This is a genomic window from Microbulbifer variabilis ATCC 700307 (genome assembly GCF_000380565.1).
GTDB classification, from domain to species: Bacteria; Pseudomonadota; Gammaproteobacteria; order Pseudomonadales; family Cellvibrionaceae; genus Microbulbifer; species Microbulbifer variabilis.
Genome location: NZ_AQYJ01000029.1, coordinates 401,925 through 459,595, shown reverse-complemented (window position 1 = coordinate 459,595; position 57,671 = coordinate 401,925). Strand labels below are relative to the sequence as shown.

Annotated in this window: 52 protein-coding genes, 2 pseudogenes and 1 riboswitch (1 of these 55 only partly in view); of the genes and pseudogenes, 41 read left to right on the top strand and 13 right to left on the bottom strand. The window is 46.5% G+C overall.

The features are described from left to right. Positions 1–385, bottom strand: the 5' portion of a protein-coding gene (locus G367_RS0120840) for a TetR/AcrR family transcriptional regulator (RefSeq protein WP_020415107.1). Its footprint begins 260 nt before the window's first position; only the first 385 of its 645 coding nucleotides appear in the window; it begins with the start codon at positions 383–385; its stop codon lies off the left edge, out of view. A gap of 204 nt (positions 386–589) precedes the next feature. Between G367_RS0120840 and G367_RS0120835 the strand changes: the two genes are divergently transcribed. The 6 genes from G367_RS0120835 (at position 590) to G367_RS0120810 (ending at position 8,350) form a co-directional block, all read left to right on the top strand. Beyond that, positions 590–1,483: an SDR family oxidoreductase gene (locus G367_RS0120835; protein ID WP_020415106.1), complete on the top strand. Its 894-nt coding sequence runs from the start codon at positions 590–592 to the stop codon at positions 1,481–1,483. Further along, positions 1,483–3,090, top strand: coding sequence for an acyl-CoA carboxylase subunit beta (locus tag G367_RS0120830; RefSeq protein WP_020415105.1), 1,608 nt, complete (start codon positions 1,483–1,485; stop codon positions 3,088–3,090). The genes G367_RS0120835 and G367_RS0120830 overlap by 1 nt, the downstream gene beginning before the upstream one ends. 81 nt (positions 3,091–3,171) lie before the next feature. Continuing rightward, entirely contained in the window at positions 3,172–4,338 is a 1,167-nt protein-coding gene (locus G367_RS0120825; RefSeq protein WP_020415104.1) for an acyl-CoA dehydrogenase family protein, read from the top strand. Positions 4,339–4,347: 9 nt separating this feature from the next. Continuing rightward, the gene (locus tag G367_RS0120820; RefSeq protein WP_020415103.1) at positions 4,348–5,151 is read left to right on the top strand and encodes an enoyl-CoA hydratase/isomerase family protein; all 804 of its coding nucleotides are present in this window, start codon (positions 4,348–4,350) and stop codon (positions 5,149–5,151) included. Next, positions 5,151–7,175, top strand: coding sequence for an acetyl/propionyl/methylcrotonyl-CoA carboxylase subunit alpha (locus G367_RS0120815; protein ID WP_020415102.1), 2,025 nt, complete (start codon positions 5,151–5,153; stop codon positions 7,173–7,175). The genes G367_RS0120820 and G367_RS0120815 overlap by 1 nt, the downstream gene beginning before the upstream one ends. Positions 7,176–7,186: 11 nt before the next feature. After that, positions 7,187–8,350 carry an acyl-CoA dehydrogenase family protein gene (locus G367_RS0120810; protein ID WP_020415101.1) on the top strand — a complete coding sequence of 388 codons (1,164 nt, stop codon included), beginning with the start codon at positions 7,187–7,189 and terminating at the stop codon, positions 8,348–8,350. A gap of 84 nt (positions 8,351–8,434) precedes the next feature. Here the strand turns inward: G367_RS0120810 and G367_RS24555 are convergent, their stop codons facing one another. Together G367_RS24555 and G367_RS25390 are read right to left on the bottom strand one after the other, a co-directional pair. Then, positions 8,435–10,204, bottom strand: a complete 1,770-nt coding sequence (locus G367_RS24555) for a DUF885 domain-containing protein (protein ID WP_083922835.1) — start codon at positions 10,202–10,204, stop codon at positions 8,435–8,437. Positions 10,205–10,791: 587 nt separating this feature from the next. Beyond that, positions 10,792–11,694, bottom strand: a complete 903-nt coding sequence (locus tag G367_RS25390) for a helix-turn-helix transcriptional regulator (RefSeq protein ID WP_020415098.1) — start codon at positions 11,692–11,694, stop codon at positions 10,792–10,794. Positions 11,695–12,547: 853 nt separating this feature from the next. Here G367_RS25390 and G367_RS0120790 point away from each other — a divergent pair. Beyond that, positions 12,548–12,880, top strand: coding sequence for a hypothetical protein (locus tag G367_RS0120790; RefSeq protein ID WP_020415097.1), 333 nt, complete (start codon positions 12,548–12,550; stop codon positions 12,878–12,880). 184 nt (positions 12,881–13,064) lie between these two features. Here the strand turns inward: G367_RS0120790 and G367_RS0120785 are convergent, their stop codons facing one another. Continuing rightward, positions 13,065–14,459, bottom strand: coding sequence for an alpha/beta hydrolase (locus G367_RS0120785; protein ID WP_211214967.1), 1,395 nt, complete (start codon positions 14,457–14,459; stop codon positions 13,065–13,067). Between the two features lie 1,061 nt (positions 14,460–15,520). Continuing rightward, a complete protein-coding gene (locus G367_RS0120780) occupies positions 15,521–16,114 on the bottom strand; it encodes a TetR/AcrR family transcriptional regulator (RefSeq protein WP_020415095.1) in 594 nt (197 codons plus the stop codon). Between the two features lie 86 nt (positions 16,115–16,200). Here G367_RS0120780 and G367_RS0120775 point away from each other — a divergent pair, with 86 nt between their 5' ends. The 21 genes and pseudogenes from G367_RS0120775 to G367_RS26880 form a co-directional block, all read left to right on the top strand. Beyond that, a complete protein-coding gene (locus G367_RS0120775) occupies positions 16,201–16,914 on the top strand; it encodes an HD domain-containing protein (protein WP_211214966.1) in 714 nt (237 codons plus the stop codon). A gap of 59 nt (positions 16,915–16,973) precedes the next feature. Continuing rightward, positions 16,974–17,978 carry an MBL fold metallo-hydrolase gene (locus G367_RS0120770; RefSeq protein ID WP_083922833.1) on the top strand — a complete coding sequence of 335 codons (1,005 nt, stop codon included), beginning with the start codon at positions 16,974–16,976 and terminating at the stop codon, positions 17,976–17,978. A 190-nt stretch (positions 17,979–18,168) separates the two neighbouring features. Beyond that, positions 18,169–18,284, top strand: a riboswitch (TPP riboswitch). A gap of 57 nt (positions 18,285–18,341) precedes the next feature. Beyond that, positions 18,342–20,513, top strand: coding sequence for a TonB-dependent receptor (locus tag G367_RS0120765; RefSeq protein WP_020415092.1), 2,172 nt, complete (start codon positions 18,342–18,344; stop codon positions 20,511–20,513). 61 nt (positions 20,514–20,574) lie between these two features. After that, on the top strand, positions 20,575–20,838 hold the full coding sequence (locus tag G367_RS0120760) for a hypothetical protein (protein ID WP_026305296.1): 264 nt from the start codon (positions 20,575–20,577) through the stop codon (positions 20,836–20,838). Next, positions 20,831–21,496: a nicotinamide riboside transporter PnuC gene (gene pnuC / locus G367_RS0120755; protein WP_020415090.1), complete on the top strand. Its 666-nt coding sequence runs from the start codon at positions 20,831–20,833 to the stop codon at positions 21,494–21,496. Before G367_RS0120760 ends, pnuC begins: the two co-directional genes overlap by 8 nt. A 28-nt stretch (positions 21,497–21,524) precedes the next feature. Then, positions 21,525–22,403, top strand: a complete 879-nt coding sequence (locus tag G367_RS0120750; protein WP_020415089.1) for a choline kinase family protein — start codon at positions 21,525–21,527, stop codon at positions 22,401–22,403. 102 nt (positions 22,404–22,505) lie between these two features. Continuing rightward, positions 22,506–22,961: a nuclear transport factor 2 family protein gene (locus G367_RS0120745; protein ID WP_020415088.1), complete on the top strand. Its 456-nt coding sequence runs from the start codon at positions 22,506–22,508 to the stop codon at positions 22,959–22,961. Positions 22,962–23,147: 186 nt separating this feature from the next. Next, entirely contained in the window at positions 23,148–23,591 is a 444-nt protein-coding gene (locus G367_RS0120740) for a YtoQ family protein (RefSeq protein ID WP_020415087.1), read from the top strand. 397 nt (positions 23,592–23,988) lie between these two features. Continuing rightward, entirely contained in the window at positions 23,989–24,651 is a 663-nt protein-coding gene (locus tag G367_RS0120730) for a class I SAM-dependent methyltransferase (RefSeq protein WP_020415085.1), read from the top strand. Positions 24,652–24,684: 33 nt separating this feature from the next. After that, positions 24,685–25,401, top strand: a complete 717-nt coding sequence (locus G367_RS0120725; RefSeq protein WP_020415084.1) for a hypothetical protein — start codon at positions 24,685–24,687, stop codon at positions 25,399–25,401. A gap of 275 nt (positions 25,402–25,676) precedes the next feature. After that, positions 25,677–26,600, top strand: coding sequence for a haloalkane dehalogenase (locus G367_RS0120720; protein ID WP_020415083.1), 924 nt, complete (start codon positions 25,677–25,679; stop codon positions 26,598–26,600). Between the two features lie 156 nt (positions 26,601–26,756). Continuing rightward, positions 26,757–26,969 carry an IS66 family insertion sequence element accessory protein TnpA gene (gene tnpA, locus G367_RS25825; RefSeq protein WP_211214965.1) on the top strand — a complete coding sequence of 71 codons (213 nt, stop codon included), beginning with the start codon at positions 26,757–26,759 and terminating at the stop codon, positions 26,967–26,969. Between the two features lie 114 nt (positions 26,970–27,083). Next, a pseudogene (gene tnpB / locus G367_RS27195) lies at positions 27,084–27,338 on the top strand (IS66 family insertion sequence element accessory protein TnpB); the annotation flags it as partial. A gap of 112 nt (positions 27,339–27,450) precedes the next feature. Continuing rightward, entirely contained in the window at positions 27,451–27,930 is a 480-nt protein-coding gene (locus tag G367_RS25385; RefSeq protein WP_020415080.1) for an IS66 family transposase, read from the top strand. A 313-nt stretch (positions 27,931–28,243) separates the two neighbouring features. Next, the gene (locus tag G367_RS25380) at positions 28,244–28,750 is read left to right on the top strand and encodes an IS66 family transposase (RefSeq protein ID WP_281166125.1); all 507 of its coding nucleotides are present in this window, start codon (positions 28,244–28,246) and stop codon (positions 28,748–28,750) included. A gap of 456 nt (positions 28,751–29,206) precedes the next feature. Further along, entirely contained in the window at positions 29,207–29,839 is a 633-nt protein-coding gene (locus G367_RS0120690) for a hypothetical protein (RefSeq protein WP_157533702.1), read from the top strand. Positions 29,840–29,861: 22 nt separating this feature from the next. Next, positions 29,862–30,017 (top strand): hypothetical protein, encoded by a 156-nt coding sequence (locus G367_RS26280; protein WP_157533701.1) that lies wholly within the window; start codon positions 29,862–29,864, stop codon positions 30,015–30,017. A gap of 16 nt (positions 30,018–30,033) precedes the next feature. Next, complete coding sequence (locus G367_RS27190; protein WP_083922827.1) at positions 30,034–30,162, top strand: transposase; 129 nt, start codon at positions 30,034–30,036, stop codon at positions 30,160–30,162. A gap of 632 nt (positions 30,163–30,794) precedes the next feature. Beyond that, complete coding sequence (locus tag G367_RS0120685) at positions 30,795–31,472, top strand: hypothetical protein (RefSeq protein ID WP_020415077.1); 678 nt, start codon at positions 30,795–30,797, stop codon at positions 31,470–31,472. A 24-nt stretch (positions 31,473–31,496) separates the two neighbouring features. Further along, positions 31,497–32,198: a hypothetical protein gene (locus G367_RS0120680; RefSeq protein WP_020415076.1), complete on the top strand. Its 702-nt coding sequence runs from the start codon at positions 31,497–31,499 to the stop codon at positions 32,196–32,198. Positions 32,199–32,501: 303 nt separating this feature from the next. Beyond that, a pseudogene (locus G367_RS26880) lies at positions 32,502–33,234 on the top strand (IS3 family transposase); the annotation flags it as partial. Positions 33,235–33,399: 165 nt separating this feature from the next. Here the strand turns inward: G367_RS26880 and G367_RS0120665 are convergent. The 3 genes from G367_RS0120665 to G367_RS0120655 form a co-directional block, all read right to left on the bottom strand. Next, entirely contained in the window at positions 33,400–34,350 is a 951-nt protein-coding gene (locus G367_RS0120665; protein ID WP_026305294.1) for a DUF5996 family protein, read from the bottom strand. Positions 34,351–34,476: 126 nt separating this feature from the next. Then, complete coding sequence (locus G367_RS0120660; RefSeq protein WP_020415072.1) at positions 34,477–35,418, bottom strand: antibiotic biosynthesis monooxygenase; 942 nt, start codon at positions 35,416–35,418, stop codon at positions 34,477–34,479. 358 nt (positions 35,419–35,776) lie between these two features. Next, entirely contained in the window at positions 35,777–36,784 is a 1,008-nt protein-coding gene (locus tag G367_RS0120655) for a zinc-dependent alcohol dehydrogenase family protein (protein ID WP_020415071.1), read from the bottom strand. Positions 36,785–37,139: 355 nt separating this feature from the next. Between G367_RS0120655 and G367_RS27185 the strand changes: the two genes are divergently transcribed. Both G367_RS27185 and G367_RS0120645 read left to right on the top strand, forming a co-directional pair. Continuing rightward, positions 37,140–37,325 (top strand): serine hydrolase, encoded by a 186-nt coding sequence (locus G367_RS27185; protein WP_157533699.1) that lies wholly within the window; start codon positions 37,140–37,142, stop codon positions 37,323–37,325. Between the two features lie 270 nt (positions 37,326–37,595). Then, positions 37,596–38,621 carry an alpha/beta fold hydrolase gene (locus tag G367_RS0120645; protein WP_020415069.1) on the top strand — a complete coding sequence of 342 codons (1,026 nt, stop codon included), beginning with the start codon at positions 37,596–37,598 and terminating at the stop codon, positions 38,619–38,621. Positions 38,622–39,077: 456 nt separating this feature from the next. Here G367_RS0120645 and G367_RS27180 read toward each other — a convergent pair whose 3' ends face one another. Then, positions 39,078–39,215 carry a winged helix-turn-helix transcriptional regulator gene (locus tag G367_RS27180; RefSeq protein WP_169337142.1) on the bottom strand — a complete coding sequence of 46 codons (138 nt, stop codon included), beginning with the start codon at positions 39,213–39,215 and terminating at the stop codon, positions 39,078–39,080. A gap of 361 nt (positions 39,216–39,576) precedes the next feature. Between G367_RS27180 and G367_RS26675 the strand changes: the two genes are divergently transcribed. Together G367_RS26675 and G367_RS0120630 are read left to right on the top strand one after the other, a co-directional pair. After that, the gene (locus tag G367_RS26675) at positions 39,577–40,884 is read left to right on the top strand and encodes a CAP domain-containing protein (RefSeq protein WP_020415067.1); all 1,308 of its coding nucleotides are present in this window, start codon (positions 39,577–39,579) and stop codon (positions 40,882–40,884) included. 340 nt (positions 40,885–41,224) lie between these two features. Further along, entirely contained in the window at positions 41,225–41,599 is a 375-nt protein-coding gene (locus G367_RS0120630; RefSeq protein ID WP_020415066.1) for a SirB2 family protein, read from the top strand. Between the two features lie 132 nt (positions 41,600–41,731). Here G367_RS0120630 and G367_RS24530 read toward each other — a convergent pair whose 3' ends face one another. After that, positions 41,732–42,163 (bottom strand): winged helix-turn-helix transcriptional regulator, encoded by a 432-nt coding sequence (locus G367_RS24530; RefSeq protein WP_020415065.1) that lies wholly within the window; start codon positions 42,161–42,163, stop codon positions 41,732–41,734. A gap of 666 nt (positions 42,164–42,829) precedes the next feature. On the opposite strand from G367_RS24530, the gene G367_RS0120615 reads away from it, so the two are divergent. After that, a complete protein-coding gene (locus tag G367_RS0120615; protein ID WP_020415063.1) occupies positions 42,830–43,210 on the top strand; it encodes a tautomerase family protein in 381 nt (126 codons plus the stop codon). 82 nt (positions 43,211–43,292) lie between these two features. Continuing rightward, on the top strand, positions 43,293–45,329 hold the full coding sequence (locus tag G367_RS24525; protein WP_020415062.1) for an acyl-CoA synthetase: 2,037 nt from the start codon (positions 43,293–43,295) through the stop codon (positions 45,327–45,329). A 202-nt stretch (positions 45,330–45,531) separates the two neighbouring features. Here the strand turns inward: G367_RS24525 and G367_RS0120605 are convergent, their stop codons facing one another. Together G367_RS0120605 and G367_RS0120600 are read right to left on the bottom strand one after the other, a co-directional pair. Next, complete coding sequence (locus G367_RS0120605; protein WP_020415061.1) at positions 45,532–47,004, bottom strand: alanine/glycine:cation symporter family protein; 1,473 nt, start codon at positions 47,002–47,004, stop codon at positions 45,532–45,534. Positions 47,005–47,185: 181 nt separating this feature from the next. Beyond that, positions 47,186–48,040, bottom strand: coding sequence for a beta-keto acid cleavage family enzyme (locus G367_RS0120600; protein WP_020415060.1), 855 nt, complete (start codon positions 48,038–48,040; stop codon positions 47,186–47,188). 286 nt (positions 48,041–48,326) lie between these two features. On the opposite strand from G367_RS0120600, the gene G367_RS0120595 reads away from it, so the two are divergent. The 7 genes from G367_RS0120595 (at position 48,327) to G367_RS0120560 (ending at position 57,034) form a co-directional block, all read left to right on the top strand. After that, the gene (locus tag G367_RS0120595; RefSeq protein WP_020415059.1) at positions 48,327–50,273 is read left to right on the top strand and encodes a S9 family peptidase; all 1,947 of its coding nucleotides are present in this window, start codon (positions 48,327–48,329) and stop codon (positions 50,271–50,273) included. A 38-nt stretch (positions 50,274–50,311) separates the two neighbouring features. Further along, a complete protein-coding gene (gene greB / locus G367_RS0120590) occupies positions 50,312–50,812 on the top strand; it encodes a transcription elongation factor GreB (protein ID WP_020415058.1) in 501 nt (166 codons plus the stop codon). A gap of 961 nt (positions 50,813–51,773) precedes the next feature. Further along, a complete protein-coding gene (gene csrA, locus G367_RS0120585) occupies positions 51,774–51,962 on the top strand; it encodes a carbon storage regulator CsrA (protein ID WP_020415057.1) in 189 nt (62 codons plus the stop codon). 901 nt (positions 51,963–52,863) lie between these two features. Further along, on the top strand, positions 52,864–53,130 hold the full coding sequence (locus tag G367_RS0120580) for a hypothetical protein (RefSeq protein WP_020415056.1): 267 nt from the start codon (positions 52,864–52,866) through the stop codon (positions 53,128–53,130). 544 nt (positions 53,131–53,674) lie between these two features. Beyond that, a complete protein-coding gene (locus G367_RS0120570; protein WP_020415054.1) occupies positions 53,675–55,252 on the top strand; it encodes a hypothetical protein in 1,578 nt (525 codons plus the stop codon). 13 nt (positions 55,253–55,265) lie between these two features. Then, positions 55,266–55,646 (top strand): hypothetical protein, encoded by a 381-nt coding sequence (locus G367_RS0120565; RefSeq protein ID WP_020415053.1) that lies wholly within the window; start codon positions 55,266–55,268, stop codon positions 55,644–55,646. Between the two features lie 8 nt (positions 55,647–55,654). Further along, the gene (locus tag G367_RS0120560; RefSeq protein ID WP_020415052.1) at positions 55,655–57,034 is read left to right on the top strand and encodes a hypothetical protein; all 1,380 of its coding nucleotides are present in this window, start codon (positions 55,655–55,657) and stop codon (positions 57,032–57,034) included. 24 nt (positions 57,035–57,058) lie between these two features. Here G367_RS0120560 and G367_RS0120555 read toward each other — a convergent pair whose 3' ends face one another. After that, positions 57,059–57,454 carry a hypothetical protein gene (locus tag G367_RS0120555; protein WP_020415051.1) on the bottom strand — a complete coding sequence of 132 codons (396 nt, stop codon included), beginning with the start codon at positions 57,452–57,454 and terminating at the stop codon, positions 57,059–57,061. Positions 57,455–57,671: the final 217 nt, after the last annotated feature.

The following is a 57,671-nucleotide window of genomic DNA, read 5'->3' as shown; positions in this document are numbered from 1 at the left end:
GTACGGCTTGTTCGTGGATAGCCTCGAGCTCAGACTGTATGCAAGCCCGCAACTTTTCCTGCGGACAGCCTGCACTCTCTGCAGCACTACGCATTCGAGCACTGGCAAATATGGTGACCTCTTTCATTACCGCGCAGAGAATCTGCTCTTTACTGGCAAAATGGTGAAAAATACTGCCAGAAAGTATGCCAACTTCCGCAGCTAGATCACGCACTGTGGTGCGGGCAAATCCCCTTTGCTCGAACAGACGCGCAGCGGCATTCAGTAAACGTCCGCGGGGAGAGGCAGGGTCAGTTAGCATACCCTGCTCTACCAGAGTACCAATTAATTCTTGTGGTGACAGTTGAGTCGGCACCTCCGCCAGCACTTGCGCACTCTCTCGCACGTATCTCTCCAAAACTTTTTCGGGTAATTAACCCGGAATATTAGCGGCCCAATGAATTTCAAATCAAATAGACGCCAGCTATTGAATACCAAGCGCTTGCTTGGTAGCGTTAAGCTATTCTGCGTTTTCTCACACGCAGGCGCAAGCGCCAACAAGAACAATAAAAACTGAATAAGCCGTGAGGCCGTAAAAAAGGAAACTTTCATGCGCTATCAAAGCCAGCTGCGCTCAGGCAGCTTTAGCGAGCAAACCTATATCGTCACCGGCGGCGGCAGCGGTATTGGCCGCTGTATCGCCCACGAATTGGCCAGCCTCGGCGCCCATGCAGTATTGATCGGGCGCAAACTGGACAAGCTGGAAAGGGTTGCCGGTGAAATCAATAACGATGGTGGCGAGTGCAGTTTGTTCAGCCTGGATATTCGCGATGAAGAAGGAGTGCAGGAGACAGTGGGGCAAATAGTCCAGGCCCGGGGCCAAATTCACGGATTGGTGAACAATGCCGGTGGCCAGTTCCCCTCCCCCCTTGAGCAGATCAACACAAGAGGTTTCGATGCCGTTGTACGCAGCAACCTGCTCGGTGGCTTTTTAATGTCCCGAGAAGTTTTTGTGCAGTCGATGAAACAGCACGGCGGCAGTATCGTAAATATCACCGCAGATAACGCCGGCGGCATGCCAATGATGGGCCATTCCGGTGCCGCCCGCGCGGGCATGGAAAATATTACCGAAACCTCCGCATTGGAGTGGGCACCTTTTGGCGTTCGAGTTAACGCCGTGGCGCCAGGCTATATTCTCTCCAGCGGCTTTGATACTTACGACCCCAAATTCCTGCGCGAGCTACTACCGGGCTTCCGAGACAGCATTCCCCTCTACCGATTGGGAGAAGAAGCAGAAGTTAGTGGGGCAGTGTGCTTCCTACTTTCCGATGCCGCCAGCTATATCACCGGACAAACGCTGCGTATCGATGGTGGCTCAAGTCTCAAGCATCACTCTCCCCTTTGGCAGCCACAAGCCGCCAACAACTCCAAGCGCTTTAATGGATTCCACCGCAAACGCCGGCCCCAAGTTGTGGAAGAGCTGGAAGCGGAGGGTAAGCTCTAATGCAGCCGATTGATTCCCAGCTCGACAACCGCTCGGCAGAGTTCAATGACAACCAAGCTGCCATGCTCGAGCAGATCAACCAGTTTCGTGAAGCTGAGCAACGTCCGGTTCAAGCTGAAAAAAGTAAGGCTGCCCGCTATCGTGATCGGGGCTGGCTGCTGCCAAGGGAGCGCCTCAATTTATTGCTCGACCCCGGCGCACCTTTTGTAGAGCTGTGCTCCCTCGCCGGCTATAAATTGTTTGACGACCAGGATGGTACCGGTGCGGGTGGCGGAGCCATTTGTGGTATTGGCCAGATCAGCGGGCAACGTTGCATGGTTCGAGTGGATAACTATGCCGTAAAAGGTGGCACCATCTCACCAGCCGGGATGGATAAAGCCCTGCGAATGCAGCGGATCGCTCTGGAAAATCATTTACCAATAGTCGCCCTGGCGCAAAGTGGTGGCGCCAATCTGATGTACGCCAGCGACACTTTTGCTCCCGGTGGGCGGGGTTTTGCCAACCAGGCGCGAATGTCCGCCGCCGGTATTCCGCAAGTTACTGTGGTACACGGCGGCGCTACTGCCGGCGGCGCCTACCAGCCGGGCCTGTCAGATTATGTCGTTATGGTGCGCGGACAAACCGGCATGTACCTGGCTGGGCCGCCGCTGCTGAAAGCTGCCACCGGTGAAATTGCCGATGCGGAAAGCCTCGGCGGAGCAGAAATGCACTGTACCGAGTCCGGCAGTGGCGATTACTTAGCAGAGAACGACGCCGATGGTATTCGCATAGCAAGAGAGATTGTTGCCGCCCTACCCTCACCCATTAAAAGCTCAGTACAAAAAGATTACCGAGACCCACTGCACCCTATCGACGACCTGCTCGGCCTGATTCCAGCAGACAGCAAAAAGCCCTACGACGTGCGCGAAATTCTGGCTCGTATCGCCGACGGCTCCGCCATGCTGGATTTCAAGCCGGAATTCGATCGACAAACCGTGTGCGGCCATATTCGTATCGAAGGCTTCCTTGTGGGAATTATTGGGAATAACGGCCCGATCACCCCCAAGGGCGCCAACAAGGCCGCGCAGTTTATTCAGTTGTGCGAACAGAGTGGCACGCCACTGCTGTTTTTGCATAACACCACCGGGTTTATGGTGGGTACCGAGGTGGAGCGCAACGGCATCATCAAGCACGGCGCCAAAATGATTCAGGCCGTGGCCAATGCCAGCGTACCAAAACTCAGCATTGTCGTAGGTGGCTCCTATGGGGCCGGCAACTACGCCATGTGTGGTCGCGGATTCGATCCCCGCTTTATTTTTGCCTGGCCCAATTCCCGCACCGCCGTTATGGGCGCAGCCCAGGCCGGCAAGGTAATGCGCATCGTCACCGAGCAAAAAATGCAACGCAGCGGCAATGTCGATGAGGCGGTATTAGACAAATTGGAAAACGACACCAGCGCATTTATGCAGGGCAATTCCGATGCTCTCGCCTGCAGTGCGCGCCTCTGGGATGACGGCATTATCGATCCCCGCGATACGCGCAAACTTTTAGGCATGTTGCTAGAAATTTGCAATGAGGCCGAGCAGAGAAAACTCAACAAAAATACCTTTGGCGTAGCTAGGTTTTAACGAAAAACCTGGGCAACAAGGAAGTGCGGTTGCCCATTCACACCATCACCGGGTTCACACTTCAAAGCAGGGAAAACAATAATGATATTTAGCGATCAACACCGGGAACTGCAGCGCACCGTACAAAACTTTGTACAGCAGGAAATTAACCCCAATGTGGCCGAATGGGAAAAGGCCGGCCGCTTTCCTATCCGCGAAATTTTCCAACAACTGGCTGGTCTGGGTCTGCTAGGCATCAGCAAGTCCACAGACTTCGGTGGCCTGGGTCTCGACTTCAGTTATGAAACCGTTTTCCTGGAGGAGCTGGGCGGTGCCCACTGTGGCGGCGTGCCCCTGTCGATTTCCGTGCAGACTTCCATGTGTACCCCTGCCCTGGCCAACTTCGGCAGCCAGGATCTCAAAGAGCAGTTCCTGATTCCCGCCGTGAACGGAGAGATGATCGGCGCAATCGCCGTATCCGAACCGGGCGCCGGTTCCGATGTTGCCTCAATTAAAACCACTGCCAAAAGCGATGGCGACGACTATGTGATCAACGGCAGCAAGATGTGGATCACCAACGCCCCCTGCGCAGACTTTTTCTGCACCCTGGTCAATACCAGTGAAGGCAAAGCCCACAACAACAAATCCCTGGTCATTATTCCGGCGAAAACGCCAGGGGTACGCATCGGCGAAAAGCTCGACAAATTAGGCATGCGCTCATCGGAAACCGCCCCTATCTTTTTTGACAATGTGCGAGTGCCCAAACATTTCCGCATCGGCGATGAGGGTGCCGGCTTCCTGCTGCAGATGCTGCAATTCCAGGAAGAGCGCCTCGCCGGCGCCGCACTCAATTTAAAGGGCCTGGAAAACTGCGTGAGCAGCACCATCGACTATGTGCGCGAACGCCATGCCTTTAAAGCACCATTGATCGACAATCAAACCATTCACTTTGCCCTCGCGGAAATGCAGACCGAAGTGGAATGCCTGCGCTCCCTAACCTGGCGCGCGGTGGAAGCCTATGTAGCCGGTGAAGATGTCACTACCCTCGCCTCTATGGCCAAGCTCAAGGCTGGCCGCCTGTCCCGCTCTATTCCCGATCAGTGCCTGCAGTTCTGGGGTGGCATGGGCTATATCGAGGAAACTGTAATCAACCGCGCTTACCGGGATAGCCGTCTCACCGCTATCGGCGGCGGCGCAGATGAAGTAATGCTCGGCATTATCTGTAAGTTGATGGGCATACTGCCCGGCAAGCGTAAACCCAACGCATAAGGTCAGGCTATGCAGACAATTATTAATGAGACCATCGGCATCGCCTGCCATCTCACCCTAAACCGGCCACAACAGCGCAACGCCATCAGTTTGCAAATGGTGGATGAGCTTCTGCAAAAGCTCGCAGAAGCAGAAGAAGATCCGCAGGTGCGAGCGTTGGTACTGCGGGGTGCAGAACACAACTTCTGCGCCGGTGGCGATATTGCCGATATGCTCAATGCGCAACAGGGCGCGAGCGATGGAAATAGTGATGTATTTTTTCACCTAAACCGTCGTTTCGGTGAATTGATGGAACGATTTAATCGCACTCCTTTAATAGTCATTGCCGTATTGGAAGGTGCCGTAATGGGCGGTGGTTTTGGGCTCGCTTGCAGTGCCGATATTGCCATTGCCGATCGCAGTTGCCGCTTTGCCCTTCCGGAAACCCGCCTGGGTTTACCGCCTGCACAAATTGCTCCCTTTGTCGTGGCACGGGTCGGCCTCTCCCAGGCCCGACGCCTGGCCCTCAGCGGAGCAAAAGTCAACGCACAGCAGGCCTTGGAAATTGGGTTAATCCATCAGCTACTCGATAATTCCGAAGCCCTCGAAGGCGCACTGCAGGAACACCTGGGCGCGATCAATGCCTGCGCTCCCGGCGCCCTGGCAACAACCAAGCAGATCTTGCTGGATGCAGCGCGGGTGAGCGATGAGACTGCCCTCGGCCAACTACTCGACGGCGCCGCACAGCAGTTTTCCCGCGCAATTCAAGGCCATGAAGGGCGCGAAGGCGCCCGTGCATTTCTGGAAAAACGATCACCGGAGTGGCAGCACTGATGTCGACAACAGAGACCCTGTTAATCGCCAACCGCGGCGAGATCGCACTGCGAATTATGCGTACTGCCCGGGCGGAGGGCTATCGCACAGTCGCCGTCTACAGCGATGCGGACTGCGATGCACTTCACGCACAGACTGCCGATATCGCCGTAGCCATTGGTGGGCAGACTTCGGCGGAGTCCTATCTGGATATACAGAAAATTCTCGACGCGGCTAAAAAATCCCGAGCCACCGCCGTCCACCCCGGCTACGGCTTTCTCGCTGAGAATGCGGAATTTGCCAGCGCTTGCGAAGAGAATGAACTGCGTTTTGTTGGCCCGAGTGCCGAAGTCATAGAACTGATGGGCAACAAACGCAAAGCCAAGGAATTTGTTGCCGCTGCCGGCGTACCCTGTATTCCCGGCTTCCAGGGTGCCCAGGACGACGATATCCTGATCGCCGAGGCGCAGCGCATTGGCTTCCCGTTAATGATCAAAGCCGCCGCAGGCGGTGGTGGGCGCGGCATGCGCCTGGCTCACGGAGACAGCGAACTGGTCTCCCAGTTGCGCGCCGCCCGCAGTGAATCCATGAGTGCATTCGGCAGCGACGAATTAATTCTGGAAAAGGCACTGGTCAACGCTCGCCATATCGAAATCCAGGTATTTGCGGATCGTCATGGCAACTGTATTCACCTGGGGGAGCGGGATTGCTCCGTACAACGACGCCATCAAAAAGTGGTCGAAGAGTGCCCTTCCCCAGCGGTCGACACCCAACTGCGGGAAAGAATGGGGCAAGCCGCAGTCGCCGCCGCGCGAGCCTGCGGTTATCTAGGCGCGGGCACCGTAGAGTTTTTACTCTGCCCCAGCGGCGAATTCTATTTCCTGGAAATGAACACCCGCTTGCAAGTCGAGCACCCGGTAACAGAAATGGTAACCGGTTTTGACCTGGTAGCCTGGCAACTGGCAGTGGCCCGTGGCGAAGCCCTATGCGTCTCCCAGCAGCAAGTCACCCAGCAGGGGCACGCCATGGAAGTCCGCCTGTATGCCGAAGATCCGGAACAACAATTCCTGCCCCAGGCCGGAAAAGTACTCCACTGGGTAGCGCCAAAGGGACAAGGAATCCGTATCGACCACGCTTTGAAAAGTGGTTGCGAAATTACGCCATTTTACGATCCCATGCTCGGCAAATTAATTGCCTGGGGGCAGGATCGAGAAGAAGCTCGACGCAAGCTAACCCAGGCCCTAAGCCAGCTGGAATTTATCGGCCCTAAAAACAATATCCATTTCCTGCAGAAGATCCTGGCCGAATCACAGTTTATCGCTGGCGATGCCGATACCAGTTTTCTCGACCAAAACAGTACACTGACATCCGCAGAATCGGTTCCAGCAGTAATTGCAGCCCAAGCCGCATTACTGAATCACTTGCACCAAGCCAACCCTCAGGATCGGCGTAGCGGCCGCAGCGACTGGCGCAGTGGCGACAACAGTGTGCCAATCAACTACCGACTGGAAATTTCAGGACAAACCCTAAACTGTGAGCTGCTGGTGTTAGTAGATCACTCTTACCAAATCTCAGTAGGCGAACAGCAGTTCCTGATTCAGTGGGTCCATTTTGAGAAATCACAAAAAGAAAGTGGACTTTACAGTGCTGAACTCCTGCTGGATGGCGTTAGCCAAAAGAGATTGTTCCTAGCCAACCAAAGCAATCTGCATCTCCTGTTAGACGGCAGGCAATTCCATTTTGTCGATATCACCCACGCCCCCGCTAAATCGAGCTTAAATCAAGGCAGTGGCCGCATCACGGCTCCTATGGACGGTTGCCTGGTGCAGGTATTGGTTGAGCCCAATCAAAGCGTTCAGCGGGGAGACACTATCGCCTTAATGGAAGCCATGAAAATGGAGCACGCCCTGCGCGCAGACCGCGACGGTACCGTCATTAAACTGGGCGCCTGTGAAGGAGACCAGGTACGCGGTGGCCAGCTGTTAGTTCAGATCGAAGCCGCTCCCACGGAAACTGCCAAAATCCCCAGCGACGCCACTTCCTAAAGGAGATCAGCATGTACGATATTGATGCCTCCCGCATGGCAAGCCCCTTCTATGACGAAGGCCATCAGGAATGGCGCACCCAGTTGCGCCGCTTTGTCGACCGCGAGATTACTCCCTACATCACTCAATGGGACGAAGACGGCCAACTACCCGCCGAGCTTTGGAAAAAAGCCGCAGAAGTTGGCCTTCTGCAGATGAGTTATCCGGAAAACTACGGCGGCATCGAAACCGATGTCTTCCATATGATTGTTGCCGCAGAGGAGTTAGCCCGCCCCGGCGCCGGTGGACTCTACGCCAGCCTGATGGTCCACGGCATTGCCCTGCCCCCATTACTGCACTATGGCAGTGAGGCCCTAAAAGATCAGGTTATTCCTTCGGTATTACGTGGTGATAAGCATATTTCCCTGGCAATTACCGAACCAGGCGCAGGCTCCGATGTAGCCAATCTCCAGTGCCGCGCAGAGCGTGATGGGGATGACTATATCGTTACCGGCGAAAAGACCTATATCACCGGCGGCACGCGCGCTAACTGGTTTACTGCTGCCGTGCGCACTGGTGAAGAAGGCTTCGGCGGTATCTCCCTGCTCTTAATCCCTGCGGATACCAAAGGTGTTAGCCGGCAGCTGCTCGATAAAAAGCAGGGCTGGTGGTGCTCTGATACGGCCAGTATCTTTTTTGATCAGGTGCGTGTGCCCGCGAGCAATCTAATTGGCGGTGAGAACCAAGGTTTCTTACCCATAGTGCACAACTTCAATCGTGAACGCCTGGGCATTGCCGCCTCTTGTGTAGAATTCAGCCGGGTCTGTTTGCAGGATGCCATTGAGTGGGCTCAGGAGCGTCAAACTTTCGGAAAGCGCCTCGCCAATCACCAGGTGATTCGGCACAAGTTTGCCCAGATGCTTCAACGCATCAATGCCACCCAAGCCTATCTGGACCTCTGTGCCTGGGCGGAGCAACAGCATCAGCTCAAGGTAGCCGATATCGCTCTACTCAAAGTCCAAGCCACAGAAACCCTTGAATTCTGCGCCCGGGAAGCGATGCAGGTGTTAGGTGGCGCAGGCTATATGCGTGGCAATCGGATTGAGCGTATCTATCGTGAAGTGCGGGTGAATGCGATTGGTGGCGGATCTGAAGAAATAATGCGGGATCTGGCTTCCAGGCAGATGGGAATTTAGAGTAGCAGGATAAAAGCCTCTTGCTAAGCCTATTTATAACTCAGTCCCGCATGGGTGTGGGACTGAGTTAGTAAAGATCCTAAATTAACCTTTCTTCTTTTCTTCGATAAAGTCCCTTACCTGCTCACTCAGTACGGCCATAGGGACATTGCCATTTCTCAGAATAATCTCATGGAAGTCCTTAATATCGAAGTCCTCACCCAGTTCATTCTGCATCAGTTCTCGCAAGGCGAAAATCTCGAGGGCACCGGAATCATAAGAGGTAAGCTGGGCGGGCATTACTGCCATTCGGTCCATTAGAGTCCTCGGGCCTTTCGCAAATGAAGCGCCAGAATCCTGCAAAAACTCCGCAACTTTTTCATCACTCCAGCCGAGTACATGCATTGCGGTATCCGCTACCATACCTCGCGCAGGCCAAGCACGCCTAAGGATTTTGGTGGACCCGTACTGATACATCCCAGCTTCTTCCGCTAGATGTTCAGAGTACCTGCCCCAACCTTCAGCAAAAGCAGAGTTAGACAAGGCATCTTCTATTTTATGAAACTTTTCCTGCTCCTGTACGAGAGCAATTTGCATATGATGGCCCGGGTATCCTTCATGGATAGTTACCTTCTCGGCAGAAGCGTATGACTCATCCTGGTAGGTTGTCGGGTCATATCCAAATCTTGCCTTTCGCTCCTTAGTGCCCGGAATATAGTGTGCACTGCGACCAGAACCCTGCTCATGTTCAGGGATGGCCTTTACTTCCATTTCGATCAAAGGCATTTCATGGAAAAAGTCTACGGTTAAATCTCTAGACTTATCTACCAAGCGCTCAAAAAACTGATGCATTTCATCAGCGCTGTTAAATTTCTGAGTTTTATCTTCACTGGCCCTTGCCACTGCCTCAGAATAGGAATCTACTTGATAGAACTCCTTGCCTAAGCGAACCACTTCGCTCTTGTTTGCGTTGACAGCACTTAAACCCAACTCAAAAACTTCTTCTGGTGTTCTCTGCAATGTCGTATAAGAACGATACTGAGCCATATAGCATTCACGGCCATTAGGAATCGCATGGATGCCAAGCTCGGCTCTGGCTTCAGGTAAATAGGTGGATTCTAGAAAATTCTTATAATTCACCATTGAGGGGATAACGTGATCTGAAAGCACCTGTTTAAATGCTGCCTCAAATTCCGGGTCCTTAGCTTTCTTCGCTAAACCCAGGAAAGGATGCTCATCAATGGGTACTTGGGTCAAACCATCAACTTGCTGAATGACTCGCTTCACCACGCTCTGGGGTGCGGAGTAACCTTGCTCAAGCCCTCGACTCAGATTAGCTATTTCTTGCTGATAATAACGAGCCACATCAAGCCAACGCTCAATCGCGTCTGCCCTGTCTTGGGCAGTTTCAACCGGCTGAACCTCTGTCAAAAAGCCAAGTATGATATGGGGGCCAAACATATGATCAACAGACCAGAGTTCAGTCTTACAGACCCTTAAGCCAACATTCGACTCCAATCGCTCTTTCAGCTTGAAGTAGAATACCTTCTCTTGATCACTTTTTAGTCCATTTAGATCTATTTCAGCCAAAGCCTTGAGTATTTTATCCTCAGCCGCAGCCATAGAAGCAGAATTTATGGGGGAATTACTTAAGAAGAGATTATGTCTGTCCAGATCCATATCTGAGAAATATGCATACGGCTGGAAGTTATCTAAATAAACATCAGTATATTGATCTGCAAGTTTATGGAGTAATACCGAGTCACTAACTGCTTTCTGATCAGCCGTATCGGTTTTATTTTCGGTTAGGGTGCATCCCATCAAAGCTGAAGAAAATACCAACGCCCCTAAACTTGCCCTGCTTATATTAATCATTCTGAAGAGACCAAATTGTAAATCAATAATTAAATAAAGTTGCTTTCAGATTTAAAACACTTAACACTTAATTTCTAGTAAGCATTCAAGCAGATTTTTTTTCAATATAGCTGATACCCAGTATCGGTGAATGGAAAGGATTCAAAGATAGATGCCAGAGGTATAACATCTGGCAAGACCACTACGCTTAAGCGAGTCACTTTAAGTAACTATCGCAAAAAAATAGCAAGTAAAAACAGAATCGTCCCACTCCACTCAGGCTTCCCTGTGATAGATGAGACTTAACCTCGAGCCAATACTCGACTACCGGCACTATTGGCACCAAGATCGAATGGCGCCTACGAATACTTAATACTCGCACTTGAGCCCTACAGGAGGTATTCCTTTCCATCAAGCTCATGATCTGTTTACTTGACATATATTCAATGGGGCGCATAGACAAGCTCAATAAGTGCTAACATTCTAATGATCAGCAAAAAGGACCTTACTTCAACTCAAGTAATCAACAGGAAGCAAGTACCTAATTCGGCATTAAAGAAGCTGCAATCAATTAAAGATCTCACCATAATGCTCATTCGTTATGAGATTTAACCGCACTGCTGTCTCGCCCCTAGTGGGGAAACACCATATTTTAACTTATACAGTTGTGTAAAATAGGACTGACTGGAAAAGCCACTGTCAAGGGCAATATCAATAAGTCGTTTACGGGTGGTCCTTAATTGAGCATCCGCATAGCGGAGTCGCCGTTCATTAATCCAAGACTTAGGTGATGACTCTCTAAATACTTGCCCGAACATATTCTTAAATGAAGTTAAACTCATACCAATGTGCTTTGCAAAGGTAGCAACAGACCAGTTTTTTGTGAAGTTTTCCTCCATAAATCGTCTAAAGTTTTCTTGTAAAGGGTTTATATGATTCAGAAGTTCCGCAGCAAGTATTGGCCCGTGATCACTATTTAATTTAAGCAACAGTAGCTCTTCCAGTTTAAGAGTATTTAAACCGTCGTCACCTAACAGGCTAAACAGCCTGAAGGAGTCTAGTGTTAACCGAGTCAATTCACAGCCAGGAAGAACAATAGGCGCCTTATCTTCAGGAAATGTTGAGCTGTCTATATTTATCCCGTTCCTTTTGTGGAGTAGTGTATTATCGTATCTTTGGTAGAATCTAGTAATCATTGCAGCTCTAATGCCTACGCATATTACAATAATACTGTGTCCCCTTAAATCGCTACTCAAACGAAAGTCACTATTGGAGCTCGCCAGCCACGTCTGCCCCACTGTTAGCTCAAAGCTTGATTGATTACCTTTAACTAATGCAGTACCAGCCGCCACCATAATCAAGTTCAAAGGTGACGAAAAATTGAGTCCAATAGACTCCCCATATGGAACTGACAGCATCTTTAGCTCAAACAGGCTTCCACAGTGCCGGCATTCCACTACTACCTCTCTATTAACAAATCTATTCTGCTCCTTACCGATTGGAATATCCATGTCCCTCTCTACACACTATTAAATCACTAGAATCTCTATCAATAATTCGTCACCAGTCGCGCGGTTACAATATTCTGCAAAGCGACTCCAATGCATCTTCAGGAATCAGCTCCCTGTTTTGGCACAAATCTCATACTTATATTCCGAATATATGAGAGAATATGGCTGTGAACCGCATAGATATTGACTTTGACAACGTGGTTAACGAGCTCCAGTGAACCTCTATATCGTTTGAACCACCGTTTGAACCACCGTTGAATTTGATAGTGATCTAGCCAGTTTCATTCAAAGTGGCAACCTCACCTCAAGAGTGCTTTATAAAGTCTGGATTTCCGCAATGTAAATTTACCCGGAATTATCGCTATAAGTATATAATTTCAAGTGTCATAAGTTTTACCAACCACCCTTTTCCTATAGTCAATAATATCGACCTTAGATAACAAATTTTGAAGTATATGCCTCATAAATGACCATCGAAGTAAAATAGCTCCACCGCTCATATAACAGCTCTAGACTCGCCCCTAACCAATCAAAGGTTTATATAGCTCTTATAGCTCTGGCCCGCTTATTAGAAATAATGCAAGCTGACTGAAAATTCACAAGTATTCACTATCCTTTCATAGACTAATTATCACAATAATAGGGCTATGACTACCTTAGGCTGGAACAGCTCCAGTCATCAAAAGCGATTTGTTAATTAATGTAAACCCCTATCCAAACTTCAATTAGTGCTTTAAGGGCTAGATATCTTCCATCGAAACGCTATAATTGCGTTACTTAGGGAGCCCTTTTACTCCCAGCTTGTGCAGTTTTTCTTGATGCAGCATACGCTTTATCATTCTCAAGGGGCATGATGTCTACCAACGATTACACTCAGAAGTTAAACCAATTAGCTGAAATGATTTGGGAATCAGAAGCTGGATTAACCTTTAAAGAACAGGAACAAACTCCCCCTCCACCTCCCCCCAAGGAAGATCCTGATGAAGTACTTTGGGGCAAATGGGGAGGTCAATATATCATTGTTACTCGCTGCAAATCAGGAAACCGAGTTGCAAACATAAAGTTACCAGAAAAATTCTCTGATGAGGCTTCTGCGCGCTCAGCTGCCTTAGATCTTATTCGCAAGTATCCACAAGCAGGAATCCGATATCTTAGCGCTCAAGAGCTGGCCGTTTATCTTTTGTAAAAAATTTACTCAATAGCAAAAACTCTGCTCCAATCACTTACAGTGAGGCAAAGCTTTGCTTGTCATAGTACATTTGGAAAAGAGTTGACAAATTAAAAATGATTTACTCAATATGCCGCTATTAAGTATGGCCTGCCTGTATAATTTGAAGGTTCTTGAAGGTACTGCCTTGCTTTAGCTTATATTAATAAGAGTTGCCAATAAACTTCCGCACTTCTTCTACAAATATTTTTGAAGCAGGCTCACGCCCAAGTAATAAATGGCCATCACTATCCAAACCAATAAATCTACAATTCGGAATACTTGATGCGATATCAAAACCCACCTTTACCGGGATACGTTGATCCCCTATCGAATGAATGACCAATGTAGGAACACTTACTTTTTTAAGCTGATTACGAACGTCAATATCCCCAAATACAGAGAGGAACCGCGCTGCATTTTCAGGAGAGGTGGTTAAGCGTTGAAATTCGTTAAACCAGGCTAGCTCACTTGCATTTGCACTCGGCATAAATGTCGAAGAAAAAATTTGTCTATATGCAGGATTATCTTGCCCCCAGCCAGTCTCAGTGAGGGTTATTATAGCTTCTCGCTCTTTAATTACGGCATCAGTAGCCCCTGTCCGCCAACCTGCTGCATAACCGCCAAAAAGAATAAGACTTTTTACTCTTTCAGGGTGCCTCACTGCATATTCAATAGATACAGCTGCTCCCTGTGATATGCCGAGCAAAGTAAATTTATCGACACCACATGCATCTACGACAGTCTCTAAGTCGGTCACAAAAGACTCAAAAGAGATATTGTTAACATCCCAATCTGAGAGTCCATTACCACGCTCATCGTAGCGAATGAATTGATGATCCGAGGAAAGCTCTCGGAACAAAGGGCTCCAAATTGGCGAATCCCAGTCATACTCAAGGTGACTTAACCAATTAGCCGCCTTAACAATGGGAGAACCATCCCCAACAGCTGCATAGGCAATACGAACGCCATCCGAAGCACTGCAGAACCCAACTTTTTGCTGTGTAAGAAGCTTACGCTCAAGATACTGATTATCAATATTGGTATCTTTAGCCTCTCCCAATGATAAAACCTGGGGAGACCATGCAATCCCAGCCTTTCTAAATCTCTCCAAAAATTTTGGCCGAACATTAGCCACTTCTTTGGTAAAACCTAGTGCCTCCAGTTTAACTAACAACTGAGCCGCAGCGCGGGTATTATAGGGCTCCAAAGCTTCCCAGCTGCGCACCCACTTGAGCTGATCCGGAAGTGATGCATCAGGATGAGATGACAAACGGGATAACACTTTACCCCGCAATCGCCCTATTTCCTCTCGCTCCGCGAGTAACCATTGCTGGAATAATTCTTGATCCGGTAAATCAATTCCGTCCAGAAATGGCTCTTTAAGAGCAGTATCTATAGATAGAAGCTCTTCTACCGAAAGATCAGGATCGCCTAGCTTTAGCGCTATCGACTTTATATCAATGTGGACATCTTCCCCCTCTAGTCGGACCCTCTCTCGATCTGCTATCAGGCGCTCCCCACAAGAATCATTGACAATTGGGCGAATCTTGCTCAAAGACCACCTTAGAGATGCCCTTGGGTCATCTGGCAACTCCCAGAATATCTCACACAAACGATCGCGGCGATGAGGCCGAGCTGCCAGTACTAAAAATGCCAAGAGTGCACGAGTTCTTTTTGAGGGGGGAAGGCTTATCGGTACCCCATCGCGATAAACTGCCAGCTCTCCAAGCATTCGGATTGTTATACCCATAATCGAAATACTCACTCTTGTTTGCTGTGATACCTTGATAAATTAGGAAGAGTTTCGAGAGCGAACCGAGATAATTCGTTTACAACTTCGAATACATCAAGTGGTAACCCCGCCAAACATAGCAATTCGGCAAACAAGCCTGGGAAACCACCCTGCCATTTTCTCAAGCCATTTGGCCATCTGTAAACAACAGCCACTTACATGACTCACAGATTAATTGCGTGCCGATAATCACTCGCCGTCAGTCATTGAACATAGAATGGGAAAGTGGTGCAGGAAAGAAATCATCTTCTTACAGCTCGCGCTATTACTAAGTGATGAAATTTTAGCCTAATTCTTGCTTTTAATAATCAAGAGGTAAATTACCGACCAAAGCTAAAAATCACACGTCCATGACCTACATGGCAAATTCAAAGCTTACAATTTTTCACTGCCAAAAATAAAAATATCCTAAACCTTTCCTTTAACCTCCTTCTTTTGAAGCCAAATACTCACGAACAGCAATTCATCAACCCTCATGATACAGGTATTAACCTATGAGGCTTATCAAATATTACATGTGGATGCTTTTTGGGTATTTATTCTTTCATGTGAGAAGTTTCACATACTTACAGCCTGCCATCTTGTAGTCCTTATTCTCGAATATATACAATTTAGGTTTCTCGCAAGGCGAAATATCGAACTACTGAAGTAGCTGATAGCTCCATGGTAGTGATTAAAAATTTATGCTATAGCAAACAACAATCTTATCTTTGCCTTAGATAGAAAGCCCAATAAAAATCGAACATATTCCTTACATATGCCGTGCTTAAAGCACAATCCAGATAAGGAGCATTTATACATGTTGATTGTGATTCCCATTAGGATCAACACAGCATCTTGACTGTAGCGTAGTAAAAATCGACCAGAGTTTCTCGGGCCTCGCCACCTCTTGCTCGTATAGCCAAACTTTGCAAGGCAGCATGTAGCAATTTAGCTGTCGGTTGAACGTCTCGATCTATAGGCCAGTCCCCATCCTCCTGTGCGCGCAGGAGTCGTCTTTCCAGTTGGCTATCAATTCTTGCAATCAAAATTTTCAAGTCATCTTGAACATCTGGATGAGCCAATGATTCCACTGGTGCAGTGCAAGTAGCAAAACAACCCAGCGATTCGTCTTTTAGCAGATAAGCTTCCAGCGCCTGCCCATAGAATCGCAGCATAGCATCCTGCAAAGGAGCACCATCATTCAATATTGCATCAAGTTCTTTACCTAGCTGATTCGCAAACTGCGCAAAAGCTTTACGGTAAATGGATACTTTGTCACCAAAAGCGGCGTAAATACTTGGCCTGTTCATCTTCATCGACTCAGCCAGATCATCTAAAGAAGTAGCTGTGAGGCCCTTGCGCCAAAATACCTGGAGAGCGCCCTCCAGGGCCTCAGTGGCATCATATTTAGGTGGACGGCCTCTTCTCTTTTTCATTTTTGTACTACTCCGAACATAATTGTTGACACCGCAGAAAGCCTATCATATTTTATTGTTCGAAACGGTACAAAATAAATGATATTATGGAACTTACAACGAATAAAATACCGCCACCTTTGCCTTGTCTGGCCTGCCGCTTTGTTACATCCAGTGCAAGTGCAACTTACACACGCACTATTCGCTACCTTAAGAGGGAGCACATTCAGTATGTTGCTAAAGAGGTCTATCAAATTCCTGACTCGATGAACTGTAAAAAAGCGTTGGATATGGTGGCTCAATGCAGCCCCGACTTCCTCCTCAACCACAGCCTTAGAAGCTATGCATTCGGCTTAGCAATGAGTCACAAAGTAAAGACAGTGATAGATCAAGAAGTCTACTTTCTTGGTGCCATCATGCATGATATAGGACTAACCCCAGCCTATGATGTCGGTGGTACTTTTGAGCTAGACGGAGCTCAAGCAGCAAGATCCTTTTGTATTGGTCATAACATCTCTACCGAGAAGGCTGATTTAGTACATGAGATGATCGCTCATCACAACTCTGTTGGAATTGCGCACAAAAAAGATCCGGAGATTGCCCTACTACATTTTGCCGCAGGGCTGGACATTGCCGGGTTATGGTTGAGTGATATTCATCCCAAAACCTTGTCTGAAGTAATTAATGAGTATCCCAGACTGGATTTTAAGCAGGGTATGAAAAGCATGCTCAACGATCAAATCGGGAGAAAACCACAAAGTTATATGAGGCCATTTGTAGAACTTGGCTTTCTAAAAAAAATAGAAGAAACCCCTTTTTAATTACTCTTTCAGATCTCCTATTTATCAATATTACAAAGTAACTTGTCAGGAGAGTCACTATGCCTCACCGAAGAAATTACTCAAAGCCAGCCAGAAGATGCTTTAGACAAAGGGAAAAAGTCAGACAGAAAGGTTTAATAAATATAACACTCTTAATATTTAGTGCCCTCATAGTCAGCGCCTGTGAATCCGAGATTCGAAAAGCCATGATGAAACAGGCGATTCCGGTCGACTATTTTGAACCTTTTACAGAATTACCTTCAAAATTTGTTCAACATAGTGATCGAGTTTATAGTTTTCGTCTGGGAATGAACCGGGCAATGATTCTGAAAACAAATAACGGATTAGTGGTTTTCGATTGCTTTAATGAAAATTTCAGTAAATCGCTTTCTGATGAGCTAAAAAAACACTTTCCCGAACATCCCGTGCGCTGGTTAGTCTACTCCCACAATCATTTGGATCACATCCGTGGTGGAGCACATCTAAGCCCAAAAATTGTCGTCGGACATAATAATATTAACCATCTAATCCAAGATTGGGAGCACCCATTAAATAAAATCCTACCTGTAACTAGCCCAATAGATGGTGATAAATCTTTAAAATTTGGAGATCAAACTGTCCACTTCCTATATATGCCTGAATCCCACTCAACAACATTGTATGGATTTTATATTGAAAGTGAAGACATCGTATTTGCTCCAGATATGATGTTCGTGAACGCATTTCCCCCTTTTGGTCTGCCCGACTGGTATTACCCCGGTTACATACGGGCCCTCGATCGCCTGATTGAATTAAATGCAAAAATTTATATTCCCAGCCACTTTAACGAAGGAGATAGAAGAGATTTAATTCACTATAGAAATATGATGGTAGATTTTCGTAAAACCGTAGAACGTGAGATGTCTAAAATTAATTATGAACCTGATCAAGGGAAAAAATTACGAGCCATTTTTGATATAGTTTACCCTGAGCTACAAAGTAAATACGGTGACTGGCATGGCTTTGACGCCATGTTTATTCCGCACTTTGCAGGACAAGTGGGAGGCACCTACTTAGGTTACTAGATACAGAATGTATATAGTACCTTTACTTGCAGATCTCTCCTTCTTAAGTTTCTTCATGTCATGGAGTTGAGGAAAGGATTATATACTGTGATTAGCATACGGAAGGGGTGATACATTAGATATAGATTTTGACATCTTGAATATTACACTTAGACCCCTTTCCTCCCTCAACTTCTGCTATCATCGCGCCCGCGAACCTAAGGGGTGGCCTTGGCCTGAGATGCCCAGAGGACTTTTGATTCTTCCGGGCAAACCCTTGAACCTGATCCGGTTAATACCGGCGTAGGGATAGGTAACCTCACCAAACGCCTCCTCACGTCGCGCTCCGGGTCTCTTTCACTTGTGTTGATTCGAGAGAGAACCATGAAGAATCTGTTCAAAGCCCACCCCATTGCCTGGTCTGTTAGCATTGTAGCCAGCTTGTCTGCGGGGCTGGCAGTTGCTGAATCAAGGGAAGCAGGGATTGAAGAGGTCGTAGTCACTGCCCAATTACGCAATACCAACCTGTTGGACTTGGCTACCAGCGCGACAGTGGTTAATGCCGATACAATCAAGGCCCGGGGTGCGAGCAATCTGGATCAGATCCTGAATATGGCACCAAATGTAAATTTCTCTTCCGGTGCATCACGGGGCCGCTTCATCCAAATTCGCGGTATTGGCGAGCGCAGCCAATTTATAGACCCTGTGAACCCCTCTGTTGGCCTGGTTATCGATGGTATTGACTTCACCGGCCTCGGGCTCGCTGCCAGCACCCTGGATATCGATCAAGTAGAGATTCTTCGCGGGCCCCAAGGCACTGCGTATGGTGCCAACGCCCTGGCGGGTCTGATCAATATGACCAGCGCCGCTCCTACCACTGAACCCATGGCAAAAGTATCTGCCGAGGTAAGTGAATACAATGGACGCAATATTTCTGTAATTTCCAGCGGCCCATTAGCCGATCAACTTGGTTATCGAATCGCTGCCAATAGGCAAAAATCCGATGGCTATACAGAGAATGCATTCCTGGGCAGTGATAATACCAACAATATTGATGAATCAGTGCTAAGAAGTAAGCTGGCCTACACGCCTAGTGACAACCTAAATTTTGGCCTCTCTCTGCTCTATGTGAATGTTGACAACGGCTATGATGCCTTCTCCTTATACAACACCCGTGAAACACTGTCTGACGAACCAGGCTCGGATCGACAGGAAACCTGGGCCGGAGCCCTAGCCGCACAGTGGTCAGGGAGTGAGCTATTCCATTTGGATGCCACGCTGAGCCTCGCAGATTCAGACACAGAATACGGTTACGACGAAGACTGGAGTTATCAAGGCTTTCACCCATGGGAATACAGCCAAAAAGACAATTACCAGCGCGACAAAGATAACATCAGCCTAGACTTGCGCTTGCTTTCCACTGATGTATCCAAACTCTTTTCTGGCCGTAGCAGCTGGGTTGTAGGTATATATGAGCGTATAGAACGTGAGGATTTATTACGCACCAAAACCTCTAATGAGGAGTTTGGGGCTGATGTTGAATACTTTTCCAGTGAATTTGACACAAGAAATACAGCGATTTATGCCCAACTTAATACTGAATTGACCGCCAGCTTAAATCTGGTGACAGGGCTCCGCCTGGAGAAGCGAAGTGCTGATTACACAGATTCCCTGTTCACTGCCAGGGATATCAGCGAGGACCTCTGGGGTGGCAATATCTCTCTGGAGTATCACTACTCCGAAAATACTATGGCGTATGCGACGGTATCCCGAGGATACAAGGCCGGCGGTATCAATGGTGTAATCATCTCTGAATCAGTGAGAAATGTAGAAATTAGCCCTAATTTCTTCGATTTTGATACTGAGCATATGCTTAACTACGAAATAGGTATTAAAGGCAATTGGTTCGACAACCGCTTGCATGCCCAGTTGGCTGCTTTCTACCAGGATCGCAATGATATCCAGGCAAAACAATCCGTCTTCATATTTAATGAAGATGAAGTTTCCTTTCACGACTACCTGGCCAATGCCGCGGGAGGTAAAACTTCCGGGCTGGAAGTAGAGTTTAACTACTTTGCTACAGATTCTCTGCGCATCTTTGCCTCTGCAGGCTGGCTAAATGCGGAGTTTGAAAACTTTATAACCGGCTCTCATGTCGACGCAAGAGATGACTCCCAGGGAGCACCTGTAAACCTGGATGGTCGAGACGTAGCCCATGCGCCAAGCTATCAATTTTTCACTGGCAGCGAAATTTCTCTCCTGCCCAACTTAGTTCTGCGCTTAGAGCTGGAAGGAAAGGACGAGTTCTACTTCTCCAATAGCCACAATGAAAAATCTAATGCCTATGAATTAGTCAACGCCCGACTGACATACCAGGGTGATAATTGGGATCTGTCCTTATGGGGCAGAAACTTAACTGATGAAGACTATTACACCAGGGGTTTCTATTTTAGCAACCAATATGGTAACAATCCTGCCAATGGCTATGCGCCAGAAGCCTATTATCAATTTGGCGAGCCCCGTATCGCCGGTATAAGCGGTACTTATACTTTCTAATAGTTGTATCATTGGGGGGTGGTCTATACCACCCCAACTTTTGCTTTCAATAGGAGGCGTTGTGAGGCTCTCAGTAGAAATCAGTATGTACCCACTGAAGGATGAGTATATCCCCGGCATCCAAGCATTTATTGATCGACTCAATAAATATCCAGAACTCAAGGTAATTACCAATACTATGAGTACTCAGGTTTTTGGGGACTACGATTTGCTAATGGATGTACTCAAGTTAGAATTGCGCAAAGCCTATGAGCAGTTTGGCCGCGCCATCTTTGTTTGCAAATTTATAGACGGGGATCTTTCACCGGCGGCATCAGATGCTTGATCAAGATTTCACTAGCGATATTTCAGCTTCTATCAACGCGATGTCCACCTGGGAAATTGCTGCAGTTGTATTGGCCCTATCCTACCTACTGCTTGCAATGCGTGAGAAGATCAGCTGTTGGTACGCCGCTTTTGCCAGCACAGCCATTTACCTTTTTTTATTTTGGGACGTCAGCCTGCTGATGGAATCGGCCCTGCAGGTATTTTACCTGGTAATGGCTGTTTTTGGTTGGTGGCAATGGCGTAGTCATCGAGATAAACAACAAGATCTCAAAATTCATCGTTGGCCACTTAAAACCCACCTTCTTGTACTGACAAGCGTCAGCGGGCTCACCTTGTTGCTTGGCTATATTCTGGAGAATACAACCAATGCCGCCCTGCCCTACCTGGACTCTTTTACTACTTTAGGGGCCATAGTTACAACTTATATGGTCACTCGAAAAGTCTTAGAGAACTGGATTTACTGGATTGTGGTTGATGGTGCCTCAATTTACCTTTACCTGGACAGAGGCCTATACCCCACGGCTGCCTTGTTTTCACTTTATGTAATATTAGTAATCATCGGCTTTTTCCAGTGGCATGCCATTTATAGAAAGGAAAGGCAGTCTGAAATATCTGCGAGCGAAGCAGTAACTGATAGGGCAGCCACTCTTATTTAACTGGTCTTGAAACGAGCGTCCCATAGTCATGAGTAACCCCCTAGATGATATGCTGCCCCAGGACTGGCCCCTATGGAGCCAATCCAGACCCACTGTGGTCAGACAGCTCACAGGAGGGCAAACGAACCAAACATTTCTACTCAAGACAAACCAAGAGCTATTAATTCTACGTATCAATTCACAATACAGTGGTGCTCTAGATTTAAACCGACAAACAGAAACCAACGTCCTTGTAAGAGCAAGTAGCGCCGGGCTATGCGCTCCTTTAGTCTACAGTGACCCAGCATATCAATACCAAGTTACCCGCTTTATTGAAGGGCGACCTTGGAATAAAAATGATGCCGATGCTCTGGAACAGGTTGCCAATTTACTTGATGGAATCCACAGCCTCCCCGAAATTGATGCCCATTTGGATATATCCTATAAAGCTGACCAATATTGGAGCTCGATTGATAAACAAGCAGATTTCTACCCGACTCTAGTACAGCTTCACCAAAAAATCCCTTCCCATATTGCTGCCGCGGAACAGCTAGGTGATGGGTTCTCTCTTTGCCATAATGATCTAAGCACTGGAAACCTCATCGCTGGAAAGGCCAGGCGGCTTTATGCCATTGATTGGGAGTACGCGGCTATGGGCGATCGCTTCTATGACCTCGCCGTGATCATAGAGGAACATCAGCTCAGCAGAATTCAGCAACAATCCCTACTCGAGCTGTATCTTAGGCGTAATCCGGCCCGAGAACATTGGCAACGCCTATACCATTGGCGCAGAGTGTACAAATATCTAAGCTTACTCTGGTATGCTGTACAGTGGGGCTCTGAGATCCCAAAAAACAATTTTTTTGCTGAAAAAATAGACAGCATCAGCAAGAGCCTGCTCCGATCGGAACCCGCCTTACATATATAGCTTCGCTCACCTTAAGGAATTTAGGCACTTGATGGAGCAAATATTGTAAAATCAACACTCCCGTTACTAAAAATTAACTTCTAAGAACCAGGAAAATAACTTATGCAAAAAATTGTTTTTACATTGATGTTGTTTGTTTTGACAATCGGTAACGCACAGGCGCAAGAGAAGCCTGAAGCATTCAAAACTATCGAGAACCTTCTAAATTACCTATCAGATGTAGACCATGAGCGTATGAGAGGCACCGTAACTGAGTCTTTTCTCTTGCTCGAACATGGTGAAGTATGGACGATTGAAGATCTAATTAAGGTGGCAAAGCCGTCAGATACTGTTAGAACCAATTACTTTAGCATTATTGACTTTGATGAGAGGCCAGATCTAGTCACAATCAACTATTGGAATAAGGCCAATTTTGCCGCAAAGAACAAGAGCCAGGATGTTTACTGGCTCGAAAGCGCTATTCTAAAGAAAGTGCAAGGAAAGTGGCTCATCTCTCAATTGCACTCTACAAGACTGCCGTCTGGAAAAGTACCAGAAAATGTAGTGTTTAAGCCATAAGGCTACCTTAACCACCAATAAGTAAGAGCCAAAAGGGATTTTGGTCTTATACTTCAGCGCTAATGACGCATTGATACATCCTATTTGACTCAATCAGTAGTCCCCTCCTCTCAAGTCAAAATCATATTGTAAAATCATTTCCTAAGCATCAAACTCTATTGTTTACCACTATCAGGTAACTAAACTATGAAACTGAAAGTATATCTCTCTGGAGAAATCCACTCTGACTGGAGAACCCAGATAATCGAAGGCTGCAATAAGCAGGGACTGGAAATCTCTTTCTCCTCTGCGGTGACCAATCACGATGCCAGTGATGCAGCTGGCGATGGCCTTGGCGTGGAAGATAACTCCTTCTGGCGAGATCATAAGTCTGCCAAGGTCAACGCGATACGGATTAAACACCACATAGAAAATTGTGACCTGGCTGTTATCCGCTTTGGTGAAAAATATAAACAATGGAATGCAGCGTTCGATGCTGGATACTGCGCAGCGCTTGGTAAATCCTATATCACTCTACATGATGAGTCACTGGTACATGCGTTAAAAGAAGTTGATGGTGCTGCTCAAGCTTGGGCGCAAACACCGGACCAGGTTGTGGATATTCTTAAGTATTTAACCACTCAAGCTTAATGGCTTAAGGGCAGCTGGATATAGGGCTGCTCTTCTCAACTCTATTTACAATGGAAGGCCAGGCAGCTTTATTTTTCTAGTTCATACTCATTGTAACTATTTATTCGGTTCTTCACTTGCCTAACCAACTTAAATGGAACCAAAAACTATTTAGGCATTATTCAATTAAAGTCTGTATATACCAAACTCTCTCACTAAAAAGGCACATTCGTTTATACCTGCAAGAGTTTAGCTTTCATGGTGAAGAGCTGCTTTATACCGCTAACCAAAAGCCTGACAGTTAGAACCACTGCTCACTACATGGGTATCAACTTCAGCTTTATGCTGAAAAAGTGGTACCATAGTATTCAAAATTAGACCAATATTTAACTTCCAGTCAGACTTACAGGAGATGTACATGGCCGTTACAAAAGAAGTTGAGCAGGGACAAGCCGTTTACTCCAAACCCGTACTCTGGCTGTACGATCTTTGGGTTTTAGGGCTATCCAACCGCTTTATTTGGCAATGTCCCACTCCAGGCATTCTCAAGCACTTCAACCAGCACATAACGTCAAACCACTTGGATGTCGGTGTTGGAACAGGATATTTCCTCGATAAGTGCACCTTCCCCTCCGGTGATGTACGGCTGGGATTGATGGATTTGAACCAAAATAGCCTGGATGTTTCTGCTGCTAGAGTTGCACGGTACAGCCCACTTCAGTTTCGCTGTAATGTGCTGGATAAAATTGACTTAGTCACTGAAAAATTTGATTCCATTTCTCTGAACTATTTATTCCATTGTCTCCCAGGAAAACTGCCAGAAAAACTATCAGCCTTAGACCACGTTAGTGCACTACTTTCTGAATCCGGAGTTGTATTTGGTTCCACGATTTTATCAAAAGGTGTACCCAGGAACACTGCAGCAAAGAAATTAATGGCCATCTACAATAAAAAGGGAATTTTTTCCAATACCGAGGATTGCCAGGAAGACCTCGAAACTTACCTCGCAAGCAAGTTCAAAGAGTATCAAATAGAAGTAAAAGGCTGTGTGGCGCTATTTAGCGCTAAAGGAAAAATCTAATTAAAGTATTCTCTAGCGGCAGAGGAAGCCCTTATGATAAGTCAACTACAAAAGCTACTTATTATTTTGGGCTTCCTATCTACAGTAATAACTCCCAGCTTAAGTTTTGCAGTCCACTTCAGTGCAATAGAAGGTAAGTTTGATTGCCCCAATATTCATAATTCTCATAACTGCGCGCGCTCTATAGAAAGTAAGCTGCTTGAAAATACGGGCCTTATCAAACGTAACAAACTTTTTTCTTTAATAGTAACCCTGAAAAATGGCACAACCAAAACTTATCAGGACTCCCCTGAAGAAAATCCCCCAGGAGAAAAGTATACCTATTCGGCTCTCGAGTTCATGGCTGATAGTTACTTATTGATATATAGACAGTTATGGGAATCCAGTGACTATATTCTTTTAAGTTTAAAGAATGGTGTCGAATACTCCCTGGAAGGCTATCCTCTCACCTCTCCAAATGGGCAATATATCCTGACAGTGGAGCAAGACCTGGATGCTGGCTTCAATGAAAACCTTCTAGAGCTCTATCTTTTAACTGTGAATGGCCTGACACCTGTTTACAGTATAAGGCCTGAGTCCTGGGGGCCATCATCTGTCAGCTGGGAAACAAACAATCAGGTAAAGTTTATAAAGAAACAATTTAACCCTAATTACAGCACTACCAAGAAGAGCCCACTTTTTTTTGAAGACAAAGCCCTACTCAGAATTGAGTCTGATAATCGTGTAATCTTTATCAATATCGACTCTTAACAACCCTCAAAGAATTATGCTTAACCGCTGGCATCTGTCCCAATACGCCCTATTTCCAGTTTGGGCTAAAGGTTACCTGGTCTCGTACCCAATAACTTAGTCAAGTATCTTTACCTTAAAGATCTTGCCTGGCCTCGCGAGCAAATAGACCCTTAATGCCCGGTTGATTAACCGATATATTTCACTACAGTTGTGTATTCTGCTGTAAAGGGTCCAGTCGATAACAACATAAGGCAAAGTCGCTTGCCTACTTTTCACGCAAAAGAGGGTTACCCATGTCTATTGAGCGATTAAGAACACCCGAAGAGCGTTTTTCCCTACTGCCCGGATTTCCCTATCAACCAAATTATATCGACAGTCTCGAAGGCTTCGATGCCATGCGTATGGCTTACATTGATGAAGGAGAGCCAGCGGCAGAAACAACTTTTCTGTGCCTGCACGGAGAACCCAGCTGGAGCTATCTTTATCGGAAAATGATTCCAGTATTTGTCGAAGCTGGGCATAGGGTTATTGCACCAGACCTCTTCGGGTTTGGGCGGTCTGATAAGCCGATAAACGAAGATACTTACACCTTTAACTTTCACCGCAATAGCTTGATGCGCCTGATTGAATACCTCGATCTGAGGAACATCACTTTGGTTTGCCAGGATTGGGGAGGGCTTCTAGGGCTCACACTCCCTATGGATATGCCAGGCAGGTTTACCCGATTATTGGTAATGAATACTGCTATAGCAGCGGGAGACGGAGCCTCGGAGGGATTCTACCATTGGCGCAACTTCTCAGTCGGAGTGCCAGAAATCCCTGTTGGCGGGTTGATAGCAAGCGATGCCCGATCTGAAGTCAACCTCTTCGATATAGTGGCTTATGATGCCCCCTATCCCGACAACAGGTACAAAGCCGGGGTGCGTCGCTTCCCATCGATTGTACCGGTCGATCCCGGCATGGAGGGTGTAGAACTTGGGCTTAGAGCTCGGAAATTCTGGTCCAAGGACTGGGACGGGGATAGTTTTATGGCGATTGGAATGAGAGACGCTGTGCTCGGTGAAAATGTAATGGAAATGCTAAGGAGTACCATCAAAAACTGCCCGGAACCACTCAAGATTGAAGAGGCCGGCCATTTTGTGCAGGAGTATGGCAAGGAGATTGCTGAAAGGGCCCTCGCCCACTTTAAACTTTCTTCACCAGTAACTACAAACTAAAATGTTTGATTGCAGCTGCCGGGCTTATACAGAGCCCGGTTTCTTATCATCTAAACATTCTAAAAGTAATCGGTAAGCGGTACATGAACCACATTATTCAACTTGCTTTGGCAGACTGGCATGATGCCCCCTCCATCAACTTCGGTGGGAAGCCCCATGAATCAGCAGCAGTGGCAAAGTCATGTCAGCGCCTGCGAGAAAAGCTCTCAATCCAAGCGCGCTTATACCCGTAAGCACAACCTAAACTACAGCCAGTTCCCCTACTGGTACCGCAAACTATCTGACAAACGCCTGTGTCTGATATCCCCGACTTTGTTCCCGTGGATATCAAGCCCCCTACAGCCACTACGGGAAACCTGGGTGTATTAGAGCTCCCCAATGGCATAAAGCTGGTGATCAACAGTCCGATGTTGTTGGCGCAAATTCCTGGCCTTATGGACCTGTAAATACCATGTGGCTGCCGTTTAACACCAAGTCTGGTTTTACCGTCAGCCGATCGATTTTCTCAATCAGATTGATGGTATCGTGCTGTTGGTGGCTGATACGTTACACAAAGATCCGACACCCGGTCAGCTCTTTGTCTTTCGCAATAAAAAGGCCGATAAAATTCGTATGCTCTATTGTGAAGATAATAGATTTTGGCCCCTTTATAAGCGAAATGAGATTTGGAAAGGCTTACAGTCAGCTATTATTTCAATTCAAATAACTATAGCGCTCTCTCTTTGGTCGACGCTCTAAGCAATAAGAAGACCCTGAAGATCCCCAGGGGTTACTATTCAACAGTACAGAAGTTCGGGATGAAGGTTCTGTAGAGGAAAACGAGGCTGATGGCGACAAAGACCAGGACGATGTGGTTAGTATTGCGACACACAAGCGTCATAAAAAAACAAAGAAAATCTTTGCCGAGCAACTGCCAAGAAAAGAGGCGGTAATCCCCGCCTCAGAACAGGATAAAACCTGTGCATGTGGCTGCCAAAAGAATCTCGTTTATTACGAACGTCATGAGCGCTTGAACTACATATCCCCAATATATGAGGTGATTGTCGAGTTGTCGGTGAAGGTTACCTGTCCCAAAGGCTGTGCAGGCCAAATAGTTATTGCTCCCAAGCCAAAGCATATCCTACCTAAGAATAAGTTTACCGAATCCGTTCTAGCCCACCTCACAGCCAGCAACCTTGATGATCGTCAGCCGTTCTATCACCTGGAAAAACAGTTTGAGACCCATGCCGGCTTTAGTTTCACCCATCAAACCATGGCTCATACTGTTATCGATTGTGCTACTCCCCTACAACCACTGATCAATTTGCTAAAAGATGACGTCATTGGCTAGAATATTGGGGCTTTGAATGCCACATCACTCCAAGTTCTTAATGAACCTGGCCGGCCAGCAAGCCGAAAATCTTATGCCTACTGTTTCCGAGGCGGTCCTCCGGGAAAGGAAGCTATCCTCTATGAATATAATGTCTCGGATCACAATAATGATGTAACTGACTGATTTGTCGGCTTTAAAGGCACGCTGCATTGTGATGCTGATCCATTTTTTGAGTTGTTATTTGAGCAGACAGCTGTAAACCCAAATCATTACAATGCACATGCCCGTCGAAAACTCAAACCCATAGCGAGAGCAGCGCAGGGGGGATGGACTGGCAAAACGGGCAATGCAGTTTTATAAGAAGCTCTATCGGGTTAAGAGGAAAGCCAAAGACAACCATCTATCATCGAAACAAAGGCATGAATTACGACAGCAAGAATACAAACCCATTATGACCTCCTTTAAGTGCTGGCTGGATAAGCACCATTTACAAGTGCTATCCAAATTTCCTCTGGGTAATACAGTGAATTACTGCCTGAAATACTGGAATGGGCTTTGTGAATTCCTCAGCGATGACCACTTGGAAATCGATAACAATCTGACTGAGCCGGAAATCAAACCCTTTGTGATGGCACGTAAAAAATTCCTGTTTGCATCTTCGGTCAATGACGCTAGAGCACTATGCTCTGCACTTCAGTTTGATTCGCACTTCCAAGATCCACAGCCTTGCCCCTACCATCTTTATCGATTTCCGATACTCATTTTTGGGGTTTTCTGGCTGGGCCTTCAGGGGCCTAACTTGAATGTATCCATTGGCAAAAAAAATGACTCTTTGTAAAACCTAATTTTCAAACGCTATGAATATACCCAGCCTCAATGCAGCCTGGAGTATCTGATTACGTCACATAATGAACATTATGTGTACACAAAAGACTTGGATCGGTGACGTTTATTTAAAATAGTTTTTTGCTACATCTGTGAATTATTGACTAGGGGGCATTTCTTGATGAAACCATTCCCATTAAGGCCACTCCGCAAATATCACTGAGATGAAACTTATTTTATTTATATTTGTTACAGCATTCATATTGAACAAATAATAACTGCTAAAAGACTATGGCATGTGATTTATAGCCAGACCGCATTCTTGTGCCTTTCCTTACATTTACCTCTTCCTAATTGTTAGTCATTCATTTATATTAATTACTTCAAGTCACAAATATTAACTAACGCTACAAAGTAGCTTTGCATCTTTAATAATCCTTATCTTTTCATTAGGCACTATTAAGGATAAATGGCCAAACCTATCAAAGGGAAAACTATGAAAGCTTTAACTATTTTTTCGCTGTCTATTTTAGCGACGGCATCTGCCGCCTCTTATGCAAATAACTTCTCTGTTAATGTGGTTCAACAACAGTTCGATTGTGCGAACACACCAATTACCTCTCCCCCTGGAGCTAATGTGATAAGGCTTGATTTTCTCCAGAATGAAATGCAGGCACTTCTTGCAGGTGGAACTAGCCAAACAACCATAAAAAAATCTTGTGAGGTCGACTATAAAATAACTCCATTCCCAGGGTACAAGATTGCAGCAATCGAGTTCTCAACAGCTGGCAACTATCTCACTAGCCCTAATTCCGTCAATGCAGCCAGAGTGAGAAATCGTGTCAACAATCAAAACCAAACTTTTTCAGACCAAAAATCCTGGTTTGGTGCCGGAGAAATAAAAAGCGACAGTTTTGACAATGTTATCGCAACTACAACTTCAGGTTTAGGCCAGTGTGGTCAATCAGTTTTCGTAGAGACTGATCTGTATAGTGAAATAACTTACCGACCAGTTAGCGATGCTTCTCCAGCTATCACAAACCTCGACCAAGGTAATGGCACCTTTAAGTTAGCAACAGTTGTCTGTGTTCCATGTTTTTAAATGAGGTTCTTCGTAGAATAGTGTGAAAATCCAATATAATTGGTCATGTATTCATCGAAACTGCCAGTTACATCAGGATAAGCAGCCCATTCAGATTGAAGACCACTACTCGCAACTCTTAGGTGTTCAATCTGAATGGAATATGAGTGATGTCGATCTTGATATCGCCGGTGAGTAGGTAGAAGTGAAATTGGATACAGTGGAAGGCTTTTTGCAGTGATGTTGGCCACTGTTTGCCCGGTGCGACCATTGTCCTCGACCGCTTTCATATTCGCCTGCACCTCAACAAGGCAGTTGATCAAGCGAGCAGGGGGATTTACTGAAAAAGGGTGACAAGCGTTTATCTAGAAGTAAATATTTTTTGTTGACCAACTCCGAGTAGTGTAAGCGAAAAATTGACGGAAAAAAATTATGCATTTAAAGGACCCTGTCCTGGAAGTAGCGCGCACCTGTTTGATCATAGACCTATTTCGCAATTTTTGGCAATGTATGAGCAGAATTACAACCGAGAGGTTCTTTGAGCGCTGGTAAAGCTGGGCGATACGCAGGGGAATGAATCCGATAAATAAGGTTGCACAAATTCTGAAATGGCACTTGTCCAACCTGCTGACCTACTTTTAGGATCCAATTAGTAACGGTGTTGCGAAGGGGCTGAATTCGAAAATCCAAGGTATAAAATTCAGAGAGAGGAGCTTCTGGTCATTCGAGAGTTTTAGAAATAGCATCCTTTTTTCTATAGAAAGCTGGATATGACAACTCAATTATTCACACAATTCTAAGAATCACCTTAAATAGATAAGGTGTAAAAATTAGGCTAATTGCTATGAGTAGCGGTAAGTAACCTATACCGCCACGTCATCATGCTTTGGACTGAAAGCCGAAGACAAAGTTTAACAATAGAGACATATATTATTCAGCGATTTACTAGAAGCTTATTTGAAAAGAAGGATTTGGTATGTTGAAGAATACTAACCGGCACCGACTATCGCCGAAAAAATTGATCGCCTTTATTGCAATATTGTGTTTTACATCCGTACCGAATGCACAAGAAGCATTGAAAGAGGTAAATTATGCAGTAATACTGCAAAACCAACAGTTTGATTGTCAGTTTACTGATATCGTCATTGATAACGATGCAGAGGGATTCCCCTATATGCACGTAAACTTCACTGACGAATTAAAGAGTGTTGGAGTTACTGATAAGAAAAGTTGTGAATTAGACTTCTTTGTCTTGATCTTACCTACAAAAAACAACATTCGTCTGAAGTCATTGCAGTTTAGTGTCAAAGGAAACTACCTCGTTAAAAGTAGTTCGATTGCTGCAGCTCGGGTCAGGCTTAGATACAACAACAGTTCGCTCAGCCAATCTGAACAACTTATCGTAATAGCTCCAGAGAATGAAATACGAGAAGAATCATTTGACTTGGATGTCACTCTAGCAACCAAACATCCACCAAGCGATAGTCCAGATGAGGACGATTGCGGCAAACCTGTCTCTATTGAGGCTAGTATATATTCAGAGTTTCAATATGCCCCCGACTCACCGGGTTTTATTCAAATAAACGAAGCTTTTGTGGATCACTCAAGAATGACTTTTGAAGAATGCGACCCCACCCCACCTTTACAATCCTGATGTATTAATAGACGGAGACTTATTATGCTTAAAGCCTATATAATGTATGTAACACTTGTAATATCGCTGATCTGTTTCAATTCAGGGGCCGTGAATGCCAGCGTAGCATACGACAATCAATATAACCAAAGGGGTTCAGACCCCTACAATATTGAACTGATTGCCCAGGAGGGCGATTGCGTAAATAGCAATATAGAGATAAAACAAAGAGCTCCGGGCGAAGGTGATTTGATAAGGATTGATTTCACCAATAAAGAAATGCAAGCAGCCATATCCGACGCCGATTATGCTAATGAAAAATATTTTGATGAAAAAAATTGCTACCTCAAATATAAAATTGTCGTTGACGATCAATCTCAGCTTACGAATGCGGGGTTTTCAGCTGCTGGCTCATTTGTAATTACAAAGTATGGATTTTTGCTATCACAGGTAAGGCATGAATTTCCAGATCAGTATTTTTCTGTCAATGATTCAGCAATCTATGAAGGACATGAATTCTCTGATTACCCCTATAGCGATTCGTTCGACAACCAAATGGTTGATATCAAGCAACATCTTGATAACAGTCAATGCGGCGGAGAGTTCACTATCGAAACCAACCTGCGCACCTTTGTCGCAATTACCCATTTTGATCAGGGGCCTAATTTAATTGACTTCGATCAAGCCCAAGGGGTTTATGATTTATGGAATCTTCATGTCGATCCGTGTAATATCAGTGAAGATTAATAGAGGCTGTTTCATAACTTGCAATCGGCTATTCTCGCACACTCATAGAGTAAAAAGACGGGTGGTTGTGAGCCGATTCAAGTCAGAGTTGACCGACGACCAGTGGAAATTTGAACCCTGCATTCCCCAGCTAAAACGTAGGAAGGGGAGGCCCAAAGCCCATTGATAGCCGAGCATGTATTGAGGGTGTCTTATGGGTTTTGCGCTTAGGCCGTATATAAACCAGCAAGTAGTCTGTAGTGGTTTACTAAACCCGGACACCAATTTAGGTGGTAAAGTTGCCACCGAAAATAGAGGCGTTCAATGAGTAGACAACGTCGATCCTTTTCTCCTGAATTTAAATTAGATGCTGCTCGTTTGGTAGTAGATCAAGGTTACTCAATAGCTGAATCGGCCCACTCACTGGATGTTGGTACAACGGCCCCGCCGTTGGATGAAGCAGCTAGAGTCAGAGCGTGGGGGTAACGCACCTGTAAATAGTGCACTTACCACTGAGCAACAGGAAATTCAGGAGCTTGAAGTCCGTATCAATCGCCTAGAAAGGGAGAAAGAGATACTAAAAAAGGTTACCGCTCTTTTGATGTCCGACGAGATGAATTGTATGCGCTGATAGACCGATTAAGTGAGCATGAGTCCGTAGAACAGGTCTGTAAAGCGTTTGGAATACCTCGATCATGCTACTACGAATACAGGAAACGGAAGGATGTCGTTGATACGCCCAGAATGCAGCTTCGCTCCAAAATCAGTGAGCTCTTTCAGCGCAGCCGTAGCTCTGCAGGTAGTCGTACAATCGTAGGTTTACTTTATGAGCAGGGAATTCCAATCGGACGCTTTAAAGCCCGAAGGCTAATGTATGAGGCCGGCTTGGTTTGTAAGTAACCTGGCCCATAGATATAAGAAAGCAACAGTCGAGCATTTAGATATACCGAATAAATTTGATCGTCGATTTAATGTAGAAAAACCCAATCAAGTTTGGTGTGGTGATATCACCTATATCTGGGCTGGTTTGAGCTGGTGTTACCTGACTACCATTCTGCTTTTCACCGGTATTGCCATGAAAAGCCAATCACACTGGTGTAGTGGCTATAGCACTCTCGGCAGCTATTAAGCGGCGCATTGACTTGCTTCCGCTAATCAAGCACCTGGAGATGCTGTGATATTCCAGTGAATCCAAATCAACACAGCCTACAATCCCGAATAATCACCCATTTATTTCAATTGTAAAGTCCTTTTCCAGCGCATTTCTATCCCAGGCAGCACTGTTAGCTGCTGCCTCATAGGTACTTTGTAGAAATTCAAGCAACAACTCATCTGGCGATTCAGCCCTTCTTACCTCATCATAAGGAAGTATGAACTCTCCCAATTTCTCAGAGTAGAAAGCTGAGGAGGGTTTAATTTTTTGACTAGAAAAGTTTTCTGCTGAGGGGTAGCAATAAGAATAAAAAGATGCACTTTCAACACCACCTCCCCCGGGCCAAAAACCTGCACTACTCACCTCATGGGAGTAGGCCTCACGAGCAGCCCAGTCGGGAAAATGAGGTACTCCACCCGGATGTGGCGGAGCTTCCCTTCCTGAGAAGCGGGTTACTGCCATATCAAAACTCCCCCAGAAAAAATGAACAGGGCTGCACTTACCAATAAACCGAGAGCGGAATTCCTTAAACACTCGATCCATCTGTACCAGGGCCCGCCAGAAGCGAGTGGCATATTCCCGGTCATAATGGCAGTGCTTTTCATCCCCTTCAAAGGGGACTCCATCAGTGACTTCACTAGGGGTGGTAAAAATTGCTACTGGAAGTCCAAGGTCTTTCATTGAGTGCATTATCTTTCGATAAAAAGCAGCAACCGATTGCGGCTTCAAAGGTATAGAGCGGCTATGACCGTCTGAGACTACAATCAATAATTGATGGTCGACGAAGTCAAACTCTATAGTAAAAGCCTTACCATTGTATGGAATCAGCGAAGTATCCAACCCCTTTGCTGTTACATACAGTGGCACATGCCAGGAATGATTGGTCCATGGGGTCTGCACCAAGCGAATTTTTCCTACTATTTGGGTCCACATATGTAAAGTTGATGCCGTTTCTGACCATTGCGCAAATGAAATGTCGGGCCAATCCGTGCTTTTGGAGCGATTGACAGGATTCTTCACGAATTTGTCCTCTTGAAAATCCAAGTTTTATCTTAGTTCTGAAGTTACTTTATAGACCCGGCAGAGAATATTGGCAGAACCAGGCAGATTTCATGGACAATAGATATGCTTGAGTATTGTCACTTCTTACAACGATACAAATAGAAGGATTGCCATCAAATAAAGTAAGACTACGATAGACGCCCCTATAATCGTCGTTTTTGTCTTTACCTCTTCCCCTCCAGAGAGCCAAAAACTAAATACCCTCGTCACAATCGGCATTGCCACCCAAGTCAGGACTGAAACACTAATAAGACTAGAAACAAAAAGTGACATTGCTGACTTCCAATTTTCCATTAAAGGCAGAATCCAAATTGAGATCAGCATAATAATTGGGTAGAGCGCGAGAATAATGAGCATCGCCATTTTCCATTGGGGAGGCAACGCACTATTTTTTATACCTCTGGCATGGGCAAGCCAATCCTCAAAACCTCTCCCAATTTTTTTATATTGTACGCGCTCTAGAAAAGACTCTGCTTCCTCCATAAGCACTTTGTGGATGGGAGATGACAACCAAAGATTGAGGTTTTCCTCGGAATCAAATCGAATAATAATTACCCAGTCATCCTGTAACCCCTTAATGGGTTTTAGAAGTTCTCTTCCAAGAAATCCTGGATGACTTTCTGCAGCCTCCCCAATCTTCCCAAGCCACTTTTTATAGCCCCGAATACGGTCAGGTTTAACACGCTCAAAGACCACAATAGTGGCTGGAACAGTCATCTGCTTGGTATTAACAATCACTTGCTGCTGTATTTTTGCTCCAAACTCCTCTTCACAGGCAGACAAGACTGATCGTAAGTCAGCTTTCTTTAAAAAAATATTTAACTGTTCCACAGCCTCGAACTGAAATAGTTGGACCCACTCTTCTTGAACACCTACGATAGGCTCAATCAGGCTTGCTTCAATAAGCCCATCACAATGAAGAGCTATATCAGAAAACTTTTCATGCCATAGGCAGTAGTCACAGTTTCTGCAGGCAGGAACCTTTTGGGACAGGATTACGCTGGCATTCGATTTAAAGTTGGCCACCAACCAGTTACCAAGATATTCAAGGAAGTACGGGGTAAATCACAACTTTCCGGGTACCTGTCGTCTAATCAGGTGCCCATTATTCAACAATCGATAAACTTATTCAGCTCAAGGAATTGTGACGCAAGGGTAAGGGTAAGCAAAATGGGCAATATTGCCAAGGCTAAAGGGCCATGCGATAAGAGTCCTCTAACGGCCAAGAAGCCTTAAATGTATACAGCCGGACGTCTTACATTCATCGTAAAGCTGTTCTAGATAAGTATGTCTCTTAAACAAAAAAAATCATCTCGTAAATAAACGCCACAAGAACTCTGTGGCGTTTGTGATCTGCAGACTCACGCTGGTCTCTTATTAAAATTTAATTGGGTAGATTCTCCCCCACTAAGAGCACCTTACCATTGCGTTCTCCCGCCGCCGCAACTCTTACGGCCTCTTTGATATCCTTGACTGGATAGGTCTCATGGACAGGAGCGGATAATTTTCCTTCTGCCACTAGCCCAGTAATAGTTCCAAACACTTCTTTCTGTCGCTCCGGAGAGGCGGTAGCAAACCACTTGGCCAGCCAGAAGCCCCGTACGGTGATATCTTTGAATATAATAATGCCTGGAGCCAGCAGGCAAGGCTCACCACTGAGAGCACCATAGTTCACCAACGTAGCACCTTCACAAAGCGCCTCACCCAGGCGGGCGGTCGCCATCCCGCCAACAGCATCAATTCCCAACTGGATCTTGGCCCCATCGGTGGCAGCTTCCACTCTTTGCGCAAGGCTCTTTCCATCAACCTCGCCGTCTACCAATACCACATCTGCGCCCGCAGCAAGTAATGGCTCCACCAGGGAGGCCCGGCGTACAACATTCACTACTTTAAGGCCCCGGAGCTTCGCCAATGAGGTGAAATAAGACCCTACACCAGAATTGGCGGCGTTCTGGATCACCCAGTCCCCTTCTTTGAGGTCAACAAACTCGCTCAACAAAAGATAAGCAGTAGGTGGGTTGATGGTGATCATGGATAGCTGCACAGGATCTACATCATTGGGTAGGGGGATTAGTCCTTTGGCATCTGCAACCATATGCGTAGCCCAGGTACCACTTCCCACCGGCAGAAGAACAGTCTGGCCAATTGCAGGGCCACTCACATTAGGTCCTTGCTTAATCACTTTCGCAATACCCTCGTTGCCGCCAATAGCCGGTAACGGCGGCAGCATGCCATATTGCCCAGTTAAAGTGAGGACATCAGAGGGGTTGATTGGCGCAGCCAGCATTTCCAACAGAACCTGGCCATCCTCTAATTCGGGCACATCAAATGAAACAGCTTCAATTACATCCTGTGGCACTGGGCCACGTTCACGATATTCCGCTTTCAGCATGTCGCCGTATCCTCTTTTTACTGATATTTTCTCTGGTGGTTCAGGGTGATGGCTATCACCAAGCCTGTTGGCAGTCTACTTACTAATGCCAATTGTTCAAGGATATCGAGACTGTGAATAAGAGAAAGCTAGAGCTACTCTACATAATTGGAATCCCAGAGAGTGCATAAACATTGTTCACATTAAAAAGGTTAATATTTGCCTATCAACCCCATACCTCTAAATTATTGCCGAAATGTAAAACGAGAACTTATTGAATAGAGAATTAGCCTCACAATTTTCAATAGGTGAGATAAAATAATGATTCATTGGGACATACTGACTCAGTAAAAGTACTGCTAAAGCCCATCCCACCTTGAATTTCAGCAATAGTGGACACGATATCCAATCTGCTGTTATCGAACAGGTTACCAAGAAATCCTTTGTAGAATATTTGAACGAAAATATCTTTGGACCTCTGCAAATGGATCACACTCAGGTAACTAACCTTTTATCCAGGCCCCACCCTCAAGGCTACCAGGCTATGATGGCTCAGATCTAATTGACCTGATTTATTAGGATGTTGCCAGTCTAGCGGGCACCAGTGCGGTACAAACTTAAACAAACCCACTAAAAGTGCGATGATATTGCCAATAGCACAGAGCTAAATAGTGCTAGCAGTCCATTCGCTGTCCTGTCGTTGAAAAAATAAATGACAAATGTCGTAAGGATTGAGTGACACCGGCGACTTACTTATGCGAAGCTAGCAACCAATACTCCTTGTAATTTATCTTTACAGCAGCACAGGATAGGTGCTCTCAGGAGGATTACGTTGATCAAAAAAACCGCTTTAACAGTGGGCACACTGTTATTACTTTTAGGCCTCTCCTGCGTCGTTTGGGTCATTACTGTTCCCCCGCTTCCCGAAGCTATAGAGCAACGCCTGCAACGAACCCTAAACCAACCACTGCCCCCTCTGGCGTCAGACGACAGCGGCTTCGTACGCTCCGGGGACATCAATATCTGGTATCAACTCAAAGCCCCTGCGGAACAACCTGTCCGTGGGACTGTTCTATTAATCAATGGACTGGGCTCCTCTTCATTATATTGGCCACCCAAAGTCTATGAACCCCTGCTCGCCGCGGGCTACCAAGTGTTACTCACAGACAACCGTGGTTGCGGTGCTTCCAGCCGCGTTCATAACTGGAGTAAAGAGACCGCTTATGATCTCAGCGACATGATGCAGGATAATATTGAGGTTATGAATACCCTGGGAATTCAGCAGGCCCATGTGATGGGGGCCTCTATGGGCGGAATGATTGCCCAGGAAATGGCTCTGCATCACCCTGCCCGCCTGAGAAGCCTCAGTTCAATTATGTCTTCAGGCTACGTAAATGATCCCGAACTCCCCGTGGAGCACGCATTTAAATACAGTGTGCTTCGGTTATTCCTGCGCTACGGGCTAAGTGGCTCAGAGGAAGGCATGGTAAGGCTCATGGCCAGCACCTATCACTTTCTCCAGGGACAGGGGGGCTTTGACGTAGAGCATATCACTCGCACCACTCTTTACGAGTTACGTCACAGGAAGGGATTTGACCCCCAACTACCAACTCAACAGGCCACTGCTATCTCTCTCTCGGGTTCGCGATTGCAGCGTCTTGAAAAACTGGAAGTCCCTGCACTTGTTATCCATGGCGATAAAGATCCACTCTTGAATATCGCTCATGCCAAGAAATATGCTGCGCGTATTCCAAATGTAAAAACGCTGTGGGTGGATGGTATGGGGCATGCCATGGCGCCGGTATATGTGGAGACATGGATGGAGGAGGTTCTAGAATTCCTGGACACCAACAATTGATGCAAAGGAAAACAAAGTTACAGCTGTTTCTTCACTTATGAATGGACCGAATTTGCTGTTTCAATTCGTGAAGTACCGTACAGAAATAGTTTAGCTCCCTTAGTTTAGCTCCCTTAGTTTAGCTCCCTTAATAGCAGCCTTAGGTCTGAATACAATATAGGGTTCTACCAGATTAACCGCAACCGACCTGGCTGTAACGGCCCCAGCACTTTAAGTCCTGATCCAACAGGGTAACCGGCTTACCATCTTTTCCAGCCAAATCCACTGTCACAGGCTCCCCCATCCTTTCACCAATTACAATGGACCACTGTGTATTTGGCCTTTCACTCCAGTCGATCAGAAAAACCAAAGTAGGAACCAGCGCAAAGCATTTCTGGGTTGCGTTATATAGAGCAGGTGGTGCGCTCCAGGTTTGATTGGGATCTTAACCAGAATGTCAGCTTCTTCCAGGGTATTTCATCTTTGGGTAAGAATATTTCTGGAACCTTGCAGGGTCTCTTGCAATGAATCAAACCGATTTACTCCTCTTAATGCATCGCAAACAATAAGCAGGCTCCAGCGATCCCCAATTACAGAAAGCGCCTCTTCAATCACACATTGAAAAGCGGATTTCTTCTCTCTCGTAACAGTCCTGTGATAACCCAGGGCGCCATAGCCTCAGAGGAAGTTTCACTACAAAACTTTCCTGTGTCTCCCCGATTGGTCCATATAAAACCAAAAAATTATTGTGATATACCTTCCACTTTCAATAACTTTAGTTGCATTCTGGAACTTATAATCATTAAATTAGTTCCAAAATGCAACCCATGAGACAGATGATGCGATCCAAACCCACTGTTTTGTGCTCTTCCACAGAGGGGTCTCTACATGACCTCAAAAAAATACGCAGAAGCAAATCATATATCGAATTTACCAAGGCCTTTTAATTAAGCCTGTAACGCCAAGGGTGGTATGGATGGATATTCCTGTGAAAATTTCAACCAAAATATTTTCGATTTCACTCAACATAAAGAAGATCACTCCCCTTTTACTAGCTTGTGTGCTTCTTGCTGCCTGTGGAGGTGGAGGTGGGGGTGGTGAGTCCACTCCTGATTTAGACAACCCTACTAACCCAGAACCACAGCCAGAACCGGAACCAGAACCAGAACCAGAACCAGAACCAGAACCAGAACCAGAACCAGAGCCTGACCCGAGAGACGATAACTACATTCATGAGTTATCACAGTTAGAAAAACAGGCTTTACTGGATGCACATAATGACTACCGCTCTAAGTGTGCCAGTGGAGAAGGTAGCGGAATGAACGGACCAGAGTCAGCCTCAGACATGATCAAAGTTTTTTGGGACCCTGCGCTTGAAGAAATGGCCAAACAACGAGCGCTCAGTTGTTACAATGGTCATTACGGGGGGCCTCAAGGTATTCGAGATGCCTATGACTCTGTTAGACATTTAACCTCCTACAATAGTGAGAGTTTGGCAGGTGGAAAATATGCCACAGAAAATATTGCTCTCTTTACACACAACCCTCCTGCTTCCAACTACGACATTTCAACCTGGAAAGGTGCAGTGTTTGATTGGTATTACGAAAATACTAGTTATGATTGGGAAACCAATGCTTGTTATGGTGAACATTGTGGTCATTGGGCTCAAGTTTGTAATAATGAAACTCGATATATCGGTTGCGCTGTCGCCAACTGCAATACCGGAATAGCTGGTACTGGGAACCCAAACTATGAAGATGGCGCCATACAGGTTGTGTGCACATACTGGCCAGAAAGGGATGCATCTAAAAAACCATTTAATGAGGGCTATTTAGGATTATGCTCTAAATGCAGGGCAAATTTTGATACCAACCAATGCCATGAAAATTTGTGTGTTGGAGGCAAGAGCAGTGAGTTTTTGTCAAGCGGCCAAATTCAAGACAAACCTGATCAATGCCACGATGGATTAGGTCGATATGAAAAGCTTTGTAATAAAAGTGATGACATTACCCCGCCTTCTGATGTAACAGGCATCACTTATGAAATTTTGAACGGCGCTGTACACTTTAAATGGGAGAATTCACAGGATGATTATGGAATCGGCCATTATGCAATATATAGGCAGCTTCCAAATTTAAATGGTTACGTAGGTCGAACCTGGAAACCCGAGTTTATTGATGAAAATATCCCCGAAGGTATTTCTGAAATTGATTACTATATCAAAGCCATTGATCTAGCAGAGAATAGTTCTGACTTTTCAGTTATTAAGGTTTTCTTAGACTAGGATACCTTAAATGTAGTAGTTCATACCTGAGCTGACAGTTACCGGTTTTTCAAAAGATGTTCTGTCAGGCCAAGCCTGGACTACTACGACTCATATCCCATAATAGTCAGTACCTCCTTTGGCCCGAAAAGTGCCTCGTATTAAACAGAGCAAGCGTTTCGTATCGCTACCCTGTATCGAATTTCCCTATAATCGGGGCTTGCTTACTACCTTAACCCAGTTGCAGGGTCACCTGTTTACTCGTTACCATCTGCCATCACTAGCGTGTGCTCTTTCAACAAGCACGTTCCAATTTACAACTTCCGGACATTACTCTCGGGAAAATGAAGTAGCCTTATCGATGGTTAGTTATACCCTGATAAAACATACCCATGTTTTTGCCGCAGTTCTGAGTATTACTCTCTTTCTACTACGTACCAGCCTGGATTTCAGCAGAAATACTGCATGGCGGCAAACTCCATTGCGCTGGATACCCCATGTGAATGACACTGTTCTGCTAAGTGCAGCTATCGCGCTGGTAGTTATCGGCAGCTGGAATCCGGCCATTTACCATTGGCTTGCAGTGAAAATAGCCTTGGTATTTGGTTATATAATCGCCGGTTTTTTTGCTTTAAAGCAGTCTTCTACGCAGCGTACCCGTATTATTGCGATTGTTCTGGCAGTAGTGCAGGCCGCTTTAATTTTCTATTTGGCAATAAACAAGCCTTCCCTCTAAATAATCTTTCCTGCCGGGTACACGTCTCCCGGCAGATAGCAATCTTGTAACCCCATGCTATGCAGTAGAAGCAGTGGCAATTATCAACCAGTTCAATCAGGTTACCCGCAACCGACCTGGCGAGAACAGCCCCTAGTACGTTAAGTCCAAGTCCAACAGGGAAACCGGCTCACCATCATTTCCAACCAAATCCACTGTCACAGGCTCCCCAGTCCTTTTATCAATGACACGGGCCCACCGTGTATCTGGCTTTTCAGACCAGCGGGCACTCCAGTCGATCAGAGAAACCAAAGTAGGAACCAGCGCAAAGCACTTCGGGGTTGCGTTATAGAGCATGCGGCGCGCTCCGGGTTTGATTGGGATCTTAACCAGAATGCCAGCTTCTTCCAGGGTATTTAATCTTTGGGTAAGAATATTTCTGGAAATTTGCAGGCTCTCCTGCAGTGAGTCAAACCGGTTCACCCCTCTCAGTACGTCGCGAACAATAAGCAGACTCCAGCGATCCCCAATTACAGAAAGCGCCTCTTCGATCGCACATTGAACAGCGGGTTTCTTCTCTCTCATAACAGTCCTGTAGTAGCCCAGGGCGCCATAGTCTCATAGGAAGTTTCATTACAAAACTCTCCCGAACCTCTCAATAGGCTCAGATATAACTAAAAGTTATTGCTTGATACGCTTTCACTATTAACAAATTAGTTGCATTTTAGAACTTATTGGAGCTTAATAAGTTCCATAATGCAACCTAATGGACAGATAATGCGATTCAAACCTATTGTTTTGTGCTCTTTTATCGAGGGGACCTTAACTAACCACGAAAAACAGAAGCTGGAGTTCACCATTAATCTGGCTTATCAGGATCATATGAACCCACGTGTAGCACCCAGGGTTGTATGGATGGAAGTGCCAGTTAATCAGGCATTTATGGAGGGTAAGCAATCGTCAGCGGCCACCTTTATGGCCCCCCTACCCGATGGAACTACCAATACTTTACGGCACTCATTTTTATACAGGCTGCTTGACCAGTGGTGTTCAGTAACAGGAAGAGATACATACGAGGTCGTCATTACAGCCCCGGACCATTCGCTCAGCAAAGAATTCCTAAGCACAAATCGCAAGCGCATGTCTCCGCTAAGGCAAATAGCATTTATTGGCAAGACACTAATACGCTTAGTGAAATCCAAAAGCGCCTCGGGGCAATTCAAAACACACATCAACTTATAGGAGATAAAAATGCCCCTATACACAATTTCCACTAAACGGCCACTATTGGACTCTGATCAACAGGCATTGGTATCCGCAATTACCGAAGCGCACTGCTCCATTACCGGCGCACCTGCACAATTCGTACAAGTTGTATTCAGCCGAGGCGTTCACCTGCGCTCAAGAAACATTGTCCATATCCTGGGTTCCATTCGCTCAGGCCGTAGCGATAAAATCAAGTCAGAGTTGGCCAGTGCCTTTGTTAACTCAGCTTCCCAGATTTTGTGCTGCCCCCGCTCTCGCTGCTCGGTAGACCTTATTGATGTTCCCGCAAGCTGGGTTATCGAGGGAGGCGCTGTGATGCCGGAGCCCGGGCAAGAGCAAGAGTGGCTTGCCCGACAACTGGGCTAGGTCTGAGCTGACTTTCACACACCCTAGAATAATGAATAACACAATGCTGCCAGGCGCTAGCCCGCAGACAGGGAGTCATACTATGTCCACCTCAACCTTGAAAGACATCGAGGCTCTGGAAGCCTACCTTGGAACAGACAAGCAACCAGAAGGCTATGATTTTACTCACCTTAAAGAGATCTCGGAAAAGTTTACTGGCAACACCTTTGATGCATTAATGGCATCCTGTGAACGCTACTCTCAGCAAACTGCAGTTTCTTTCTTTCTCACTGGGCATGATTATGAAAAACCGGTAAAAATCAGCTATCAAGTGCTGGCCGAGCGCATCATTCAAACAGCTAACTTATTTAGAAGTATTGGTATTGAAGAAACCGATACCGTAGCCTACATACTGCCAAACCTGCCCGAAACACACTATGTTTTATGGGGGGCAGAAGCATCAGCCAGAGTATTGGCAATCAATCCCTTGCTGGAAGCCAAACAGATAAAAGAGCTGTTGCAGCATAGCCAAGCAAAAGCAATTGTCACCCTGAGCCCTTTCCCCGGCACCGATCTTTTCGAAAAAATTGAGAGTATTTTGACCGACCTGCCGGGAGTTAAAAGCATTCTCCATGTAGATCCCGCCTATCACGCCCGCGGGTTTAAAGGTTTTGCAGCTAAAATCATACAATATCAATACCGCAGACAATTGCAGTCGCTGGAGGGAAAACAACGAATACAATTTCAAGCGGCCATAAAAAAACAGAATTCCAACCGTTTGAATTTCAAACGCAGCATTAATAGTGATGATATTGCCTCCCTTTTTTGTACCGGAGGTACAACAGGCTTACCCAAAATTGCAACACATACCCACGGTAATGAATTAGCCAACGCGAAAAGTATTAGCCTTGTCGCAGGCGATATTATGAATCCAGGAAAGGTGATTCTTTGCGGACTGCCGTTGTTTCATGTAAATGCAGCAATAGTGACTGGACTTGCAGCCTTTATCAATGGCTGTGAAGTTGTATTAATGACTCCCCAAGGCTACAGGGGAGAAGGTGTGTTTACCAATTTTTGGAGGATCATCGAGCTATATCGAGTGAACAGTTTTAGCGCTGTACCTACAGTTTATTCCGCCCTACTCCAACAGCCAGTAAACCAATGCGATATATCCTCCCTGCAGATGGCCCTGTGCGGTGCAGCCCCTATGCCCGTAGAAGTATTTAATGCTTTTGAGCGAATAACTGGTGTACAGATTGTCGAGGGGTATGGCTTAACGGAGGGCACCTGTGCCAGCAGCATCACTCCCCCATATGGAACCAAAAAGGTGGGTTCTATAGGGCTACGTTTACCGCAGCAAATGATGCAAAGTGCGCAGCTGGATGAACAAGGGAATTTCACCCGTTACAGCCGGACAAATGAAATCGGGAGCCTGATTATTTACGGTGACAATGTATTTAATGGGTATCTTAATCCTGAGCACAACAGAGGGATTTGGGTCCACGATGACCAGGGGCGCCGCTGGTTAAATACCGGAGACCTGGGCAGGCAGGATGAAGATGGGTACTTTTGGCTCACCGGCCGCAAGAAGGAATTAATTGTGCGCGGCGGGCATAATATTGAACCCAGGCTGATCGAAGAAATCCTTTGCCAGCACCCATCTGTTGCCATGGCGGCAGCGGTAGGTACTCCTGATGCTTATGCGGGAGAAATCCCCGTCGCCTATGTCATGTTATCCGATGATGCCGCCGATTCTCTCACAACCCAAGAGAATGAGATTGTAATGAATTCCTCTGCCCAAACCCTACTGGATGAAATTACCAGTTACGCCAGGGAGAACATTACTGAACGCGCAGCTATTCCAAAGAAAATTGTACTGCGCACAGCGCTCCCCACTACAGCAGTTGGCAAGATATTCAAACCTGCACTAGAGATGGAAGAAATACGCTTATGTGTTGAGGGTATTATCAGGCAGCTCAATCAGGATACAGATATTGTCACTGCTGATACTGAAGTAAAAGTAGAGCAGGATAAAACACTTGGAACTATTACCAGGGTCTCCACTCAGGGAAATTCAAATCTCCAGAACCATCTCTCTGAACAGCTCGCTCCTTATACATTTAAATACGAAATTGTCTAACATCCCAATAAAATGGAGGGACTTTCAATAGATAGCCCCTCTTTCCACTCACTAAAATAGAATTTAGAAATATTGGAATAGGGTTTTGCTTATCCAGTAAGAACTATCAATGATATTGAGCAAAATTAATTACTTTATTTTTTGTGGTTATTATCATTTCTACTGGATATAAATCTTTTACAGATGCTAATAATGTAAACTCTTATTTTCTATCCCACACCTCATGGTCAATCCCTTTAATATCATACTTGCTGGCATCAAAAACTGGCTCCTTAATTCCTCGATTTAATTGCTCTTCATAGTCCGCTAGAACTTTGAATGCAATGCCTGAAAGCAAAATAATAGCCAGGATATTTGTCGAAGCCATAAATCCCATTGACACATCAGCCATGCGCCAAAGCAAGGTAAAATTCTCGGCACTGCCGCTGAAAGAAACCCAGGCACCAAAGAGGATAAATATCAGGAAAACAATGCGATAACAGAATATAGAGGTGCGCGTGTGGTAAAGATAAAAAATATTGGTTTCACCATAATAGTAATTACCAATAATCGAAGTGAACGCAAAGAACAGCAGCGCAAAGGCAATAAATCCGCTTCCCCAGGAGCCCACCTCACTAGCTAACGAGTCCTGGGCCAGCTTTACTCCTTCGACATTCCCCACCATATAAACATCGGCAACCAGAATAATCGCCGCCGTACAGCTACAAATCACAATGGTATCCAGGAATACCGAAGCCATTTGCACATAACCCTGCACCAATGGATGCTTTACATCGGCGGCAGCACCAACATTTGGCGAAGACCCCAACCCGGCCTCATTGGCAAATAATCCGCGCTTAATACCATTGGAAACCACTGCCCCCAGTACACCTGCGCCAGCCTCAGTCAGTCCGAAAGCACTTTTCAAAATAGTGGCGAGTACTTTTGGTAACTCGGCAATATTGACGATCAAGATTGCCAGAGCCACCAACAGATAGGCGATCGCCATAAAGGGCACTACAATTCCCGCAAAGCTTGCGATAGAGCGTATACCACCAAACACAATAATCGCCGCAACCAAGGCCACCACAAACCCCACTAACAGCGGGTTAATTCCCCAGGCATCGTTGATTGCCTGGGCCATGGCATTTGACTGCACTGAGTTGAAAATAAAGCCGTAACACATCAACAGGAATATAGAAAAGGTGACTGATAACCACCTCCAGTTTGGCCCGAGCCCCTTTTCGATGTAGTACGCAGGCCCACCGCGGAACGTTCCCGGCTGCTCCCCTTTTTCCTTGTAAACCTGAGCAAGGGTATTTTCAACCATACTGGTCGCCATCCCCAGCCAGCCCACCATCCACATCCAGAATACGGCACCCGGCCCCCCAGCAGTAATGGCAACCGCAACGCCCGCAAGGCTCCCGGTACCAATACGGGCCGCAGCACTGGTGGCAAATGCCTGAAAAGCAGAAATTGAACCGGGATGCTCTTTATGGATACCGCGCACCATAACCTTCACCATATGGCCAAAGTGCCTGAACTGGATAAAGCGGGTACGAATGGAAAAGTAGAGGCCGGCCGGCAATAAGGCCATGATCAAAATTCCCAACCACCAAATGCCGGCAACTCCCCCCCATAGAAACAGGTTGGCCCAGTCAATCACCCTGATTAATTGGTCCAGAAGCGCTTGCATCCACCACTCCCTTTGACGGCTTACTTTTTATTCACCCATGGTACCGGCGACACCCAGGCTGGTAATAAGCCTAGCAGTCCCCAGGCAGATTGATTTTCAGCAGGAGTCAAAGGAATAAAGAGGAAGGGCCTGCCGCAGCATAAAATTCATCCGCCACGGCATCACCATAAATAGGAAGGTCTTAACAGAAAATTTCCCGCGCTCGCTCTGGAGATACCACTTTACGGCCACGCTCCTCCGCAATAACAGCCAGCGCCTCAATCAGCTGGCCATTACCGCTAGTACGCTCCCCTCCAGGCAGGTAAAAGGTATCTTCCACCCCTGAGCGCAGGTTCCCGCCCAGCTCCGCTGTTTTGCGATGCACGGGCCAGATTTCCTCACGCCCGATCACCGTACTCTGCCACAGGCTATTTGGCTTCATATATTTCGGCATAAGCTCCAGCAGTTCCGGGTCTGCGGGCATTCCCGAAGCCACCCCCATCACCAGATTGTAATTGGGCTTATCCACCATACCTACATCTGCATACATGCCCACCGAGCGCACAATACCGAGATCAAAACACTCAAACTCTGGCCGGGTACCTGTCTCACGGCAAACTTCCAGTAGCTCCTCCACCTTGTCTACCGGGTTATCAAAAACCATGGGCGGCCAGGCCCAGGTGCCATTAGAGCGCGCCTTCAGATAATTCAGGCTGCCAGCATTACAGGCAGCAATTTCCGGTTTGCCGGCGCGTACACACTCCAATGGGCCTCGCTGGTCCCTGCCTATAGTGCCAGTGGAAAAATTTAAAATAACACCGGGACACTTTTCGCGAATCGCATCGGCTATTTCCAATGCCACTTGCGGGTCCCAGCTGGGCAGATGCCCCTTACCCGGCTCCTGGGCACGAAAATGTACATGCATAACCGAAGCACCGGCATCAAAGGCTTCCCGCGCAGAGATTGCCATTTCCTTTGGGGTAACCGGAACCGGGTGCTGCTGGGGGTTGGTGAGCACCCCTGTCAGGGCGCAAGTAATTACAACTTCATCAGACATCGCAGGCTCTCCTGAATTATCTTTATTTGGGCCGCGGTCAACCTGGCAAGTCGAAGGATCTATTCAAAATCCATTGATTGCCTTTCTCGAAGTATCTGCACCGTCACCAGGTACAAGATCTTCAAGGCAGTATCCCTAAAAATCAGTTGATCATTGTTATTGATCACACCAAGCGCTTGCTTGGTTATTGCAGCCTATCACAGGCATCTGCCCTTAGAAAGGCACCTTGTGCCCTCTTTACAGGGCCGGCAGAATGCAAGAAACCAAATAAGGAAATAACTAACCAATGAGCGAGGTCCCCATGACAATTACCGCCCCCTATGGCAGCTGGAAATCTGCAATCAGCGCTGAACTTCTTGTAGAGGGCAGTGTGCGCCTAGGGGAAGCCACTCTGGTAGATGGGCGCTATTACTGGCTGGAGTCGCGACCATTAGAGAAAGGCCGCAATGTCCTGGTGCAATACTGCCCAAAAGATGGCCGCAAGGACCTCACTCCCGCCCCTGTGAGTGTGCGCTCCAAAGCCCACGAATACGGTGGCGGCAGCTACCTGGTGAGTAGGGATACGCTCTACTTTGTGTTAGCGGAAGACCAGCGTATCTACCGCATGAAACTCGACAGCACCCTGCCCGAAGCCATTACTCCAGAAAATAGCTCGCGCTACGCAGACTTAATTCTGGATAAAAAAAGAAACCGCCTGATCTGTATCGAGGAAGACGACAGCGGCCACGAGCAAGGCGCTGAAGCGCGTGCTCGTATCATTGCGATCGACCTGCAAAAACCACTGGATACAACTCCCGAAGTATTACAGGAAGGTGCTGATTTTTATTCAAACCCGACCCTGAATGCCGACGGCAGCAAGCTGAGCTTCCTGCGCTGGCATCACCCCAACCTCCCCTGGGATGCCACCGAACTGTGCCTTGCCGACTTGAATACACAAGGGGTAGTTACCGGAGTCACGCAAGTGGCCGGCGGGCAGAACGAATCCATATTTCAACCGCAATGGTCCCCACAGGGGGAGCTGGTTTATGTTTCTGACCGCAACAACTGGTGGAACCTGTACCAGCTGGGGCAAGAAACTCCCCTGTGGGAAAAAAATGCAGAATTCGCCACACCCCAATGGGTATTCGGCATGTCTACCTACGGTTTTATCAGCGAGGAAGAAATTCTGTGTACTTACACAGAGAACGGCCGCTGGTATCTGGCCACCCTGAATACCCGCACCGGTGAGCACCACACTATCGAACAGCCCTATTGCGATATTGAAAGCCTGCACTGTGAAGATGGAAAAGCCATTATGATTGCCGCTGGCACCGACAGTTTTCCAGCGGTTGTCACTTTTGACTCGGCTATGCGCACTTTAGAACCTATAGCTAGCAGTAACAGCCGTACCTTACCAACCAATCTCTTCTCCAACGCCCAGGCAATTACCTTTACGGTAAACGACCGCGACGTCCATGGCTTTTACTATCCTCCACACAACCCCAGCTACTCAGCCCCCGAAGGCGATAAGCCCCCACTGATTGTATTTAGCCATGGCGGCCCCACAGGTGCCACTTCAGCAGGCCTCAACTTAAAAGTGCAATATTGGACCAGCCGCGGCTTTGCCATTCTGGATGTAAACTATTCCGGCAGCACAGGATATGGGCGTGAATATCGAGATCGCCTCACCGATAAATGGGGAATTTATGATGTCGAGGACGTCTGTGCAGGTGCCGAGTACCTGGTTGACCGAGGTCTGGCAGATCCTGAACGGCTGTTAATTAAAGGCGGCAGTGCTGGCGGTTATACAGTACTCGCCGCACTCACCTATCACGACACCTTTAAGGCCGGCGCCAGCCATTATGGCATCGGTGAATTGAGCAGCCTTGCCAAAGACACACACAAATTTGAATCCCGCTACCTGGATAAACTGGTGGGCCCCTGGCCATCTGCCGAGCATATTTATTATGAGCGCTCTCCCATCAATCATGTGGAGCAGCTAAGCTGCCCGGTAATCTTCTTTCAGGGAATGGAAGATAAGGTAGTACCGCCCAACCAGGCAGAAACCATGGTAAAAGCCCTCAAAGAGCGTGGCATTCCCGTTTCTTATATCACCTTCACCAATGAAGGACACGGATTCAGGAGTGGCGACAGCATCAAGATGGCACTTGAAGGCGAACTCGAGTTCTATAGTCGTATATTCAAGTTCCCGTTAGCAGAAGCCGGCCCAGGAATCACCATTGAAAACCTTTAACAGCGTATCCCTACAGTTAAGAGGCATCCAGTAAACCTATGGGAAGATGGAGACCGCCGCGTCCGCGCGGCTCCCGCTATATCACCGCAGAGGGCGCGCAGCGAATGCGCGCCGAAGTAAAACACCTCTGGGAGGAAGAACGGCCCAGGGTCACCCAGGCTGTCAGTGACGCAGCCAAGTTAGGGGACCGCTCCGAAAACGCAGATTATATCTATGGCAAGAAACGACTGCGTGAAATCGACAGCCGCGTGCGCTTTCTCACTAAACGCCTGGAGGAAATCACCGTAGTAGATCGGGTACCAGAAGATAAAGAAAAAGTATTTTTTGGGGCCTGGGTGACGCTTGAGGATGAGGACGGCGAAGCTGTTAGCTATCGAATCGTCGGCCCAGATGAGTTTGATGTGAAAGCAGGCCTGATCTCAATGGACTCCCCAGTTGCACGCAGCCTACTGGGGCGAAAGCTCGACGATGAGATAGAAATTCGTCAAGGAGAAGAATGGCAGACTTACTATATCACTGAAATCCGTTACGAAGAGTAACGCTTCTACATATTTGTTGAGGAGGGAAAGTAAGTGCCACTGGCCACCTATCCCTTCCCTTTTATTCCTGCCCACTCACTGTCTATAAAAAAATACATCAAGCTCTATTTCAGTCCAAATTAAAAAATAAACCACCCTATTCCTGAATTTATAAACGGCCTTCTACTCCTCACACACCTGTCTACGCCGGGACACCCCCAAAAAGGCTAACCCCACCAGAAACAATAAACCCAAAGTAAACCGGGGATAAGCCTACAATAAGCAGTTATCGGACTGCCCTGAAGGCTCCACCTACTTCTCCATAACTTCTCCGAACACTTTTCCCTGAATTTCATCTCACCAATCAGTGAGCACCTGGAAAAGCGGAGGGATTATTCAATTTATAAGATGAGAACCGGTACGGAAAGCCACCTAAATCAATCAAGAATAAAAATACATCCAAGTATAAACAGGCAAATATAGGCACGAAAATAATCTTATTGGATTTTATTAAGTTTGTTTTAGTGTCAAAGCTGCGTAGAATTGGTGGATATTTATCAGGATTTAGGCGCTTATTTAGCAAACCTCTGTGGGCAATAATCTAAAAAGCCTCAGAGAGTCAGAAGCCTTAAGATTTTCCTAGAAACCCCACCCTTCAAAGGAGAACGCTAGCGTGATGTAAGAGTAAGTAAAAGGCGCTGACCCAAGGTGCGTCAACACCTGGGGCCAGCTGACCAAATTGATAACGCAACTATCAAAATGGCTGAATGGATAATACGCTAGAAACCCACTCGTCTTCAATAAAGTGGAGAACATTCAGTAGCTTGGAGCGATTCCCCAGGCTCTGGGAGCGTTGCGCCCGCCTTTTCTTCTTCTGCGCCTACCGTTCTCGTGCACCACCCCGCATTTCCTTCACACATTACTTTTAAGCCTTTCCACCATGGAAAGCCTGCCTATGGTTTAAGTTCAATAGGAAATGACCATGTTAATTTTAACCCGCCGAATTGGCGAAAATATCAGAATTGGAACAAAAGTCTCGATCACAGTATTTGAAGTAAAGGGTGATCAGGTAAAGGTAGGAGTGGATGCTCCCAAATCCATTTCCGTTCACCGCGAAGAAATTTATCTGCGGATCAAAAAGAAACGGATAGTGACAAATAGAAATCGCTGAGAATCAGCTGGTCTATATGCAGTTTAAAAAAGTTTATCGCCCATTAGGGCGATACGGAGATCATATATACTGGTCTTTCGGGAGAGCATTGTAAGTCTCCGCTTTTACTTTCTATCAAACACTAGGTGCCTAGGATTTTTCTGAGAAATCCCCGCATAGAATTCAGTGTTTAAATCTTTCAGCACCAATAATTGCCGCGACTAAAAAATTTATCCGAGATATTCATATTGGTAAAGTATCGGTTTTTTTTCAAGAGATCGTGCCCCTTCTGACCCGATGACAAGATCTAATTAAACCCCAACCAATTTCCGAAAAAGAAACCCTTGAAATACTATAACATCAGCATGGGCCAAAATTATTAGCACCTATCATGCGGTAGTTACTGATCTTTTAGAGTAAGGAATTCCCAAGATACGCAACAATTTTAATAGCAAACTCTCTATTAACTATTACAGAACCTGCCAGCACTCTTAATAAAGAACATATTTTGGTCTATACAATTGCCAAAAAATACAATATAGCCCTTATGAAACTCACCAAAATATTAAACAGTGTTAGTATAATCACATGATCTCATAGCCTCACAGGCAACCCTAAATCTACGCAACAATAAGAATCAGGCCGGCCTGAGGGTTGTGAAAAATTAAAAGAAAAAACTACTTTTATGGGCTGAAGGTTAATAGACACCCCGCTAAATAAAAAAATTCATTTAACCAGTTCACATTTGAAGCCAAATTATTGCTGCGCAGGCCTATACTTGACCAGTAAGTCTCATTATTAAATATGCTATGATTGCCGTCAGGTGAACAATACCGCGGGTATATCGATACCTTTATTGGCACCTCAATAAGCAACAATAAGACTATTTACAATTCAAATTTGTTTGGTGAGGAACTTTCTTTTGAGTAACCAAATCTCCCTTGCTGGTAAACCCAGCCAGAACAGTAAGTTACCTCAATGGATTAGCTGTCAAGACTGTCTTCCTACAGCGGAAAATGCCACAAATCGTGGGTTAGTCAGGGTAATTTGGAAAGTTGCCACAGAGTCAGAGGGCGCCACCCTTATTGCCTGGGAAGTAGGAATGGACCATTACGAAAATGCGCACCAGTACTTAGGTTGGATGCCGATTGAAACTATCGAAGAGAAGGTGCCTTCAGGTTCAAGCTAAAACAAGCTTATTAAAGTTTATACAAATAGTGCAATTACCAAGCAAATATATGTGGTTATTTTTTATACTGGCTGGAAGAAAGATATCAGCCGACTTATTCTCAATTTACTCTCCAGGCGCCTGAGTTGTTGTTTTTTAATCTTTAACTATTGCTTTACCGTTGTGGTCAAACTAATTAAGCAGAGTGCCGATACTCTGCTTATGTCAACTGATGGTGCAGAGGCCAGAACAGTCAAAGCGCTTTTAGATCGCAATAAATTACTTCCGTATTCGGCATCTCTATTAACGCCTGCCTAATAAAATGGTTAATCAAAACCCCCCTTAAAAAGCTAGAACGGCAATGGTTCATCAAAGGCGCAAAAACAGATCTTTAGCAAGGTTTATTATCAACAGGTAATAGCTAAGCGATTGTTCACCTTGATTTAAAAGCGCTCAAAAGAAAACTATTCAAGCGATGAACGCTTGAGGCAGAAACCTTACGATTAACTATTATTACTTCTCTTGACTGAGAAACTAACCCCGCTTGTGACGTAAGGAGACCTGGATGCCACAGCCCAATGTGCACCCCAGCAAGACTTATTTATCCCTGCTAAGATCTCAGTTTAATTTACTGCCAGCTTACAAGGTTCAAAATCCCGCTCTCCAAAGATTATTTCGGGAAGCAATAGCTGTTCAAAAAACACTTCTTACTTTCTCTTGGAACCAGCTTGAGCAGCAAGCTCGCCTATGCCTGGGGCTTGGATATGCAGAGTTTCGCAATTTACAAAGCCGCGCAGATAATGCTTCCGAACTAAATCAAATCGATCATCGAATGGGTCTGGAGTTCCTATACGTATTACGAGGTATTGCTATCAGTGAAAGCAGGGACCAATTTGCGACCAACCTTGAAGATGGCCTTCAACAAATGGATATCGATAGCCGCCTGGATAGACTCTTGGCAAAAGCCGAAGAAATGGTGGGCTCGGAAGTCCCCAACAGTATTGTGGAGCGATTGCGTACAAGGTTGGCCGACATAGGAATAAGGGCCGATATTCAGGCATCAATGGAAGGCCTGGCAAGTGGCGACACGGAAAATATCAGCCTCCTGAACGCTTACCTGCCCAATACAGATAAACCCCTGAACCCAGGCCTGGAAAGTGGTGCCGATGCGGTAATGATGTGCCTGTGTCGCGGCCTGTTGGCTTTAGTGCATGCACAATTTAATAACGCTGTGTCGACAGGAGGGCATAAACCTGGGTTCTCAACGGATGACATAGGCGAAGTTAAAGCCATCACCAGGGAATTTACAGATTTTATAGAGGGGTGGCAAAAGCAGATTTACAGCGCAGTATTGATAGGCAACCCGGAAAATATCACAAACATTTCCTTGTTATTCGCAGGGGAAATAGAACGGAACTTGCCCGCACTCATAGGAGCGCAGGCGGCTATGCATAACGTCATCCAAGAACTCTTGGGGAGAGGTAGCGGCGGCTTGGCTGAGCGGGTTGGGGATATCGCCGTTGATGCCCACTTTCTTACTCGCAAGGCCATTGCCAGCCATGTGGCCTGCTACAGACTTGCCGCGAGTACGAGCGGTTTGGAAATACCAAAAGATATTAAGGAACTGCAGAAGGGTATTGCCTCAATGTCGTTTAGTACCGCACTTCCCAATGGTAAGAATGTGGAGCTGGCCAAACTCAGTAACCACTTGGACGGAGAGTTTATTGAAGTTCGTGGTTTCGTAAAAAATGTCACCTCTCCTCCTCAGGAAGGCGGCATGCTATTAAGCCACATTAAGTTGCATGACCCCTCCAGCGATGCCGAGGCAAATGCCGTGGTGCGCTTCTCTCACTTACCGCATGCCGGCGTTACCAAAGGGGCCTTTTGTAGGCTCAGCGGCATATTCAGAAAAAGCTCAAGCCTGTTAAGCGGGAGACCTGGTGTAGAGGTAGACGCTCTCGCACTTGCCGATATCGGCGAAAACAGCTTTGACATCGCATTTATGAGGCTGGCAAGCCGTTGGTTCCAGCCATGGCGAAGCAATGCAAATCTCTATTGGTCCCTTGGAGTTCAAAGCCCTGATAGTAGCGATGAAACTTCCCAGGGCGCTGCAGAGCTGCTCTTTACCCCTCTGATACGTTAACAGGAGAAGCACCATGCCACCGGATGACGGCTGCTTGTCGGAACAGGAAAGTGTTGAAATCAAATTGCTGGAATTAGAGGTACTACTGGCGATGGCGCAGTTGGCAAAGGCCGAGTGGCACGCCGCCAAAGAGTCTGTGCGCGCTGAATGTCTCGAGACGGCCATTCCCAGCCTTCCCAACCTGCATCAAAAAGATGAGATGGATATGCCTATCGAGCCAATGGATCATGCCGTGGCCGAGTGTATCGAAACTCACCCCGATGTTTTTGCCGCGTGGGATATCTTTGAGCAGGTTGCGCTGGAACTCGAAGTGGAACTGGAAGACATGCATGGACTGCTTGATGAGTGGAAATCCTGCTCACATGCGCTCCATGGGGGAGCACCGCTCAGGTAGTTGCTTCAATGCACTTTATTGCCAACTTACGCCGTCAAACTCTGGATGCCTTCGCCAGTCATCTCATTTCAGCCGATGGCTACTTGCTATCAGCCCATCGTATTACAAACCCAAACCTGCGGCTGGCTGTTGAGGTGCGCAACAGGGGCCTGCCACTCTTTGCCGATAACGGCACAAAGCAGTTAATCGATTCTGTCATTGCGAAGTTCTCTGAAAAAGCCAGGGAAATCACCCGCGAGGTCAAAACTCTACGCCGACAGCTCGGCCATCTCCCCCGCGGTCGCGAGGTCCCGCCAAGCCTACGCAAAAAAGCCGATGCACTGGCAGAATCCGTACTTGCCGACTGCACTGGACGATCCGAGTCTATCGATACCCTCCAGCTGATTGAACGTCAGCTGCTGATGAATCCCACCGACCTTATCGCCCAGGAAGACTTCGCCAGCACCTGCCTGGTGGCCTTGGACCTGGAACGGGAGATCACAGGCTGGACAGTGGAGCGCATTGCCTCACGCAACCGTCGCAGCTTAAGGCTCTGGCAAAAAGTAGCGGAAAACCCGCTCTGCCAGGGGCTTGCGATATATGCGGTACTGAGTGCGATGGACTACAACACGGCCCGCGACGCCGGACAACTCGCCGCAGAAGCTGGAGTAACATCCGCAGCTATGGGGCTCGCGGGTATTTGCGGTGACCTTAATGCAACGGATTTTTACGTTAGTGGTACGGCATCCTTCAAATTGACTCGTCCGGTCCCACGGCGTTACGTGCGCCTGGCACAAGTACTTAAAGGTATTGCAGATGGCTACCAAGACCGCAACACGCGTTTGCAAAGATTTCACTGCCTGGGCCTTGGCGCTCCATCTTTGCTGCCCATTGCCGCAGCAGCCCTGCCTACAGAAACGATAGTTACCGCCGACGCCACCAGCCCTATCCATGCCGCCGCTAAAGACCGCGTACTTTATGACCCGGAGAACTTTGGTGATCGGGCAAGCACTAAAGAGATAGTTGAACGTATTTTGGAAGGCAGTAGCTGGCCGTTTCTCAGCCCATTTACAAAATCTTTTAAGCAAAAATTTGGCCACGACCCGGATACGGCCCGGCGCTGGTGGAATACACTTGGAAACCCAGGTATCTCTTCAAAGACCCTGCGCCAAACCAGTGACCTGACCATATCCCTACCGCTATTTTGTGAGGCAGACCAGAGCATTCGCCCAGTCGCCAGGGATACCTGGATCGCACACAATCACTGGGTTCTAGGAGAACTCACCAAGGGCAACAGTGGGCCACAGAGGCGTGATTTTGCCCATCAGATTATTGATCACTGGATTAATGGACCCTCTACGACAACCAGTCGCGGCCTTGGCGCAGCTAAAAGAATACTTGTCAATTAAGCCCAGCAACCAGATATAGCGGCTTTATGATTGAGCCCATTTTATTGTGAGCGCTGTAACAACTCCCCATATCCAATTAAAAAACAATACAAAAACCGGGGTAAGTGCACCCAATTCAAGCCCAGCCATACCTTTTCCAGCCATTACAGGAAAAACCACAAAAAGCTGGAACGCAGTGGGGAGCAAGCTCAGGATGCTGCCTTTTAACAACAACTTCGATGACAAGAAGGGAAGAATAAAAAAAAGCCCCCAAATACCCCCCCAAACTACCCTGGGATAGAGCCATTCAGCGGATAAAGATGGGGTAATAGACACACCAAGAGATGGGGTTATTCCAAAGTCCCCAAACAGCCATACCACAACACTATTGGCTACTGCGCCCAAACAACCAGCCGCAAAAAAGATTAGTAATTTTTTCATTTTTTATTCTCGAATGCATGAAAGCGAACATCGCCATTTGTAAAAACATTCTTCTCAAAATAGCAAATTTTTAATCCCCCAGGCTTTGCCACCTTATAAACCTGAGCACTTCTCACCAAATGCCAAATCGGTTGGCACAGCAATTACAAACTAAACTGGCGCCAATAAGAAGTGATTATTAAACTAATCATTCCCTTCCCGAAGCTGTTCATCTCAG

Excerpts from the sequence above, each read along its gene's own strand:
- G367_RS0120835 (WP_020415106.1), top strand. The coding sequence starts at position 590 with ATGCGCTATCAAAGCCAGCTGCGCTCAGGCAGCTTTAGCGAGCAAACC.
- G367_RS0120830 (WP_020415105.1), top strand. The coding sequence starts at position 1,483 with ATGCAGCCGATTGATTCCCAGCTCGACAACCGCTCGGCAGAGTTCAAT.
- G367_RS0120825 (WP_020415104.1), top strand. The coding sequence starts at position 3,172 with ATGATATTTAGCGATCAACACCGGGAACTGCAGCGCACCGTACAAAAC.
- G367_RS0120820 (WP_020415103.1), top strand. The coding sequence starts at position 4,348 with ATGCAGACAATTATTAATGAGACCATCGGCATCGCCTGCCATCTCACC.
- G367_RS0120815 (WP_020415102.1), top strand. The coding sequence starts at position 5,151 with ATGTCGACAACAGAGACCCTGTTAATCGCCAACCGCGGCGAGATCGCA.
- G367_RS0120810 (WP_020415101.1), top strand. The coding sequence starts at position 7,187 with ATGTACGATATTGATGCCTCCCGCATGGCAAGCCCCTTCTATGACGAA.
- G367_RS24555 (WP_083922835.1), bottom strand. The coding sequence starts at position 10,204 with ATGATTAATATAAGCAGGGCAAGTTTAGGGGCGTTGGTATTTTCTTCA.
- G367_RS25390 (WP_020415098.1), bottom strand. The coding sequence starts at position 11,694 with ATGGATATTCCAATCGGTAAGGAGCAGAATAGATTTGTTAATAGAGAG.
- G367_RS0120790 (WP_020415097.1), top strand. The coding sequence starts at position 12,548 with ATGTCTACCAACGATTACACTCAGAAGTTAAACCAATTAGCTGAAATG.
- G367_RS0120780 (WP_020415095.1), bottom strand. The coding sequence starts at position 16,114 with ATGAAAAAGAGAAGAGGCCGTCCACCTAAATATGATGCCACTGAGGCC.
- G367_RS0120775 (WP_211214966.1), top strand. The coding sequence starts at position 16,201 with ATGGAACTTACAACGAATAAAATACCGCCACCTTTGCCTTGTCTGGCC.
- G367_RS0120770 (WP_083922833.1), top strand. The coding sequence starts at position 16,974 with ATGCCTCACCGAAGAAATTACTCAAAGCCAGCCAGAAGATGCTTTAGA.
- G367_RS0120765 (WP_020415092.1), top strand. The coding sequence starts at position 18,342 with ATGAAGAATCTGTTCAAAGCCCACCCCATTGCCTGGTCTGTTAGCATT.
- pnuC (WP_020415090.1), top strand. The coding sequence starts at position 20,831 with ATGCTTGATCAAGATTTCACTAGCGATATTTCAGCTTCTATCAACGCG.
- G367_RS0120750 (WP_020415089.1), top strand. The coding sequence starts at position 21,525 with ATGAGTAACCCCCTAGATGATATGCTGCCCCAGGACTGGCCCCTATGG.
- G367_RS0120745 (WP_020415088.1), top strand. The coding sequence starts at position 22,506 with ATGCAAAAAATTGTTTTTACATTGATGTTGTTTGTTTTGACAATCGGT.
- G367_RS0120740 (WP_020415087.1), top strand. The coding sequence starts at position 23,148 with ATGAAACTGAAAGTATATCTCTCTGGAGAAATCCACTCTGACTGGAGA.
- G367_RS0120730 (WP_020415085.1), top strand. The coding sequence starts at position 23,989 with ATGGCCGTTACAAAAGAAGTTGAGCAGGGACAAGCCGTTTACTCCAAA.
- G367_RS0120725 (WP_020415084.1), top strand. The coding sequence starts at position 24,685 with ATGATAAGTCAACTACAAAAGCTACTTATTATTTTGGGCTTCCTATCT.
- G367_RS0120720 (WP_020415083.1), top strand. The coding sequence starts at position 25,677 with ATGTCTATTGAGCGATTAAGAACACCCGAAGAGCGTTTTTCCCTACTG.
- tnpA (WP_211214965.1), top strand. The coding sequence starts at position 26,757 with ATGAATCAGCAGCAGTGGCAAAGTCATGTCAGCGCCTGCGAGAAAAGC.
- G367_RS0120690 (WP_157533702.1), top strand. The coding sequence starts at position 29,207 with ATGGCCAAACCTATCAAAGGGAAAACTATGAAAGCTTTAACTATTTTT.
- G367_RS0120685 (WP_020415077.1), top strand. The coding sequence starts at position 30,795 with ATGTTGAAGAATACTAACCGGCACCGACTATCGCCGAAAAAATTGATC.
- G367_RS0120680 (WP_020415076.1), top strand. The coding sequence starts at position 31,497 with ATGCTTAAAGCCTATATAATGTATGTAACACTTGTAATATCGCTGATC.
- G367_RS0120655 (WP_020415071.1), bottom strand. The coding sequence starts at position 36,784 with ATGCTGAAAGCGGAATATCGTGAACGTGGCCCAGTGCCACAGGATGTA.
- G367_RS26675 (WP_020415067.1), top strand. The coding sequence starts at position 39,577 with ATGGATATTCCTGTGAAAATTTCAACCAAAATATTTTCGATTTCACTC.
- G367_RS0120630 (WP_020415066.1), top strand. The coding sequence starts at position 41,225 with ATGGTTAGTTATACCCTGATAAAACATACCCATGTTTTTGCCGCAGTT.
- G367_RS24530 (WP_020415065.1), bottom strand. The coding sequence starts at position 42,163 with ATGAGAGAGAAGAAACCCGCTGTTCAATGTGCGATCGAAGAGGCGCTT.
- G367_RS0120615 (WP_020415063.1), top strand. The coding sequence starts at position 42,830 with ATGCCCCTATACACAATTTCCACTAAACGGCCACTATTGGACTCTGAT.
- G367_RS24525 (WP_020415062.1), top strand. The coding sequence starts at position 43,293 with ATGTCCACCTCAACCTTGAAAGACATCGAGGCTCTGGAAGCCTACCTT.
- G367_RS0120605 (WP_020415061.1), bottom strand. The coding sequence starts at position 47,004 with ATGCAAGCGCTTCTGGACCAATTAATCAGGGTGATTGACTGGGCCAAC.
- G367_RS0120600 (WP_020415060.1), bottom strand. The coding sequence starts at position 48,040 with ATGTCTGATGAAGTTGTAATTACTTGCGCCCTGACAGGGGTGCTCACC.
- G367_RS0120595 (WP_020415059.1), top strand. The coding sequence starts at position 48,327 with ATGAGCGAGGTCCCCATGACAATTACCGCCCCCTATGGCAGCTGGAAA.
- greB (WP_020415058.1), top strand. The coding sequence starts at position 50,312 with ATGGGAAGATGGAGACCGCCGCGTCCGCGCGGCTCCCGCTATATCACC.
- csrA (WP_020415057.1), top strand. The coding sequence starts at position 51,774 with ATGTTAATTTTAACCCGCCGAATTGGCGAAAATATCAGAATTGGAACA.
- G367_RS0120570 (WP_020415054.1), top strand. The coding sequence starts at position 53,675 with ATGCCACAGCCCAATGTGCACCCCAGCAAGACTTATTTATCCCTGCTA.
- G367_RS0120565 (WP_020415053.1), top strand. The coding sequence starts at position 55,266 with ATGCCACCGGATGACGGCTGCTTGTCGGAACAGGAAAGTGTTGAAATC.
- G367_RS0120560 (WP_020415052.1), top strand. The coding sequence starts at position 55,655 with ATGCACTTTATTGCCAACTTACGCCGTCAAACTCTGGATGCCTTCGCC.
- G367_RS0120555 (WP_020415051.1), bottom strand. The coding sequence starts at position 57,454 with ATGAAAAAATTACTAATCTTTTTTGCGGCTGGTTGTTTGGGCGCAGTA.